This is a genomic window from Pseudomonas sp. RIT-To-2 (assembly GCF_029623465.1).
Taxonomy (GTDB): domain Bacteria; phylum Pseudomonadota; class Gammaproteobacteria; order Pseudomonadales; family Pseudomonadaceae; genus Aquipseudomonas; species Aquipseudomonas silvicola.
Genome location: NZ_JAPYKM010000021.1, coordinates 1 through 57,431, shown reverse-complemented (window position 1 = coordinate 57,431; position 57,431 = coordinate 1). Strand labels below are relative to the sequence as shown.

The following is a 57,431-nucleotide window of genomic DNA, read 5'->3' as shown; positions in this document are numbered from 1 at the left end:
ACCAGACAGATGGCATCTCCCGTCAGCCCCAGACGTTGCTCGACCGCCTCGAAAATGCCAGGCAACGGCTTGGTGACGCCCAGCTCACCGGACAGGAACACCGTCTGCAAGCCCAGGCGAGACTCCAGCAGCCCTCGCAGTGCGCCTGGATTGTTGCTCAGCACCCCCAGGCGAAATGTCTGTGCCAGGGCCGGCAATTGGTTCAACAGACCGACGTTGGGCGTGAACACCTTGAACCAGAAATGCCAGCATTCGGCGGCGGTCACCGTCTTGCCTGCCAGTGCGCCAATAAAGGCCACCAGGTCTTCTTGCGTGGCGGTGCCCTGGTCCAGGCGCGCCACCAGCCTGCTCTCATCCAGCGCGGCCTCGACCCGGACGGGGCCAAGCCCGGTGAAGTGTCCCAGCGCCTCAAGGCGCGCGGCAGGTTGGTAATGGAACAGCACGTTGCCTACATCCAGTAAAACAATGGGTCCGTTCACACGACATCCTCCGTTATTCCCCTTATCGTTGCGCCGGCGCGCGCATTGCGCAGGCACATCCAGGCCAGCGGCACTGCGCTCAGGCACGCCGTCGCGCACAGCCACAGGGCAGCTGCCAGGGTGTTGCCGGTCTGGCGGTAGACCAGGGTGATCAACGTGGGCGTGGAACTGCCGAACAGCGTCACCGCCAAGGCGTATGCCAGGGATACCCCCAGCGCCCGGACATGAACCGGAAACAGCTCCGCCAGCGCTGCCGCCGCAGGCCCGGTATACAGCACCATCAGCACTGCCAGGCCGCATTGCACGCTGACCAAGGCTTGAACGCCGGGCACGCGATTCAGCCAGGTGAACGCAGGGTAGGCGCACAAGGCAATGCCCAGGGCGCCGACCAGCATCACCACATGGCGGCCGACCCGGTCCGACAAGCCGGCTGCCAAAGGGCACAGCAAGGTAATCAACCCCACTAGCACCAGCCCCAGGTAAGCCTCGTCCCGGGGCAGGCCGAGCACCATCGAGGCATACGTGGGCATGAAGTTGATCAACTGCGTGGCCACGGTCCACAGGGCAACCATCAACACGCCGGCGACCAGTGCAGGTACATGCTGGCGCAGGCGGGTGCGGCCGCCCGCAGTTGCCTGGCACTCAAGGTAACGGCGCAGGGGCTTGCTTTCCTCCAGGCCGCGACGAATCTTCAGTCCCGCCACCACCACCAGCAGGCCGAACAGGTAGGGCAGCCGCCAACCCCAATCATCCAGTTGGGCGGGACTCAGAACGCGCGACAACAGGCTGGCACTCAGGCCGCACAACAGGAACGATGCGGCTTGCGCCACCTGCTGGCTGGAGGCGAACAGACCACGCCGGTGCGCGGGCGCCGTCTCCACCAGGTACGCCAGCGCTCCGCCGATTTCCCCCCCCGCGGCGACGCCTTGCAATACTCGCGCAACAATGACGCTCAAGGGTGCCAACCAGCCGATCACTGCGTAGGTGGGACACACGGCGATGATCAGTGTGCCGGCCCCCATCAGCATGATCGACAGCGTCAGCGCCGCCTTGCGCCCGCGACGGTCGGCATAGCGGCCCATCAGCAAGGCCCCCAGTGGCCGCGCGACGAAGCCCACGCCCAGCGTCAGGTAAGAGGCCACCAACGACATCAACGGGTCGCTGGCAGGAAAGAAGGCGGCCGCGATCTGCAGGGCAAAGATGGCGAACAGGGTGAAGTCGAACCATTCCAGGGCAGCACCGACGCTGACCGCTACCAGCAGCCTGGCCCGTTCGCGGCGGGCCAGTGCGCTCATTGGTCACCCCCGCGTGCCGTCGGCGGCGACGTCTCGTAGCAGCCCAGGCGACGCAGGAACTGGGCGCACGCTTGCAGTTGCGCCACTTCCACGTATTCATCGGCCTTGTGCGCCTGCTTGATGCTGCCCGGGCCGCACACCACCGTGGGTATCCCTGCCGCCTGAAACAACCCGGCCTCGGTGCTGTAGGCCACCCGCTGCGCACCCTCGGTCAGGGCACACGCCTGTCGCAGCCAATGGGCAAAAGACTGGTTGGCATGCTCGTCCAGCCCTGGCGTATGCAAAGTGTGGGAAAACTCGATGGCGGCGCCCGTCGCATGCTCAGGCGTTGCTCCCCACAACGCCTGGCCTGCATACGCCTTGACCTGTGCCAGCAAATGCTCGGCATCGCAGCCCGGCAAGTAGCGGATCTCGAAGTCAAAGCTGCACTGGCCGGGAATGACGTTGCCCGCCACCCCGCCCCTCACCTTGCACACCTGGACCGTTGTGTAGGGAACGTCGAAGCCTTGATCCAGGGGGCCCTGGGCCAGGCGCTGGGCCATATGCTGAAGTTGCACCTGGACCCGCGCGGCAACGTCAATGGCGTTGACACCTTCGCTGGGCACGGAAGAATGAGCGGCCTTGCCACGCACGCAGCAGCTGATTTCGTGGCGCCCCTTGTGGCCGACTACCAACCCCATCGATGTGGGCTCACCGACAATGCACCCGGCCGGCGCCAGCCCTGCCTGCGCGATGAAAGGGACCAATGCCTGTGCACCGTGGGCGCCCACCTCCTCATCATAGGACAGCGCCAGGTGGAAACTCTGCCGAGGCGAGGCCATCAACTCCGGAACCATGGCCAGTACCACCGCAATGAAGCCTTTCATGTCGCAGCTACCGCGACCATACAACCGCGCGCCGTCCAGCCGCGCCGTAAAAGGGTCCTGGGCCCAGGCCTGGCCCTCCACTGGGACGACGTCGGTGTGCCCGGACAGAATGATGCCGCCAGGGCGCACCGCCCCAAGGCTGGCAAACAGGTTGGCCTTGTGGCCACAGGCGGCAGGCAGCACCTGGGCGCTGACCCCAAACCCCTCCAGGTAATGGCGAACCCACTCGATCAGGTCCAGGTTGGTGCGGTCGCTCACGGACGGAAAACCGATCAGGACACGGGCGATATCCAGGGCGCGCACCAGCACGCTGCTCTCAGTCGGGCAGGCAGTTACCGCCCCTTGGGCCAAGGCCAAAGAAGATGTCATGGGATGCTCCGGCAATCAGTTGGCTATTTGGACAGGGCCACCGGCAAGGCGCCGGGCGAAACCAGGCGCACGCTGCGCGAAAACCACAGGTTGGAAAGCACCACCGCCAGGCACACCACCGTGACGAGCAACGGCACCCAGGGGCTGTGCCAGGTGGCCAGGAGGAATTCAGCCGCCAGGGCGATCACGGGCACACAAGGGGTAAGAATCGACACACGGCCGCCGCCCAATTGCTGGATCGCGAACTGCAGGCTGAAGACCGGGACCAGCACGCTGACGAAGGCAAGTTCCACCAGTTGGACCAGCATCGTCGTGTCGAGCGTGAACAGTTGCTGCAGGTTTTCCCTGCCCACCCAACCGGTGACCAGCAACAGCAAAAAGAACCGCACGCTCAGGATGTCCATGGCGCTGTAGCGCCCTGTACGGTTCAACTGGCCGGAACAGAACACGTAGATACCGCCCGTGATCCCGGCGACAGTGGCCAGCGCGATGCCTTCGTACAGATGCACCTGGCTGACCTGGGCCGTGGCCCCCAGGGCCAGGCGCATCACCACCAGCGCCAGCAACGACAGCAGAATCATCAGGGCACCCAGCCAACGATAGCGGCTCACCGAGGTGCGCACCGCCAGCCGTTCGCACAGCACCACTACTAGCGGCATCCAGCCCTGGTAAATGGCTGACTCCACCGACGCCTCGATGCGTTGCAAGGCCATGAACATCAGCCACCAGCTGAACAGCGTCAGGACGTTGAGCACCATCACTCCACGCCACTGTTCCCTGAGCAAGCGCAACGGGTCGTGACTGCGCACGGCATGCACCAGGAAAAAAACGCCCCACGCCATCAGAAAGGTAATGAACGTCAACGCCGCGCCACTGATGCGGGTGAACGATACCATTACCCAGACTGCCGAGAGCGCAGTCGAGATGCAATAAACTGCCATGCTGATGCCGCCGATGATGCCTGTCTTCATGACTGCTCCTTGGAACACATCGCCCCTGCCCGCCCCCATGGCGGCCACGCCTCAAGCGCTGAGCGGTTCGAGGGTCTCCACCTGGGTCGGCACGTAGCGCTGCAAGGCGTCGAAGTCAGCGCGCAGCACGGTCGGGTCATCGTTGTAGAAGGTCAGGATACCGGCCGTATCAGCCAGTGAACGAGAGTCCACCACCATGCCGGGGGCCACCTTCCAGTCGATGCTGTAGGCACTGGCGATGGGGGGCTCGTTGAGCTGGCTGATACGGCCTTTGCGCAAGGGCAGCAGTGCCGATACCACATTGTTCTTCTCATGGGGCCTGATCTGCTCCAGTGCCGCGGCCCCGGCCACCAGGTAGAGGTTGGCATCGATCAGGTTGATGTCGCTGTTTTTCTCATGGTACGGCACGCCAATGCCCCCCGGCACCCGCGCGGCTATTTCCAGAAATACCGGGTAGCCTCGACGGCGGTCGACGAACACTTCATGGTGGGTGGAGCCGTTGCGGAAGTTCAGTGCGGCGATCACGTCGCGGTTGAACGCTTCCAATGTGGCCCTGAGAGCGGGGTCGGCCACCGGAATGACGCTCAACGGTTTGCCTTGGACAAAATCGAAGTTGGTGCAGCCCAGTTCCAGTACTCCGCAGTAGCGGATCTCGCCGTCCACCACGAACGAGTCACACTGGAACATGGCGCCGTCGATGTACTCGTCCACTTCGTAATCGAAATGGAAAGGTGACGCCATCACCTGTTCACGTGCCTTGGTGAAGTCGGCCTCGTTGCCAATGATCGACACCTCGAAGCTGCCTGCGGCGTTGACCGGCTTGAGCACCAGGGGCAGGCCCAGGCGCTCCGTCAGCTCGCGGTAATACGCTTGTGGTTCCTTGGCCAGCCGTGCCTGGTCGAGGGAGACGAACCCCGGCACACGTATGCCGTGCCGGCTGACCGCGTGCTTCATCAGCACCTTGTCACGGAAGTTGGCGACGATGGCCTGGGTGTCGCCCTCCAGCCCGAACGCTTCGCGCAACTGAGCCGCCAGTTGAACGTGGCATTCTTCCTGACAGAAGATGCGCACCGCCGAAGTGTCCCCCCCTACCGCGCGCAATTCGTCGCTGACGATGGCGTGGCACTGTGCTTCGTCCAGCAACGGACGAATGTTGCGATGCGGATCGGCGTCCACTCGCGCGACCTTGGCGACATTGCGCTCCAGCGCGGCAGGCAGCACATCGGCGTGGTAGGCGATCAGCACGGTTCGATAGTCACGGCCCAGGGTCTGCAACGCCGTCTCGGACGCGAAATTCAGGTAGTGGGGGGTCAGGAACACAATTGTCTTGATCATGGTGGCACCTCAGGTGAAGTCAACGTTCATGCGGTACAGGAGGCGCGCGTCGGCACCCCCTTCACTCTTTGCAATCGAAGGCCCTTTATGCAGCGTGGACAGGTTGTCCCAGATCACGATGTCGCCCGGGCAGTAGGCATGCTGGTAGCGGGGGGCGTGCTGGACCATGAAGTCCACCAGGCAGTCGAGGATGCAGTGCGACAGCGTCGGTGACACCCCCTCGATCTGCATGGCCGTGGCGGCCGGGGCGTAAAGTGAGGCCGAGCGTGCCAGCGGATGCAGGAGCACCAGGGGGTGCAGCACGGCCTGTTCCAGGGTGCCCGCTTCCTTGCCATCCAGGGTTTGCACCGCGGCCTGGGCATTGCGCAGCACGTCACGGTTGCCGAAACGGTGCCGAACCTGCAGGCGGTCCAGCTCAAGCCCTTGAAGGCAGGCGGGGCAGCTGGGGCTCTGCTGCCACTGGCGCACCTGGTTCAGGGCCGCGACGCAATCGATGAACTCGGTCTCGCCATGCGCCTGGGGTACCTGCACGGCCAATAACGAGGTGAAGACAGTGTTAGCCGTTTTATAGGACATGTCCGTGTGCCAGTACCCTCCCCCCTCGTGCACCCCCAGCGCCTGGCCGTCCTGATGAAGGTTGGTCACCGTCAGTACTTCGCGGTAATCGGCCAGGCAGTACTTGGCCAGCACATGGTGGACCGGGGTGCCCAGCGTGCGCATCAATTGCACATAGGGCGCCACGTCAAGGTCCTGGTTGCTGATGACCAGCACCTTGGCCCGGGAAATGGCCTGTTTAAGCGCCACCACCGGCTCCGCGAGCGCTTCAGCAAGGGTCAGGCGCAACGGTTGCAAGCTATTCACGCCCATGACAGTCGTCCTTCCGGCTCTGGTGCCGCGGCGCTGACCCCCGCCGCCGCAGGCACCATGGTATTGATCGACGCGTAGCCCGAGGCCGCGCCCGCGAAGTACAGGCCGGCAACGGGGCTCCGGCCCTGGTGGTGGCGGGTAAAACCCGTCTGCTGGTTGACCAGCCCGGACCACTGGGTGGCCGGAAGCTGGGCTGTGACGCCAATGGCCGACACCAGGCACTGGTGCGGCGCGGCCGCATCCAGGTGCAGTTCGTAGCCCCCGCCCGTTGGGCTGGCGACGAGCCGACCCGCCTCCAGCGCGTTGCGGCACGACGCCCGTAGCAACGGGTGGCCATTGAGCGACGCGGGCAGTTGCAGCACGACTTGGTCGCCGCTCTGCCGGATCGCCGAGTAGGCATGCAGCCAAATGTTGGCCCGCCCCAGGCCAGCCGAGTTGAGCGGCCCTTGAACGGCCGTCGATGAGGTCTTGGCAATCATTTCCAGGGTGCGCTGGCTCAGTGAGCGCAGGGCAAAGCGATCATCGGTTTCCTGGGGGTACAACCCCAGGTAGGCTTTGGCCAGGATGCAGATGTTGCGGGCAAAAGGGGCTAGCAACAGGGCGAGCTGAAAGGCGCTGTTGCCGCTGCCGAAAATAACCACGTCCTGGTCGCGAAATTGCTTTGCCTGGCCCTGGGCTACCAGTTGGTAGAGCTCGAAGCAGTTCAACCAGCGGGCCGCAGGAGCCTCGAAAGGCGGCGCCTTGGGCCGAATGCCGGTGGCCAGGATGAGCTGTTTGGCGCGCAACGGCGTGCAGGCGCTGTCAGCCCCCACGCTGACCTCGAACACCCCCTGGGCCTGGGTGACCGTGATCACCCGTTGCTGAACGCGGGTCAACGGCAAGGCGGCGAAGTTGTCACGGATATACGCGGCATATTCGGCCCCCGTTGGGCTGATGCACGGTTTGTCCATGAATTGCTGCAAGGCAAGGGGCGCACCCTCTATTTCCAGTTCATTGCAATAAGACTGCAGTGGGTGACCGCCCATCATGCCCATGCAACCACCGAACACATCACTGACAACCGCCACTTCCAGACCGCTGTCCAACAGCCTGATGCACTCACTGAGCCCAGCCGGCCCGCCGCCCACCACGATAACGTCGAATATTGGCTGCTCCATTTTACAGTTCCTCCAGGCGAGCACAGGCTTGATCCACAATGGGTTTGGCGACCGAGAACGAAAACCTTACAGAGCGTGGGCAGTGATGCAGGTAAAAAGGCGTGGCGGGCAATGGCATGACTCCGCAGCGCCTGGCCAGATGCTGGCTGAAGGCAACCGGCGGCCGTGACGGGTCCAGTCGCGAATAGTCCGCCATGAGGTAATGGCCGCCCGCCGGCACCGTGAAGTCGAAACCGGCGCTGGCCAAGGCACTCGCCAAGCAGTCACGCTTGTTTTTATAGTGGGCCCTCACCCTGTCCAACTGCCCGCCCGCCAACTCATCGAGCAGTACGGCGACAGCCGCCTGCAAGGGCTTGGGCTGGCAATAACTGAGGTACAGGTGGTGCGCGTGGGCGCGCTCGATCAAGAATGCCGGGGCACACAACCACCCGATCCGCACCCCGGTCATGGACAACAGCTTCGAGGCACTGCCCGCCACCATGATGGGCAATTGCTCGCGCGGGTAGCGGGCCGGGCCATGGCTGGCGTATTCGAACTGCCCGTAAGCCTCGTCGACGATCACCACGAACTCATGGGTGGTGGCCAACGCTGACAGGCGCTGCCAATCCTCACCCGTCATGCACCAGCCGGTGGGGTTATGCGGTGTGTTGATCAACAGTATCCGTACACCGGCGCGCACCTGTTCCTCCAGTGCATCCCAGTCCGGGCCCTGGAGACCAAGTGAAAACGGTACGGGGACTGGCTCGATGCCCAGCAAGGCGGCCAGGCCGGGGTAATAAGGGTAGAAGGGTTCGAAAAAAGCGACCTTGTTGCCGAAATCAGTGGCCGCCGCGTACAGCGCCAGGTAAAGCGACTCGGTACAACCGCTGGTCACCAGCACTTCGCTGTCGGCGGCAAGGCCGGGGCCAGAATGGGCGGCGATGCTTTCGCGCAGAATCATCTCGCCGCGTGGGTCGGCGTACTGCCAGCCAGCGCTCACCTGCCCAGCCAACGCCGTGTTCATGGCCTCGTCAAACAGGGGCTCGGGAAGCCCTTGCGCCAGGTTCAACGCACCCACCGATGCCGCGAACGCGCTGGCATCCCTGAAGGGTGCCACCCGCGCACTCAATGTCAAATCATCCATGACTTCCCGATCTCCTGTGGTACTGGCATGTCAGGCGTGAGCAGCCACCCGGTTCAGGCCGTCCCAGAAACGGGTCAGCAGGTTCAGGACATCAGCGGCGCCCTCCAGGATGTCATTGCCGTTGCGCGCTTCGCGTGCTGCCTCCATCACGGCGTCGCTGATCCATTCCACATGATCGGTTTCCACCAGCATGTGCAAATAGAAGTAAGTGAAGTCTTCGTGTTGCCAGCCGTCATAAAGACGAAAGCCTTCATACAGGTTGGCAATCATGGGAAAACCAAACTCTTCAATAATGTAATGGGCACCAATGGCCTGTTCCGTCGAGCCTTCCAGAAAGATCCGCCGCAACCCTGCCACCAATGCGCTGGCCTCAGGGATATATTCAACTTTCTTCCAGTCGTCCAATTGAATACCGACACCGGCCAACACGCGTTCAAACATGATGAAGTGCGCCTCCCCCACGCCGTCGCCCAGCTCCGAGACCACGGTGCGCGCCAATTTCATGCGGATGACTTCGCTTTCGGTACGGTGGGAAGTGCCGGCCAGAATCTGCGGAAAGGTGCGGATATAATAAAAGTACTGCTGAAATACTTTTTTCAACGTTGCTGGTGGCAAGGGCGCCTGGCGAAATGTTTTGTAAAAGGCATTGGTGTTGATGCCCGATGCCGCGATCATTCCTTTCATCGAGCGGATGATGTCTTCACCCGTCAAACAATCACGCTCCATTCGTTGAGCCAGCATAGAGACCCCCAGATACGGTAAAGTAGTTTGAAGAGCAGGATGAACTTCCGTGCTCGTTTCAGATAGTAAACGGGAAAGACCAGCGCACCAATTGATTATTTCGATTAGAAAAACAACCAGCGATAGATTTATTTGGAAATAGATTTTTTGTAAAATAAATAAAATATTAAAAATTAGAGACTTGCATATTTTCTGGATTATCACAGCACTAAAAAAGAGCAGAAAATAAATGACTTGCCCCGGCTTGACGCATTTCTTGCTAGTAAGCTACATGTGAACCCCCTTTTGGAAATTCCCTATAGTGAACAAAGCACCCATCGACATCGCCTTGACCATCAAGACCGAGCGGGCCGCGCGCGACTGGTCCATCGGCGAGCTTGCGCAACTGTCCGGCGTCTCCAAGGCCATGATCAGCAAGATCGAGAATGCCCAGGTCAGCCCTACCTCCACCATTCTGGGGCGCTTGTCGGGCGCCTTCGGCCTGCCGCTGTCGACCTTGCTGCACCGCGCCGAAGGCCGCTCGGGGCTGGTGTCCAGAGCAGCTGAGCAACCTCGCTGGGTGGACCCGGAGACCGGCTATGCACGCCAGCAGATTTCCCCGCGCGAGGGCTGGCCACTGGAACTGGTGAACGTACAACTGCCGTCAGGGGTACGCATCCAGTACCCGGCGACCGCCTATGCCTTTCTTCACCAGCAGGTATGGGTAACGCGAGGCACATTGGTGTTCACCAAGGGCACCACTGTCTACACCCTGGCGCAAGGCGACTGCCTGCAACTGGGGCTGCCGGAGCAAGCGTGTACCTTCGAAAACACCACCCGCGACACCTGTGAATACGTGGTCGCGCTGATCCGCAAGTAAGGGTCACAGGCGCTGGTACAGGTGGCGGGCCCACTCCGAGTTAGCCCGCTCGCGCTACCTTCTGACCAGCGACGTGTCCGCGCAAATCGGCGCGCTCAACGTCCCCCTCGGAACTGGAAGACGACAACGGCTTCAAGCTCAATTCGCGGGACGGTGAACCAGTTGCCAGGCGAATACCACGTCGGCTACTACCACAGCAGCGCCAACGGCACAGATGTCTACCGGGACGACGAAGGCCAACCCGCTGCCCCTACCGGCAATCCGCACCGCAGCAACAGAAGCCACCAGGCGTCCGGGCGCGGTCAACGTCATAAGCCACGGCCAACGCTGCTTCGGACAGTGTCTTCGAGGTCGATAGGTAGCAGGGTCTTCATAGAAGCTGAGCGAGGTCTTCACCACCTAGCCATCGCCCAGTTCGGCAATGAGCACCACATCGTAGAGTCCTGCCTCAATCTCTGCCTGCGTAGGCCCATGCCCGGCCAGGCTAAGTGCATCGTCAGCGGGCGGCGCGCCTGCCAACATCAGCACTTCGTCATACTGAAAGTGCTCAACTCAGGCGTGCCCTTGCAGATCATTGGTACGGTGCATGGCCGTGGTGTTGATCGGCGACATGATGAAAGGCCCCAGCCAGCTTATCCACATAAGGGGCCTGCCCGTCCGGTTGCTCGGGGCCCGTGAAGCCGCGGTTATCGGCAAATGAATCGGTTTTGGAGTAAGCGCCAACAGGCACACCTCAGGTGGTGCCGCCCATATCGTTTTTATAGCTCTCCGATGCTGCGTGCCTTGAGTGGTCACATCCGATGCAAATGGCTGGTCAAGTCGAATGCAAACAGGTGGTCAAATGGGATGCAAACGCTTGGTCAAGTCAGATGCAATTTCCCACATTCCACCAATGGTTCTAGCAATTCCGGCTTGCCCTCGTAAAACACGCTGGTGCAGCCGGCCATCAGGGGGCCGTAGACGATCAGTGAATGGCCGACCACCCAGCCGACGTCGGAGATGCCCCACCACACGTCCCCGGCCGTCATGCCGTAGACCTTGTCCAGGGCAAAGCGCATGGCCACGGCGTGGCCGCCGTTGTCACGGACGGTGCGGCCGGTTCGGCGTGCTGCACCTCGCGCTGCCAGTCCAGGTCGCGGCCGGGCACCAGGCTTGCCGTCAACTGTGGGCGCTGCCACACCCCGATATGGCCGGGCCGGTGCCGGGCCAGTTCGAGGGCTTTGTCCAGCAGCGGCTTGTAGGCGACCACCCGGTCGAATTCCAGCCCGCAACTGGCGGTGAGGATGAGCGCGGGCTGGGCGTCGTCGATGCGCACGGCCAGCTCGTTGGCGGCAAAGCCACCGAACACCACCGAATGCACCGCCCCCAGGCGGGCGCAGGCCAGCATGGCCATGGCTGCCTGGGGAATCATCGGCAGATACAGCAGCACCGTGTCGCCCTTGCCCACCCCCAGCGCGCGCATCCAGCCGGCCAGCCGCGCTACCTCGTCACGCAGTTGGCGAAAGCTGAAACGCTGCTGGCTGCCAGTGACCGGCGAATCGTACGCCAGGGCGGTCTGTTCACCACGGCCCTGCTCCACCTGGTGGTCCAGGGCCAGGAAGCTGGTGTTCAGGCGCCCGTCGGCGAACCATTGGTGGGTGCCGTCGGGGCGTTCGCAAAGGATCTGGGTGGGGGCGCGGAACCAGGCCACCTGACGCGCCTGCTCGGCCCAGAAGCCAACGGGATCGGCGAGGGAGCGTTGATAGTCGTGCTGATAATTCATGAAACCTACCCTGGATTGTTTTTATGGACGGGCGAAACCAGAGTATGGCCGCTATGATGGGCATCGCGAATTTTCCAAGACGAGCCCTATGGATACCCTTGCACGCCTGAAGGCCGGCCAACTGGCCGGCAGCACCCGCCTGGACCTGGCCTGCGGCCTGACCGAGTTTCCGCGCGAGATCTTCGACCTGGCCGACACCCTGGAGGTGCTCAACCTCACGGGCAATGCCCTGAGCAGCCTGCCGGATGACCTGCATCGGCTGACCCGACTGAAGATTCTGTTCTGCTCCAGCAACCACTTCACCGAGCTGCCGGCGTGCATCGGCCAATGCCCGGACCTGAGCATGGTGGGTTTCAAATCCAACCGCATTCGCCATGTGCCAGCCGCTGCCCTCGGGCCGAAACTACGCTGGCTGATCCTCACCGACAACTGCATCGAGGCCTTGCCCGACGAAATCGGCGACTGCCACCTGATGCAGAAATTCATGCTGGCCGGTAACCGCCTGAGCCAGGTGCCCGCCAGCATGGCCAACCTGCACAAGCTGGAGCTGCTGCGCTTGTCGGCCAACCGCCTGAGCGCCCTGCCCGGCTGGCTGCTGACCTTGCCCAGCCTGGCCTGGCTGGCCTGGGCCGGCAACCCCATGAGCACCGACTACAGCACACCCCATGACGACGACGGCATCATCGCCGACGTGGCCTGGGCCGAGCTGCAAGTGGAACAGAAGCTGGGCGAAGGCGCTTCAGGCATCATCAGCCAGGCGCTGTGGCGCGGCGACACGCCGGTGGCCGTGAAACTGTACAAGGGCGACATCACCAGCGATGGTACGCCGCTCAATGAGATGAATGCCTGCATCGCCGCCGGCCTGCACCCCAACCTGATCCGCATCGAAGGCAAGCTCAAGGGCCACCCCCAGGGGGTGACGGGGCTGGTGATGGAGCTGGTGGGCCCTGAGTTCGGCAACCTGGCGGCCCTGCCCAGCTTCGATAGCTGCAGCCGCGACGTGTACCCGGCGGAGACCCGGTTCAGTGCCGAGGTGCTGATGGCGATGGCCCGGGGGATGGCCTCGGTGGCTGCACATTTGCACCACCATGGCATCAACCATGGCGACCTGTATGGGCACAACACCCTGTATACCGCCCAGGGGCAGTGCCTGCTGGGTGACTTCGGCGCGGCTTCGTTCTACCCGCAGGATGGTAGCCCGGCAGCCGCGGCGCTGCAGCGCATCGAGGTACGGGCGTTCGGTATCTGGCTGGGGGAACTGCTGGAACGCTGCGATGCCGTGCAACCGCAGTGGCAGGCGTTGCAACAGGCCTGCGTGCAGCCGGATGTGCTGGCGCGCCCGGATTTTCAGGGGGTCATCGCCGCCTTGGCCTGAACCCACAGCGGCCACGGCTACTGCTGCGGGACCGGCCGAAGCTCGGCAAGGAGCCCGCCCGATCGACCGCGGTGCCCGGCACGCGGTCAGTTCCGCTGCTGGTGGGCGAGGTGTGGGGTGTACACGAAACACAGTTTGTTGCCTTCGGGGTCCCGGCAGTAGGCGCCGTAGTAGTCGGCCGAATATTGCGGGCGCAGGCCAGGTTCGCCTTCGTCCAACGCGCCCATGGCCAGCGCGGTAGCCCAGGCGGCGTCGACCTGCGCGGCGCTGGCGGCGGCGAAGCTGACCTGCACGCCATTGCCCCAGGTCGCGGGCAACCCGTTGAAAGGTTGCTGCACGAAGAACTGCGGCCACTGCCGCCCCGGTTGCTGCCAGCCAGCACCCGGGGGGCCGTCGTCTTCATCGTCGACCATGCGCTCCAGGCCCAGCTCAGCCAACACGGCATCATAAAACGCCACCATGCGTGGCAAGTCCCGTGCGCCCACCTGAATATGGCTGTACATGACTATCGCTCCTTGAATGACAAAAAACTCAGACAGTCGGCCGTTACTGCCGCTGCCAAGCGAGGCCGGTTTACACTCGGGTCACTTTAGCGTCTTCCTCATACGAGAGCCTACATGACTGGCACCCTGTTCCTGCGCGGCCTGTTCGTCGGCATCCTGGCCGGTTTCCTGGCGTTCAGTTTCGCCAAATACTTCGGCGAACCCCAGGTTGACCAAGCATTCGCCTTCGAGGAACACCTGGACCAGGGCGCCGCACCCGAGTTGCTGGGCCGCGAGTTGCAAAGCGGCGTGGGGCTGATCAGCGGCGTGCTGATCTACAGCGCCACCATGGGCGGCCTGTTCGCCTTGGCCTTCGCCCACTGCCTGGGCCGCGTCAGCGGCCTGGGGCCCCGCGGGCTATCGGCGTTGTTGGCCCTGGCGGCGTTTGTCGCGGTGGTGGTGGTGCCGGGCCTGAAATACCCGGCCAACCCGCCGTCCATCGGTGACCCGGACATCATTCGCGAACGTACCCACTTGCTGCTGTTGATGGTAGCCCTGTCGGTGGTGGCGATGGTCATCGCGATCAATTTCGCCCGCTCCCTGTTGCCGCGCCATGGCGCCTGGGCCGCTGCCCTGATCGGCATTGCCCTGTACCTGCTGGTGGTCAACCTGGGGGGCTCGGTGTTTCCGCCCGTGGTCGAAGTGCCGGACAGCTTCCCCGCCGAGCATTTGTGGCATTTCCGCCTGGCCAGCCTGGGCATCCAGCTGGTGATGTGGACGGCATTGGGACTGATCTTCGGCTGGCTCACCGAGCGGGATACCCGCGTGTTGCGCGGGAGCTTCAAGCGCTGAGCTGCAAAGCCCTCACCACAAACGCCCCGGCAAATCCACCAATATATATTTCACAACGGCCCGCGCGCCCCCCTTCTCAACGCCCGGCAACCGCCTAGAATAGCGGCTCGGTAGTGGTCCTCGTCCTGAGTTCGCCGCCCGCATTGAACGCACCCCAATCATGTCCAATAACAACCCTTGCCTGAGTTGCGGCGCCTGCTGCGCGTTTTTCCGTGTGTCTTTCTATTGGGGTGAGTGCGCCTCCGCCGGCGGCCTGGTACCCGATGAGTTGACCGTGCAGGTCAACCACAGCATGGTCGCCATGATCGGCACCGACCGCAAACCGGCACGCTGCACCAGCCTGTCGGGCGAGATCGGCTGCCAGGTGGGTTGCACCATGTATGAGCAGCGCTCCAGCACCTGCCGCGATTTCGAGGCTTCCTGGGAATATGGCGCGCACAATGAAGCCTGCGACCGCGCCCGCGCTCAACATGGCTTGCCGCCCCTGGAACCGGGCTGGGCGATGAGCGCCTGATTGCGCGCGAACGGGTGAGTGGCCACACTGTCCTAGCGTCATGGCATACCGCCTTCCCAGGAACCCACCGTGGACCCCAAGACCGTAGCAGCCTACGACCAGCGCGCGCCCGATTACGCCCGCGAATGGCAACACCAGGCGCCACCCAGCGACATGTATGCGCTGTTGCTGCGCCACTTCAGCCCCGGCCCGACCGTGGACGTGGGGTGCGGCAGCGGCCGTGACCTGGCCTGGCTCAGCGCCCAGGGGTTCGACGCGCTGGGGGTGGAGGCCAGCGCCGGGCTGTTGACCCAGGCCCGCACCCGCCACCCCGAGCAGCGCTTTGCCTTGCTGAGCCTGCCCGACCTCCATGGCCTTGAAACCGGGCACTACCAGAACGTTCTGTGCGAAACCGTGATCATGCACCTGCCCCCCGAGCAGATCGCGCCCGCGACCCGGCGCCTGCGCGAGCTGTTGCGGCCCGGCGGCACGCTGTACCTGAGCTGGCGGGTGACCCCCGAAGTGTCCATCCGCGACGCGGCCGGGCGGCTGTACAGCACGTTCGACAAGCGGCTGGTGCGCGAAGCGCTGGGGAGTGTAGAGGTGTTGCTGGATGACGAGACCGTGAGCGTTTCGTCGGGAAAGCGCGTGCATCGCCTGATCGTGCGGGCATGACCCCATCTGCAGGCGCTGGCTGGCCAGCGCCCGCAAGGTCGGGTATCAGCCGAAACGACCGGTGATGTAGTCCTCGGTCTGGCTCTTGGCCGGGTTGGTGAACAGCGTGTCGGTGTCGCCGTGCTCGATCAGCTCGCCCATGAACATGAACGCCGTGTAGTCCGAGCAGCGCGCGGCCTGTTGCATGTTGTGGGTCACGATGATCACGGTGAACTGCTCTTTGAGCTCAGTGATCAACTGCTCGATGCGCCCGGTGGAGATCGGGTCCAGCGCCGAGGTCGGTTCGTCCAGCAACAGCACCTGGGGCTTGAGCGCGATGGTGCGCGCGATGCACAGACGCTGCTGCTGGCCACCGGACAGGCTCTGGGCGCTCTGCTTGAGCTTGTCTTTCACTTCACCCCACAGCGCGGCGCCATGCAGGGCCTGTTCGACGCGGTCATCCATTTCCCGGCGGCCGAGCTTTTCGTGGTGGCGCACCGCGTAGGCAATGTTGTCGTAGATCGACATCGGGAACGGCACCGGCTTCTGGAACACCATGCCCACATGGCTGCGCAGGCGGTTCATGGAGTAGCTGGGCGCCAGGATGTTCTCGCCGTTGAGCAGCACTTCGCCCTTGGCCTCCTGCTTCGGGTACATGGCATAAATGCGGTTGAACACCCGCAGCAGCGTGGACTTGCCGCAGCCGGACGGGCCGATGATGGCCGTCACGCGCTTTTCGGGGATGTCCATGTCGATGGATTTCAGCGAGCGCTGCTGGTCATAGAAAAATTCAAGGTTGCGCACACGGATTTTGGTGCGTTCCTGGGCAAGACTTGTCATCAGTGAGACCTATTGCGCAAAAGGATCAATCGGGAAAGCAGGCTCAGACACAGCACGAAGAGGGTCAGCACCAGGGCGCCGGCCCAGGCGATGGCGTGCCAGTCGTCGAACGGGCTCATGGCGTACTGGAAGATCACCACCGGCACGCTGGCGATCGGCTTGAGCAGGTTGCTGCTCCAGAACTGGTTGCCGAAGGCGGTGAACAGCAGCGGCGCGGTTTCGCCGGTGATGCGCGCCAAGGCCAGCAGCACACCGGTCACCACGCCGGCCTTGGCCGCGCGCAACACGATCTGCAGGGTCAGTTTCCACTGCGGCACACCCAGGGCCAGCGCGGCTTCGCGCATGGTGGACGGTTGCAGCTGGAGCATTTCATCGGTGGTGCGCACCACTACCGGAATCACCAGCAAGGCCAGGGCCAGGGCGCCGGCGAACGCCGAAAAGCCGACCTGGTGGTTGGTCAGGTGGTTGAGCGGCAGAATCACCGCGGTGTAAATGAACAGGCCCAATACGATGGAAGGTGCCGACAACAGAATGTCGTTGATGAAGCGCACGGTGTTGCCCAACTTGGAGTGGCGGGCGAACTCGGCCAGCCAGATACCGGCCGCCAGGCCAATGGGCGTGCCGATCAGCAGGGCCAGCACCGACATCAGGGCGCTGCCGTAGAAGGCGTTGGCCAGGCCACCTTCGGTGCCCGGTGGCGGCGTCATCTGGGTGAACAGGGCCAGGTTCAGGGCCTTGAAACCGTTGATGAGGGTGGTGATCAGAATCCACACCAGCCACAACAGGCCGAAGAGCGTGGCGCCGCAACTGAGCGCCATGGCAATGCGGTTTTTCAGGCGGCGAACGCGGTACAGACGCTCGTGGTCGTTCATAGTCCCTCTTTACGCGACAGGCGCATCAACATCAGGCGGGCGGCAGCCAGCACCACGAAAGTGACGACAAACAGCAGGAAACCCAGGGCGATCAGCGCCGAACGGTGCAGGTCGGTGTAGGCCTCGCTGAACTCGTTGGCGATCACCGAGGCGATCGAGCTGCTGGGCATCAGCAAGGAAGCGGAGAACTGATGGGCGTTGCCCAGCACGAAGGTCACCGCCATGGTTTCCCCCAGTGCGCGGCCCAGCCCCAGGAAAATGCCGCCCACTACGGCCGAACGGGTGTAGGGCAGCACGATGTCCCAGACCACCTCCCAGGTGGTATTGCCCAGGGCATACGCCGATTCTTTCAGGGTGGTGGGTACGCTGCGGAACACCTCATGCATCACCGAGGTGATGAAGGGCGTGATCATGATCGCCAGGACGATACCTGCGGTGAGCATGCCGATGCCCAGAGGTGGCCCCTGGAACAATGCGCCCACCAGCGGCAGCGCGCCCAGGTGGTCGTTGATCCACGGCGCCATGTGCGCGGCCATGAACGGGCCGAAGACGAACAGGCCCCACATGCCGTAGATGATCGACGGAATACCGGCCAGCAGCTCGATGGCCGAGGCAATGGGCATGCGCAGCCACATGGGGGCTACTTCGGTAAGAAAAATGGCGATGCCGAAACTCACCGGAACGGCGATCAGCAACGCCAGAAGCGAGGTCACCAGGGTACCGAAAATAGGCACCACGGCGCCGAACTGGCCATTGACCACGTCCCACTGGGTACTGGTCAGGAAGCCGAAACCAAAGGTACGAAACGCTTCGCTGCCGCCCCACAGGGTAGAGCCGGCAATGCTCAGCAGCAGCACCAGCACCAGCATGCCGGCGCCCATCATGGTGCGCCTGAACCACATGTCGTGGCGGTGGTCGCGGGCCGCGCGGGCTTCGCTGGCGTCCGTTGTCGTGCTGGTTGAAGTCATGTATTGGGTGTTATCTGTCATGGCAATCCACTCGCAAGGCAGACGCCCCCGTCGAACCGTTCAGGGTCCGACGAGGGCGCGCCGGTTCACTTCACATCAATGGGCGAAATCGGATTTCCAGTAGCCTTCGATCTTCTGCACCAGGGAGCCTGGCAGTGCTACGTAGTCCAGGGCGGCGGCCTGTTGCTGGCCGTTTTCCAGGGACCATTTGAAGAAGTCAAAGGCAGCCTTGCTCTGCTCGGCGTTCTTGGACTGCTTGTACATGATGATCCAGGTGGTGGCGGTGATCGGCCACGCGTTGTCGCCCGGGGCGTTGGTCATGATCAGGTTGAAGTCCTGGGCGCTGGCCCAGTCGGCGGTGTCCGCGGCAGCCTGGAAGGCCTTGGCGTTAGGCTCGACGAACTTGCCGGCGGCGTTCTTCAACTGAGCAGTGTTCATTTTGTTCTGCAGGGCGTAAGCGTATTCCACGTAACCGATCGAACCCTTGATCTGCTTCACGTAAGCCGCCACACCTTCGTTACCCTTGCCACCCACACCCACTGGCCAGGCCACGGTGGTGCCAAACTTGAGCTGGTCGGCCCAGGCCGGGCTGACCTTGGACAGGTAGTTGGTGAAGTTGAACGACGTACCCGAGCCGTCCGAACGGTGCACCACGGTGATCGCGGCGTCAGGCAGCTTGATGCCTGGGTTCAGGGCGACGATGGCCTTGTCGTTCCACTTGGTGATCTTGCCCTGGAAGATGTCAGCCAGCGCCTGGCCTTCCAGCTTCAACTTGCCGGCTTCAACGCCTTCGACGTTGAACACAGGAACGATACCGCCGATGACGCTGGGGAACTGGCCCAGGCCCGAAGCTTTCAGGTCTTCAGCGCTGAGCGGGGCGTCCGATGCACCGAAGTCAACGGTGGCTGCCTTGATCTGAGCGATGCCGCCGCCCGAGCCGATGGACTGGTAGTTGATGCGGTTGTCTTTCGCCTTGCTGTAGTCCTGGGACCACTTGGAAAGCACCGGGTATACAAAGCTGGAGCCCGCTCCGGTGACATCGGTCGCCTGGGCCAGGCCAGTCAGGCACAGAGAGGCCAGCAAGAGCGACAGACGAGTTTTATTCAGCAGCGTCACGGCAACACCTCGGCAAATTGGTTTGAGTGGGTCCTACCCACTGGGTTTGGCCATGACGATTTAATGCTTTGAATATTTCGGTTTAATGACAGTTGATCGTTGATTCAGTGAAATATTCCATTGGGCCAGCATTTGCCAGGATCCCATCAGCGTGAAAAATTTCAGTCAGATCAAAGTGTTCCCATTGATCACCGACAACGAAGCGCGTCTTTTCGCTGATTTTCTGGCGCCCTGGAGGGGGGAACAACGGCCATTGCAGATTGTCGGCGCGTGGCCAATCATGAACTCAGCCCGCGATCCAACACGCCGACATGAGCCCAATGAATATCATCGACGTTGACCTCAACCTGCTGAAAGTCTTCGAAGCCTTGCACGACGAAGGCAGCGCCAGCCGCGCCGCCGTGCGGCTGGGGGTGACCCAGTCGGCGGTAAGCGCCGCCCTGCGCCGGTTGCGCGAGGTGTATGGCGACCCGCTGTTCGCACGCACAGGCCGTGGCCTGGCGCCTACCCTGCGGGCCAACCAGCTGAAACCGCTCATCAGCGAAGCACTGACCAAGTGCCGGCAGAGCCTGTCGTTGCTCGACCCGCAGGCCAGCGATTACAGCGGCCGGGCTGTCAGCCTGGGGCTGTCGGACGATTTCGAGATAGCCTTCGGGCGCGCGTTGATCGACGCCGTTGAGCAACGCGCTCCCGGCCTGCGGCTGATCTTCCGGCAGACCCACACCCATGTGGTCGCCCAGGCGTTGGGCGACCGCGACATCGACCTGGCGCTGACCGCTGGCGGCTTCAACGAGCGCATGCTGACCCGCCAGGTGCTGGGCGAAGGCCATTACCTGAGCCTGCTGGACCCCGCCAGCCTGGCGCCAGGGCAGGCACGGTTGAGCCTCGAGGAGTTCATCGAACGGGACCAGGTACTGATTTCATCAGGAGGCTTCATCGGCATCATTGACGAGGCCCTGGCCAGCCAGGGCCATAGCCGTCAGGTACGGGCGTCCACGACCCACTTCGCCGCCCTGCCCTACCTGCTCACGGGCTCGCGAGCCATCGCCACCGCGCCGGCCCATGCGGCACGGCGCATTGCCGAGGTCACGGGTTTGATGGCCCTGCCGTGCCCTCTGGACTTGCCGCGCTACCCTATCGAGATGGGCTGGCGCACCCATGCCCACGCCGACCCGGCGCACCTGCGGGTGCGCGAGGCCATCAATGCCTGCGTGGGCGTGGGTTTACTTGTTGGCGGCCATTAGCCGGTTGACCTCGGCCCGCACCATGTTGGCGTATTCAGGCGGCGACATACCGTCCAATTCCCCGCGCACCCACTCCGCCCACTTGCCCTTGCGCTTGGACTTTTCGCTGATCAGGCGCGCGGCATCGGCCTTGGCCTTGCCCAGGTTCGATTGCCACAGGTCGAACAGGCGGGACTTTTCGTCCTCGATCAGCGCCCGCTCGGCGAGGGGCTTGTTGGCCAGATTGAAGCTCATCAGGGGTTCCTACCGGGTGAAAATGGCTGACATCTTACACTGTAGCGCCCACTCACCTGTAGGCCACCGACCAAAGCCCACTGCAACTTTCAGCGCAGGGCGCAATCCATTGTTCACTGTCATCAACTATCAGGAGCACCGCACATGGCCCGTAAAACAGCCGCGCAAGCCGCCGATCAGATCAAGGATCAGGCGTTCAGTGAGCTTCAGGCACTGATCGAAGAGTCCGAAGCCCTGCTCAAGAATGGCGCCGAACTGGTCGGCGACGAAGCAGAAACCTGGCGCGAGCAGGTCAGCCTGAAGCTCAAGCAGGCACGTGAATCCGTCACCGGCGCCCGTGAACGCGCGCAACCGGTGGTCGAAGCCACCCAGGACTACATTGGTGGTCACCCTTGGCAGACCGTGGCCATTTCGGCCGGGTTCGGCCTGGTGGTCGGGTTGCTGCTGGGACGTCGTTCCTGATTGAACCGCGCTTCGGGGGCTTTATGGCCCCCGCTTCTGCGCGCACCGGCTCAACACCTGCCGTGCGCGCCATGCAACATCAGGCACACCGCATTCACCGCCGACGCGGCCACGGCCGCTAGGCCTCCCCGGCCAAACCTTGCAGCCGCGTCAGCTCTTCACGCCCTACCAGCACCCCCTCTACCTGCGCTAGCGCCCGCTCGCGGTAACGCCGTTCGCCCGACAGCCGGGTCACGCCGACGTCCTGCATACGCTCTACCAGCTCGCGGCTGCGGGAAGCGAAGGCGCTACCCTGGCCTTTGTCGGGGTCTATCACGATAAGCAACTGGCCGGTCCATGGCGTCTTCGCCCCAGGGTGCCCGCTCCAGTCGAATCCGAAGGAAAAGTTGCCACCGGTGAGAGCCGCGGCCAGCAATTCGACCATCATCGACAAGGCCGAACCCTTGTGCCCGCCGAAAGGCAGCAAGGCCCCGCCTTCGAGAATGGCGGCAGGGTCGGTGGTAGGCTGCCCTTCACGGTCCACGCCACTGCCCGGCGGCACGCGATGGCCCTCGCGCGCGGCTATCTGCACGTCACCGTGGGCCAGGGCGCTGGTGGCCATGTCGAAGACAATGGGAGCACTGCCTTCGCACGGCGCCGCGAAGGCGATGGGGTTGGTGCCAAACAACGGTTTTTGTCCGCCATGGGGCACCACGCAGGTCATGCTGTTGACCACGCTCAGGGCCACCAGCCCTTCCTGGGCAAAGGGCTCGACGTCTGGCCACAGCGCCGCGAAGTGATGCGAGTTACGGATGGCCAGCACTGCGATACCCGCCGCCCGTGCCTTTTCCACCAGCAACGGGCGCGCCGCCGCCAACGCCGGCTGGGCAAAGCCGCCCCCTGCATCGACCCGCACGAAGCCACTGGCCACGTCTTCTACCCGCGGCACCGCGGTGCCATCCACCCAGCCACTGGCCAGTGACGACAAGTACCCCGGCACGCGGAACACGCCATGGCTGTGCGCGCCATCGCGCTGGGCGGTAGCACAGTTGTGCGCCAGCACCCGGGCCACCTCGGGCGCCACGCCATGGCGCGTGAAGATGCGTTGCAACAGGGCCACCAGCGCCTCGAAAGGCACCCGTTCGGTGGGGCTAGTACTACCCGCGGTATCAGACATGCATCGCTCCTGGCATCAAAAGGCAAGCCGCCCGATTTACCGCTTCCCGCCCCTGCCCTGTCAATACCCTGGGCACCGAGGCCCAAGGCACTAACTGGCTAACACCGGCGGGGCTGTGACGGTGGCTACCTTGCCCGGACCAATCACCGGGAGCTATTACCATGCACACCAGAGCACTGCCGTTTTTCCTGCCCAAGAACCTCGAACTGCGTTACCGCCAGGATGCGCTCACCGCCCTGCAGGCCAGGGCCATCACGCCCAACGATTACGTATGGCTGTGCGAGCTGCAATCGACCACCAGTGGCCTGCGCGTGGATATTCCCAGCCTGTCCAACGGCACAGCTTTGTGCCCGCGGCTGGCTACCGCCCTGGTGCTCAGCCACAGCGACCAGGACAGCCGCCAGGTGTTTCTGTGGACAGTACTCGACGGCCTGCAACGCTTCGCCGACCGTGTGGCCCTGCATGACAGCCTCAACCGTTTGAGCGGGCTGACGGGCAACGACGTCCCTGACTTTGAACTCACACTGGTCGAACCTGCGCAGGTATTCGAACAGACCACACAGCGTTACGTGCGGCAGCGGGCCCTGACCCTCACCCAGGCCAGTGACTGGCTGGACCGGGTACCCAACCTGCAACAGCGCTTGAGTGCCGAGGTCACCGAGCGCCTGGCGCCCCTGTTTCCCCACAAGCCCGCCATGGCGGACCACCACTGGATTCAGGTACGCGATCAGGACACCGAAACGGTCCACCACGCCCAGAACCTGACCCGCACCATTGTTCAGCAATTTGCCGCCGAACCCTTGCCCGGCGGCCACGAGTACCACTGGCTGGACCTGGACGGCAGGCCACTGGAGGGCGAGGTCCTGACTGCCATGACCACCCTCATGCAGGAGAGCCTGACCGCCCTGGCGCCTGGCTACCGGCAAGCGCTGGAACGCCACTGGCAAGGGCAGGCGCCAACCGTGGCACGGGTGCTGGAAGAAGGGTTCTACCAGAGCCTGCTGCAGGCACGGGCCAACGAAATCATCACCCAGGCGCATTTCGACTGGGTGCGTGAGGCGGTCGAACAGGTACCGGGCAAAGGCCAGTACGCCTGCTCCCTGACCCTGGTGGGCGGTGAGGGTCCCGACACCGTGAGCATTGCTGTCCACGGCTGCCTGCTGATTACTCACCCGACCTGGCCAGATCGTTTTGTGTACGACGGCAACGGCCACCTCCAGCGGTTCTTCAACGAAGAGGCCTTGTGGCAGCAGTTGCAGGCAGTTGGCAACGTATCACCGGCCATCGCCCTCGGCGACCAGGCGCGCTGGAGCGAGCTGTCGACCCCTACCCTGGTCACCCTGCCAGTGGGCAGCACGCCGTTCCTGAGTTGCGCAAAGGCCATTCAAACCCTGCAGGCGCTCAACCTCGCCCATGGGCTGGCGCACCCGCCTACTGCCAGTGCGGCAACAGCAATCGTGAAGGTCGACCAGGCGCTGGATATCCGCGCTAACCTCGATATCCGCCTGCGCAAATGTGGCCAGCAACAGCGCTGGAACAATCACCCAACGCAGATCCCGCCACCCTCGCCGAATTCCTCCGACAACTCCAGCACTGCGCAGGCACTACGGCAAGCCGAAGTACTGGGCCGGGAACTGGAAGCCGTGCATCAGCGTCAGCCCGGCCTGAACACCTGCGTGCACACCTTGCTCAACCCATCGCTGGTCGTCTTCGAGCCACACCTGGACGCCAATTCCGTGTACGTGTCCCTCGCCGCCACCCAACCGAACCTAGAGACATTCGAGCGCAAGGTCTCCCTGGGCCAGTTACTGCCCGAATGGCTGAGCCTGCCCATGGGCGCGCTAACGGATGACAGGTCGCGGGTGGTGGACAAGGACGGCGTCACGTTTCATGGCCTGCCCTGGAGCGTGCTGACGACCGTACTGAGCGACGCCGCCCCGAGGCTGTTGGCCCATCACCGACGCATGCTGGAAAGCCAGAGCGGTTGGCGCAGCGCCAGCCAGTGGCAGGCCCCGCAGCCCGCCATCGTCGACATCCAGGACCGTGCCCTGCGTCTGGAATGGACGCTGGAGCAGAAGAGTTCGGTGCTCGACGCCACACTGCTCGCCAAGCTAAAGCAAGTGCTGAACATGCCCGTGGCGCGTCAACGCTACAGTCAGGGCCCGGCCCACGCCGTGGTCCATGGCCTGACCGTGAAGATCGTCAAAAACCGCGCCGCCGCACGGCTCAGCAACGTGATCGTCGTGCACGCCGCCAACCAGCCAAATGGCAAGGTGCTGTTGTGGTCCACCCTGTACGGCCTGCAGGTATTTCCCAACCTCGCCAGCCTGACCCACTGGGTCGTGAGCAATCTGATTTCGCCGGCGCGCCGCGAACCCTGGCTGGCGCTGCTGCCGCCCAGCGACCGGGTGCTGCTGCAGCAATTGGCCCTCGAATACCCGCCTGTGTTGACCTGCAAACCGTGGCGCATCGAAGGGCACTGGCTGGAGGAAACCCAGCGCATCGAGCTGCAGCGGCAACAACTGTGCGCCGACGAAGCGCGTAAACTGGCGGTACGTTGCCATTTTTCCGGCACCCTGTTCCAGCGCCTGGTGGATTACGCCAGCCGCTACGATACGCTGCGCTGGGGCATGCGCGGGCTGAATATATCCTTGCAGGTCAGGCATCTGGAAGAGACCCTGCCGACGTGGTTGGCTAAGTCGGCCCCTGCTCAGTTGGCCGAGTACATGACGTTGCTGCGACGCTCCCTCGCCGCCGAGCAGCCGTCCAATGACTATTTGTTCGGGCTTCAGGACCTGCACCGGTTTGCCAAGGCCAAGCTGCAAGCGCGCCTGCAGACGCTGATCCCGGTCAACACGCCAGACCCTGACCACATTATGGTCACCCTCACCCAGCATACCCCCGCCGTGCCTCCCACAGGCGACAACCTCCCCATCCCCGCGCTGACCGTCAATGTCAACGAGACCCTGACCCGTTGCGCGGTGGACCAACTGACCACCGTGCAGACACCCGTGCTGAGCCTGACCATGTCGGATGGCAGCGCGGTACCGGCGGCCCTGCGTGCCGACGATATCCGGGGCATGATCAGGGAGCTGGACATCGCCACTCAGTACCAGGCGTATTTGACCGAACACTTCAGTCGCATGGATCCGCAATATACCGAGCGACGGGAACGCTTCGGCAGTGTCTGCGCGCCACAATTGGCGCAAGTGGCCTTCCAGCAGCAGCTCGAGGGCTCGCTGAGCCCGGAAGCCTGTGCGTTCGTGCGCACGGTTGTGGAGATGCCCGATGCGTTGGCCCGGCTGCAAACCCATGGGACGCAAGTGGTCATTCGCCCCTTGCAATTGCTGGGTAGTGAAGAGGCGCAACCGGACGTCGCCGCCGGCATGCACCTGATCGGCCCGGCCGACATGGATCAGGGCCCCTTGGTGCTGTACACGGTCAACGCACCGAATTTAACCTTTCAGGCGTTCAAGCACCGGGCCGACTTGCTGGAACAGGTACTGGCCAGTGACAGCCTGCAGGCACAGATCATTGCACGGCTGCCCGAGGAGGCACGCAGCCGGTACCGCAACGGGGGATTCGTCAACCCGCACTTCCCGATACTGGGCGGTTCGCCCTTCGACATTCCCCTGGTACGACCGTTGGCCGTCACGTTTCAGGCGCCCGCCGAGCAGGGAAACGTCCTGCACTATCTGTTCGACGATGTGATCGCGCTGATGCAGCTACTGGCCAAGGACCATATGGTGACGACATCGGAGGCCGACCGCCGTGCCTTTGTCCAGTTGTTGACCCTGGGCACCGAACTGGGCGCGCTGTTTTTACCCAAGGCGCTGACCACCCTGGTCAACCTGTGGCAATCCAAGGACTGGCTGGTATCGTCCCTGAGCGCTGCCGCTGGCCATCGGTGGGGCGAAGCGCTGGCACGGCTGTCGGCCAGCCTGTTCCTGCTGCTGGGCGCGCGATCGGCTGAGCATTTGCCCGCCGCGGGTCAGCCCGTGTCCGCGCGCTGGCGGGGCGAACCGCAACGCACTGGGGTACCCGGTGCCAGGGAGAGCGAAGTTTCCCTGCACCTGGTGAGCTACGAAGTGCCAGGCCTGGAGCTGCGCAGCATGACCAAGGACCCTGCGCGCCACCTGTTCCGCAAGGATGAGCGCCGCTTTGCGATCATGCACGGCCGCGTCTACGAGGTAGAGCCTTTCGAGGGCGCGTGGCGCATCATCGAGGGCGAACGCAAGGGGCCGCGCATTCATTGGAGCGACAGACTTGAATGGCAGCTCAGCGGCGGCGAAAACCTGCGCATTGGGGGCAGTACCACAAGGGAAGCAGAACTGGTTTTCATCGAATCCGACCTGGCGGGCATCCTCACCGTCGACGCTCGTGGCATGCCGAGTATTCGCGCCAAGGACACGCTGCATGCCAGCATGATCGAAGAGGCGCATCGGCAGGCCCATACGTACCTGAGCAATGCCCTGGAAAACCTCAATGCCAAACAGCAGTGGCAGCCCTTGCCCGCGCGGACGGAAAGCCTGATTCGGGAATTCTTCGGCGTGCCATCCAGCTCCACGACCTTGCTGCACAAACTGCGCACGCAGCTGGAGCAGATCATTACCGAGCTGCTGGACCCCTCGCTGGCACCCGAAACCTCGATGCGATTCGTGATAGGTCGCAATGCGCCTACCCATACCGAAACCTTGGCGCTGACGTTCCCTGATGATCCTCAGCACGACATCTACCTTACCGAAACCTTCTTCAACATCGACGCCAACCTGATCAAGCAGGTGGACCCAAGCAAAGGCTTCAACCTGTATAGCCACTATCAGGCCTGCACCCTCATTCACGAACTGGCGCACATCGCCAACAACGCCAGCGATATCGCCTACGTGGGCGCGTTCCGGCCGTTCGAAGATGTGTACTACAACCGCAATGCCGCTGACCGGGCCACCGTCAGCGCCCTGGTGGCGGCCCGCGACGGTCTGTCCCATATCACGCCGCGCAGTCAGCTGTTCACCGTTGCCGACCCGGCTACATCGATGGTTCGTGATCTTGGCAAAGATGAGCCCAGTGCTCTGAAAAAAGTGCTGAGCCTGAGCAAGACCAAGCGGCTGGACACCGCACGCGACATTTTCCTGACCGACCCCGAAGTTCGCACCAACATCATTCTGGCCAACGCCGACTCGATAGCCCTGCTGGTCACCCTGCTGGGCCGTGAACGGTTCGAAGCCCCCGCAGGCTGAGCAAACGCCCGTCCCGACCGACGACCGGGGCGGGCGCTTCTGGCCCCTTCACGGGAAAATCACGAATTTTCCACAGCCGGGGGTTCAAGATTGTGATGGTCCGTTCGTCCTATACCTATGAGCGACGAAAAAAAATCCAGGACCAGCTCTGCGACAGGAGTTTTTACATGCATGACTCGTCAATGCCTTCATCGCCCCAAGGTACCGCCAGCACGCGGCCCGAGGCGCCACCGCGCGGTGAACGTTGCGCCAACAGCCAGATCAAGGTGCTGCTCAAGAGTTTTGGCCTGCGCACCAGCCTCATCCGCCTCAAGGTCATCGACACCTTGCTGGAGGCCGAGCACGCTGGGCGCAGCGCCGGGGTGCGCACGGTGCACACCCATTTGCAGGAGCTGGACATTCCGCTGTCGTTTCTCAGCGTGCGCGAAGTGCTCAAGCGCCTGTGCAGCGAAGGCGTGATCGAGCTGCAGGCAGACAAGACCTATTCCCTTAGCCAGCAGGCGCTGGCAATGCTGCACCCCTACCGGCTGTCCTGAACCACTGGACGCCACGCGGCCTGGCGGCCACTGCTACACGGTTTTGCAGCAGCGGCCCCGTGGCCGCTGCCTGCCTACGGCTTGACCTTGCGGCGCATGATGCCATTGAGCACGACGACCACCACCGCCACGCCGATGGCGATGTACTGGAACGGCTTCTCGCCGAGCATGCCGCCCTTCTGCATCCATGACAGGCCCAGCATGATGGCCAGTACGACAAGGGAAATGATCACGGAATAGATAAGGCGTTGCTTCTGGGTCATGGGGCTGTCCTGGTTCATTTGTATCGGTTCGGTGTCCTGCGGCACACCAAGCACATACCCGATCGCGGGGATGCGCCGGGGTTTTCAGAGTCTCATAGTACAGTGCCCATCCTGCTTTGTGGACGGGTGCTTCACTTATGAGGATTTACCCATGCTTCGTCGAATCACTCTGCTGATTCCCCTTCTCATGACCGTCTCGCTGAGCGGTTGCTGGATGTTCATGCCACCAGGCGGGGGTGGTGGTGGCCACGGCGGTGGCGGTGGCGGTGGCGGCGGTTTCGGTGGCGGCCACGGCGGCGGCCCCGGCTTCATGCAAGGACGCTGATTTCGGAAGCGAGCCCTCGGGCTCGCTTTTTCATGAGCGCTGCAAGGGCGCACGCCATAAAAGTAATCCCTGCCAAAGGGGCGTAACTATCCATTGCCCCATCGGTTCGCCTACTCATCTCCCCCTACCCATGGCCTAGTAGCCATCAGCCACTCTTGCAGGTTTTGCGGCCTGCAGCGCCGCACAGGCGATTCCCACTACAAAACAACGCCCATTTTCCTACTCCCCCTATCACCGTTGCCGCCTGTGGCGCCGGGAAATACCACATAGAATCTGCCTCAGTACCGGGCAACGGTCAGGTACGACGCCAACCCTATCTCCATCACAAGGACGTCAACATGGATATCAATGACCTCAAGCAAGTCGACATCAGCCAACTGCCACATTCGCTGCAACGCCTGATCGAGTGTGTCGGCGTGGAGCATGCCTATCGCCTCACCTGCCTGTACGGTGGTCGCCCCAAGTACATCCCCAAGCACCCCCAACGCACGGCACTGGCGAAAAACCTGCCACCCGAGGCACTGGCACGGTTGATCGAGCGATTCGCGGGCCTGGCGCTGGAAATTCCCAAGGCAGATCATTTCTGCCGGCAATTGCGCAACCGGCAGATTCACCAGGAAAGCTCCAACGGCAGCTCGCGCAGTGAACTGGCCGACAAATACGGCCTGAGCCTGCGCCAGATCGGCAACATCCGGCGCCAGGAGAACCTGGCCCATGACGCCTGAGCAAGGTTGCCGGTATCGGGAAGGCGGGCGCTGCCCCGCCGGTCAGAAATCGCGCTTGTAGAATATGTCCAGGGAGCTGGCCACACCGCTGGCCACCTCCACATACACCTTCTTGCTCAGCTTGTAGCGCAAGGCGATGGTGTTGGCGGGTTCGAACACCCCCACGCCGTAGCGCAGGCTGAGCTTCTCCGACAAGTTACCGCTGGCCACCACGCTGGTGGTATTGCCACTGCCTTGGGTATCAAGCTGGAAGTCCTTGATGCCAAGGTCCTTGGCCAGGCTTTCCGTCACCCCTGAGCTACCCGCCAGCCCCAAGCCCAGTGCGGCCTGCGCCAGCATGTTGTTGTCCTCGCCGGTGGTGCTCAGCGGTCGGCCCAGCACCAGGTAGGACAGCGCCTGTTCCTGGCTCATGGTGGGTTCCGAGAAGACCTCCGTGGTGGGCTGTTCGGCACTGCCGCTCAGGCGAATCCCCGCGATCACATCATCGGTCTGGCGAATGGCTTCGATGTCCAGGTAGGGCTGGTCGATCGGCCCGGCGAACAGCAACCGCGCGCGGCGGATGGTCAGGCGCTGGCCATAGGCACGGTAACGGCCATCGTTGAGGTTCAGCTCGCCGCGGGTGTCCAGGTTGTCACCGATGTGCACGTGCCCGGCCAGGTTGGCGGTCAGGCCGAAGCCATTGAAGGTCAGCTTGTCCTGGCCCACCTCGACATTGATGTCCATGGCCATCGCCATCGGCGCCTGGGCGGGCGGCGCCTGGTGGCCCACGATGACCGTGTCATCGGAGAGTTTGACTGTCGATGGCGGCAACTCCCGCACGGTGATCGCCCCGCTGGGGATCAGCACCTTGCCGGTCACTGCCAGCCGGTCATTGGCCAACTGGACATGCAGGTCGGGGGCGGCCTCGAGTTCGGCATAAGGTTCGACCGTTACCGGCAGGCGATCGCCCTTCAGGGTGATATCGGCGGCCAGGGCCTGGCCCCACTGCACATGACCACCCAGGCTACCCTGCCCGGCCTTGCCACTCTTCCAGTTGCCCTGCAGGGCCAGGCTTTCACCTTCGATGCGTGCCTGTACCTGCAATGCCTCCAGGCTGACCGGCAGTTGCGCGCCTGCCACCTCACCGTTGCTCAACGTCAAGTTGCCGTTGACCTGCGGCGCCACCAGGGTGCCGGCCAACTGGCCGCTGCCGTCCAGGTGACCGGCGAGTTTTTCCACCATGGGCGCGAATGGTCGGCCAATGCCCAGGTCCAGGCCTTGCAAGCGAAAATCCCCCGACAATGGCTTGTTGCGGGCCAGCGGGTCGATTCGGGCGTTGACCTGCAACTGCCCCAGGCGCTCGCCCTGGAACTGCAGTTGGGTGTCGATGCGGCGTGGCGCCAGGCTACTGGTCAGGCGCAGGGTCTGATAGGGGAAGTCCAGCCACTGGCCCTTCTCTTTCAGGCGCAAGGTGCCGCCACTGGCGTCCACCACCACCTGGCCCTTGGGCCCGCTGGCAGGAAGGTCCAGCTGCAGGTCGGCGTTGAGCAGGCCCTGCCAGGCGAAATCCCTGGGCAGCCACTGGGCCAGGCTCTGCAGCGGGAACTGCTTGAGGTGGTAGCGAATCTTCGGTTCCGGCATCAGCCGCTGGTCATCACCACACAGGCTGGCATTGCCCGACTGAAAGCAATGGGCGCCCAGGTTCAGGGTACCGTTGGCCAGACGCTCCAGCTTGGCCGGGGTGTTCAGGCGCCAGTCCTGGCCGCCAGCCTGAACGTCGGCGCTGGCCAGGCGGCCGCGCCAGTTGCCTTTGTCGAGGCTGCCGTCGAGGCCGAGGGCCAGCACCAGTTGCGGCCCTTTCAGGTTCAGTTGCAGTTGCTGCTTGCGCAGGTCGCCGGCACCTTTGGCGGTGAGGGTACCCAGCGTCGTGTCCCCGGCGCGAATGTTCGCCGCTTCCAGGCTCAGGTCCGCGCGCTGGGCCTTGTCCAGGGTGGCGGTGAGCTTGAGACTCTGCAGCCGGTTATCGTCCAGGGCCAGGCCCTGGCCTTGAAGGTTGAGATCACCCTGGGGCGCCTGCAGGGTGCCGGCGGCGTCGAGCCGGCCCTTGACCTGGCCCTGCAATTGCGGCCACAGCTGGCCCAGGCGTGGCAAGTCAAGGTCGATACGCCCGGCCAGGCGCTGGTCCAGGCTGCCGCTGCCATTGATATGGTTGTCGCCCAGGCGAATATCGAGGTTGGCCAACGTCCATTGCTGGTCGGCACCCTGGGCCTTGACCTGCAGCACCGCAGGCTGACCGCGCAAGCGGCCCTTGAGGTCAAGGTCGGCGTCCAGGCGCAGCACGCCGTTGGCCAGTTCACCTTTGCTGCGCAAGGGCCCGGCCAGGTTGCCTGGCAGTTGCGCTACCCAGAACGCGGGGTCCAGGTTGCTCAGGTCAAGCGACGCGTCCCAGCGCACGGCATCGGCAAACTGCAATTTCAGGCTGCCGGTGGCCTTGCCCTTCCCCGCCGCCACTTCAAGCTGGGGCAGGAACACATGGCCCAGGTCGCCGGCAAACGGGCTGATCAGGCTGAAAGGCCCGGCCGGGCCGGTGAAGTCGCCATTGAAATAGCCGATGTAATTGCCGTTGTGGTACGACACCTCGGTGGTCAATCGGTGGACAGCCACCTGGGGCTCGGCGATTTCCGGGTAGAGGGTGTGCCAGGGGAAATCCAGCCAATCGAGCTTGGCCTCGGCACTCAAACCCTCTTGCCAGCCAACCTTGCCGGTAAGTCTGACCCGCTGCTGGTCGCTGGCACCCAGTTGCAGGCCCTGCACCTGGGCACCCTTGGCGTCGGCAACGCCGGTGAGCGCCAGATCCATGGGCTGCCCCTCGGCCGGTACTTGCGCCTTGCCGACGATCTGGTAGCCCGCCTTGAGGTCACCTTTGGCCCGCAGGTCCACCTGGTTGAGCTGCAGGGTATCCGGCAAGCTGGGCGCCGCCTTGAATGCCGGGGACACGATGTGCAACTGCGCGGGCAGGTTATCGGCCAACGGTTGCAGTTCGCCGTCCACGGTAGCCGGAAGGTAACCGCTGCTCTGGCCCTGAAGCCTGAGGGTATCAAGCAGGTCGCCGTCGATGTCCAGGGCCAACTGCCAGGGCTGCTCGCCGATCTTTGGCAATTGCACCTGAGCCTGGGCCTTCAACGGCCAACGCCCGCCAGGCACCACGGTTCCGCTGAGGTCCAGGCTGAGGTCGTCGCGCTGGGCGTGCAGCGTGTCGATGCGCAAGCCATCGGCGGTCCACTGGGCCGCGAGCTTGAGCTTCTGCACCTGCTCGTTGCCATCGATCTGCAGGCTGCCCAGGTACACCTCGCCCAGTTGCAAGGTGATGGGCAGCTTGAGGTCCGGCAGTTGCAGGGGCTCACTGCTGCTGGAAGGTGCGCTGGGGGGCAGGGTCAGGCTGATCTGCTCCACCTCCAGGCGTTCGATGCACAGGGTCAGGTGCAGCAGGCACGAGGGTGACCACTCCATCAGCGGGGTCTGCAATTGCAGGCGCGTGCCGCCCTGCTCCCAGGTGACCTGGTCGGCGCGCCAGTGCCCGCCCAGGTGGCCCTGGAAATTGTCCACGACCAAGCCTGGGACCCGCGCCAGCACCCAACGGCTGCCGGCGGTGGTTTCCAGCACCAGCGCGGTGCCCAGCACCGCCAGCCCCACGACGGCGACCACGCCGCCACCGGCCCACGACAGGCCGCGTTTCAACAGCCGATTCAAAGCTCAGGCCCTATGGAAAAGTGAATGCGGAAACCGCCCGGGTCTTCCAGGGCGTGTGCCAGGTCGACACGGATCGGGCCTACCGGCGATACCCAGCGAATACCCACGCCGACACCAGTCTTTAGGCTGGGCAGTTCAAGGTTGTTGAACGAATTGCCCTGGTCGACGAACGTGGCGATTCGCCATTTCTCGGCGATGGAGTATTGGTACTCGACGCTGCCCGCCATCAGGTAGCGGCCGCCGATCCGGTCGCCGTCGGAGTTTTCCGGAGACAGGGTCTGGTAGTCGTAGCCACGTACACTCTGATCGCCACCGGCGAAAAAGCGCAGCGACGGTGGAATCGACTGGTAGCCATTGGTGGCGCTGCCGCCGAACTGCACGCGGCCCAGCAGGCGATGGTTCTCGCCCAGGGTCGTGAGCCCCTTGAGCAGCACGTTGCCGTGGATCAAATTGGCGTCCGAACCCAGTCCCTCCTTGGCCACCTGGGCATCGAACTGCAGGCGGTAGCCATTGTGGGGGTCCACCTTGTTGTCGCTCTTGAGGTAGGAATAGCTGATACCGGGCATCAACAAGGTGCTCAGGCCGCTGTCGTTGCCCAGGCGGTACTCCTCGCGCTGCCACTTGAGGGAAATGACCCGTTGCCAACCGCTGGGCAGCTTGCTGTGCCACTCGGGGCCTACCGTGAGCAGTTTGCTGAGGCTGTCGGTATCGGCGATTTCCTCGTACTGGTAGCCGGCGGCCCAGCGCAGTTTGTCGGTCAGGGGCGGGTCCAGCGGGGTGTCGTACCACAGCCCGATATTTTGCCGCGGGGCCGATACTTCCGCCTCGGCCCCGTAGCTATCGCCGTGGGAATTGACCCAGTGGCGCGTCCAGTTGGCCTTAACACGCGGGCCGACGTCAGTGGAATAGCCGGGGCCGATGCCCACGGTGCGGGGCTTGCGGGTCTTGAGCTGGACCTCCACGGGAATGACCTGAGCCTGGGCATTGGTGGGTGTAGCGTCAACCCGCAGGCTTTCGAAATAACCGCTGGACTGCAACGCCTGGTTGAGTTCGGCCACCAGCTGCGAGTCATACGGGGTGCCGGCCTTGAACGGTACCATGCGCTGCAACAGGTCATCGTCGAATGGCGTGTCACCCTCGAAGTGCACGGCGCCCAGGCTGTAGCGCGGACCGCTGTCGTACACCAGTTCGATATCGGCGACGCCGGCCACCGGGTCCACGGCCAGCGTCTGGCGGGTGAAGTGGCCCTTGAAATAGCCGTAGCGTGACGCCTGGTTCTGGATCAGGTGCTTGGCGTCTTCGTAATGGCCGTGGTTGAGCACGGCTCCCGTGCGCAGGTCGGGGCTGTCGGGCAGCCGAAACAGTTTGAACTGGCTGGCTGGCCCTTCGACACGAATACTGACAGTGCGCAGGTGGATGGGCTCGCCCGGTTCGATGCTCAGCACCAGTTGCGGGTTCTTGCCATCCTTCACCTGGCTGGCGATGTGTGCCTGGTAGTAGCCCAGGGCCTGGGCGGCCTTGAGCGCCTGTTCTTCGGCACCGTGGCTGAACCGCTCAAGGGCCTCGGCGTCGCGATCGCCGAGGCTGCCGATGTAACCTTCGACGTTGGCCTTGAGCCCGGAATTGGCTGGCTTGACCTGCACCACCAGCTCGCTCTGCGCATGGGCAGCGAAACTCGTGAACAGCAATACCAGACCGCGGGTAAATCGTCCTGAAAACTTCATGGGGCGGATGCTATCACGGTAAAGCGCCATTTTAAGAGGGTAGCGGGCCTCGTAAGAAATTGATTCTAGGCGGGAATATGTACCAAATGTTGCGGGTTGGCATGAAAGAACACATGTTCGCGTACCGGGCCCACGGCGATCTCGCCAATTTCCTCGTAGCCCTGGCGCTCATAGAAAGCCAGGTAGCGCGGGTTACCCGTGTCCAGTACCACACCCTGGGAATGTTCATCCTCGGCACACCAGTTATGCACGGCGGTCAGCAATTGCTCACCGAAATGATGGCCCTGGAACTCCGGGTGAACGGCCAGCAACGGCAGTACATGCACGGCATCGCTGGGCAGGCACGCGAGCACCGACTGGTAGTACTCCAGGTAGCGGCGGGTGCAGCGCACGCCAGTACTGAGCAGCATGCGCAGGCGCCAGGCCCAGCTTTCGGTGATGCCCAGGCGCCGTTGCGGCGGCGCGATAAGCGCCACGCCCACCAGGCGGTCCTGGTGCAGCAGGCCAATGCCTGGCAGGTCCTGGAGGAAGTGCTGCTTGACCAGTTCGCGCACCGTGGCCCGTACCCGTTGCTCATAACCGGGGCGCTGGGCATCGAACACGTAGGCGAAGGTGGGCTCATGGCGGTAGGCATGGTAGAGCAGCGAACGGGCTTCGCTGGCGTAGCCACTGTCCAACAACACGATCTGGGCGGGTTCGCTGACGATTTCGGTCATGCATTACTCCTTGCAGCACGGCCCTGCTGGAGTGCGGGGCGTTGTTGTATTGGGGTGCCGGCGTGGCGCAAGGTTCCCCCGTGAATGGACGTTAGCACCCCACCAAACGCCTCGCTATGCTGGCCCCCACCTGCCCCATCCGTTAGCATCGACGTTTTGCCCAGGACCGCCGCCTCCATGAAGATCGTCTCATTCAACATCAACGGCCTGCGCGCCCGGCCTCATCAGCTGGCGGCGCTGATCGAGAAGCACCAGCCCGACGTCATCGGCCTGCAGGAAACCAAGGTCAGCGACGAACAGTTCCCGCTGGCGGAAGTCGAGGCACTGGGGTACCACGTGCATTTCCACGGCCAGAAAGGCCACTACGGCGTGGCCCTGCTCTCGCGCCAGGCGCCGCTGGCTCTGCACAAGGGCTTCGCCACCGACGAGGAAGACGCCCAGCGCCGATTCATCTGGGGCACCTTCGCTGACGCCAACGGTACGCCGATCACCGTCATGAACGGCTACTTCCCCCAGGGCGAAAGCCGCGACCACCCCACCAAGTTCCCGGCCAAGCAGCGCTTCTACGAAGACCTGCAAGCCCTGCTGGAAGGCCAGTTCACCAACGACCAACCGTTGGTGGTGATGGGTGACGTGAACATTTCCCCAGAAGACAGCGACATTGGCATCGGCCCGGATAACGCCAAGCGCTGGCTGAAAACCGGCAAATGCAGCTTCCTGCCCGAAGAACGGGAATGGATGGCGCGCCTGAAGAACTGGGGCCTGGTGGACAGCTTCCGCCACCTCAACCCTGAGGTGGCCGACCGTTTCAGCTGGTTCGACTACCGCAGCCGCGGCTTCGAGGACGAGCCCAAGCGCGGGCTGCGTATCGACCTGATCATGGCGTCCCGAGGCCTGCTGCCACGGGTGGCCGACGCCGGGGTGGACTATGAGCTTCGGGGGATGGAGAAGCCTTCGGACCACGCGCCGATCTGGTTGAAGCTCACTTGAGGTTGCAGTACTCGGCTTGCCGATGGACGCTTAAAGGTCTGTAGCCCACAGGCAAGAACCGCATTTCTAAACGTTTTGCTGCAGAAAAGTCGATTTCTAAACGTTTTACCGCAGCTTTAATGGTTTTGCTGCAGAAATGGGGGGTTATACTCCCCCCTTCCTCAGCACCCCTGATGACCTGCCCATGTCCGAAATCGGTTACACCTGGATCGCCCGCCATACCGGCGTTTCGCCGGTCCAACCTTTCGCAGTGGTTAGTCAGATCAACGGGCGCCGTGCGACGACCCAGGACGGCGATCTGCGCACAGAGGTGTACCCGGAACGCTACCGCCCCCAGAACCTGCTGATCGACCACCTGGTATTTGCGCTGCGCTACGAGGGCATTCACCTGGAATTCCTGGCGCGGCTGTTCGCGAAAGTGTCTGTACGTGAGCAGTTGGAACACTGGATCAATGCCGAGCCATCGGGTACCTATGCCCGCCGCCTGGGGTTCCTGTGCGAGTGGTTGACAGGGCAACCTTTAGCCATCACCCAAGCCATCCAGGGCAACTATATAGACCTGTTGGACCCGACGCTGTACGTCACCGGCGCTGCGGTGAAGGTCTCTCGCTGGAAGGTACGCGACAACCTGCCGGGTACCCCGGACTATTGCCCCTTGATCCGCCGGGTGGACAGGATCATCGCTACCGAGCAATACGATATCCGTGAGCGCCTGGACTGCCTGCAGGCCGATTTCGGCCTGGACCTGCTGCTGCGCAGTACCGTGTGGCTCACCGTGAAGGAAAGCCGCGCCAGCTTCCTGATCGAACACGAACAAGACCAGGAAGACCGAATTCGCCGGTTCGCCACCGTCATGGAAAGCGAGTGCGGCCAGCACCCCGATCCCTTTGCGCCCGAGGTGCTCGAATCGCTGCAAGCCAGCATTCTTGGCCAGTCGGCGCTGCGTTATGGCTTGAGGCGGTCGCCCGTGTATGTAGGGCATGTGGCGCGGTTCGCACCGGTGGTTGACTATATCGCCCCCCACTGGACGCACACCGCAGCACTGCTGCGAGGCCTCGGGGATTTTTTGAGGCGAACGACGTCGGTACATCCGATCATTCGGGCTGCGGTCGCCTCCTTCGGTTTTGTCTACCTGCACCCAATGGCGGACGGCAATGGGCGGCTGTCGCGCTTTCTGATCAATGACGTGCTGCGCAGGGACGGGGCGATCCCAGCGCCTATTATCCTGCCGATATCGGCCACTATCACTAACAGCACCTATAACAAAGCGGCTTACGACCAGGCGCTGGAACGTTTTTCTCGCCCCTTGATGCACCATTACGCGACCTGTTACCGCTTTGGCGAATCCCGGGTTGCTGAAGACGGCGTCGAATATAATCTGCATTTTGATGCCTATGACGACGCCCTGCCGGCCTGGAAATACCCTGACCTGACCGCGCACTCGGTGTACCTGGCCCAGGTCATCGATAGTACGCTGACCCACGAAATGCGCGCCGAAGCTCAGTTTCTGCAAAGCAACGAAAAGGCACGAACCAGCATCAAGGCATTTCTGGAAGCACCCGATAACGAGTTGGACCGCATCATCCATGCCGTGCGCGAAAACGGAAACGTGCTCTCGGGCAAACTGCGCAAGAAATACCCGCTGCTGGACCAGCGTCCTGAACTGGCAGAACGCTTGGTCGCGGCAGTGCGCACTGCCTTCGAGGCTATCGAGTGATACAGCCTGTCACACCCCCGTAACCCCCCTGTCTTATTCTCCCGGCACCGCCTTTCGGCCTCACCGGTAGCCCGCCATGCCCACCCTCGCCCGCCTGCTGCTGTGCCTCACCTGCCTGGCCATGCCCCTGGCCGCACGGGCCGAGGTGCCGGTGCTGCGCATTCAGGGTTCCAACACCATTGGTGCCGAACTGGGGCCTGCGCTGGTCAAGGCACTGCTGCTGGACCAGGGCTTGCGCCAGGTGCTGGTGCAGAGCGGCCCGCATGCCAACGAACAACAGGTCAGCGCCACCACGGTAGACGGCCAGCATTTGCGCATAGAGATTGACGCCCACGGCACCAGCACCGGTTTCACGGCGCTGGAGCAGGGTGATGCCGACCTGGCAGCCGCCTCGCGGCCCATCAAGGACAGCGAACTGGTGGCGCTGGACAAACTGGGTGACCTGAAAAGCGCTGAAGCCGAACAAGTGATCGCCATCGACGGGGTGGCGGTGATCGTGCACCCGGACAACCCCGTGCGGCAGTTGAGTACCGAGCAACTGGCCCGGGTATTTGCTGGCGAGATTCACGACTGGTCGACCCTGGGGCTGGGGCACGGCCCTATTCATCTCTACGCACGAGACGAGCAGTCGGGCACCTGGGATACCTTCAAGGAACTGGTGCTCACGCCCCGGGGCAAGAGCCTGGCGGCCAATGCCCGGCGCCTGGAGTCCAGCGAACAGTTGTCCGACCAGGTCAGCCACGATCCCCAGGCAATCGGCTTCATCGGCCTGCCCTATGTGCGCCAGGCTCGCGCCCTGGCCATCGGTGATGGTGCCGCGCAGGCCATGGCCCCCACCATCAGCCTTATCGCTACCGAGGACTATCCGCTGTCACGTCGGCTGTACTTTTACCTGCCACCGGCGCGCAGCAACCCCTGGGCTCAGGCGCTGGTGCGTTTTACCCAGAGCGACAAGGGCCAGGCCATCGTTGCCCGGTATGGGTTCGTGTCCCAGACCGTGCAGGCGATCCAGGTGCCGGGCACCGCCAACATGCCCGTTGATTACCGCCACCTGGCCGGCGAAGCACAGCGCCTGTCGGTGAATTTCCGTTTTGCCGAAGGTAGCGCCAGCCTGGACAACAAGGCCTTGGCCGATGTGCAGCGGGTATTGGAATACCTGCGCGCGCATGGCAAGACCTTCAAGGACGTGACCCTGGTGGGGTTTGGCGATACCAAGGATGACAGCGCCCGCGCCTTGCTGCTGTCGCGTTTGCGGGCCATGACCGTGCGCCGCGAACTGGTACGCAACGGCGTGGTGCTGCGGGATATTCGCGGGCTGGGGGCCGAGATGCCTGTGGCGACAAATGACCTGGATGAAGGCCGGATCAAGAACCGCCGGGTCGAAGTGTGGGTGTATTGAACCGGTGGGAGCACAGCGTGCCGGCGAACGGTGCGGCGCGGTCTGTCAGGCAGTGCGCGTGCTCCTTTCGCCAGCAAGCTCCCGCAAGGTGAACCGCCTGAAGGCCGCCCCGGCCTTGCGGCTGCTGCATCAGCGTTCGTGCCGGCTGCTGCGCAGCAATTCCGTGGGCACGTATTTGCCGATTTCGTACTTGCCGATCGCGGCGCGGTGCACTTCGTCCGGGCCATCGGCCAGGCGCAAGGTGCGCTGCATGGCGTACATGTAAGCCAACGGGAAGTCGCCGCTGACCCCGGCGCCGCCATGAATCTGGATGGCGCGGTCAATCACCCGCAAGGCCACGTTGGGCGCCACTACCTTGATCTGGGCAATCTCGCTCTTGGCCACCTTGTTGCCGGCGGTGTCCATCATGAAGGCCGCCTTGAGCGTCAACAGCCGGGCCATGTCGATTTCCATGCGCGAGTCGGCAATCTTGTCGATGTTACCGCCCAGCCGCGCCAACGGCCGGCCGAACGCGGTACGCGCCACCGAGCGCTTGCACATCAGTTCCAGGGCGCGCTCGGCCATGCCGATCGAGCGCATGCAATGGTGAATGCGCCCCGGGCCCAGGCGCCCCTGGGCGATCTCGAAGCCCCGCCCTTCGCCCAGCAACACGTTTTCGTATGGCACCCGCACGTTGTCGAACAGCACCTCCGCGTGGCCGTGAGGCGCGTCGTCGTAGCCGAACACCGGCAACGGCCGGACGATCTTCACCCCTGGGGTGTCCACGGGCACCAGGATCATCGAATGCTGCTGGTGACGCGGGCCGTCCGGGTTGCTCAGGCCCATGAAGATGAGGATCCTGCAACGCGGGTCGCAGGCGCCGGAGGTCCACCACTTGCGGCCGTTGATGACCCACTCGTCACCGTCGCGCTCGGCGCGGGCGGCCATGTTGGTGGCGTCCGATGAAGCCACGTCCGGTTCCGTCATGGCGAAGGCTGAGCGAATCTCGCCGCGCAGCAGCGGTTCCAGCCAGCGCTGCTTGTGCGCTTCACTGCCATAGCGCACCAGCACCTCCATGTTGCCGGTGTCTGGCGCCGAACAGTTGAACGGCTCCGGGCCCAATAGCGAGCGGCCCATGATCTCGGCCAACGGTGCGTATTCCAGGTTGGTCAGCCCGGCGCCCAGCTCGGACTCAGGCAGGAACAGGTTCCACAAACCCTCGGCCCGCGCCTTGGCCTTCAGTTCCTCCATGATCGCGGTGGGCTGCCAGCGGTCGCCCTCGGCAACCTGGCGTTCGAACACAGCCTCGGCGGGATAGACGTACGCGTCCATGAACGCGGTGACGCGCTCACGCAGTTCCTGAACCTTGGGCGAATAAGCAAAATCCATGGGGCGGATACCTTTGATCAAGGGTTGTCGTTGGCATGGATTCGATGCTAGAACAGGCACCAAGATTTATCTAACCTATTCTCGGCGTCTATTATCATTCATCACCGATATAGGCCACACGATGCATCGGCATAAAACCTACAAGAGCGCTGCCCAATGAATCTGAGCAAGGTCGACCTGAATCTGTTCATCGTTTTCGATGCCATTTACACCGAAGCTAACCTGACGCGCGCGGGGCAAATCGTGGGCATTACCCAGCCAGCGGTGTCCAACGCCCTGGCGCGCCTGCGCGAAACCTTCAACGACCCGCTCTTTGTGCGCACGGCCCAGGGCATGGTGCCAACGCCCATGGCCCAGAACATCATCGGCCCGGTGCGCAACGCCCTGTCGCTGTTGCGCGTCTCGGTACAGGAGAGCCGCATCTTCAACCCGCTGCAGGCCACCAAGACCTTCCGCATCAGCATGACCGACCTTACCGAAGCGGTGATCCTGCCCCCCATGTTCCAGCGCCTGCGCCGCCTGGCCCCGGCCGTGGTCATCGAAAGCTTCCTGTGCAAGCGCCGTGAGACGACCAAGGAGCTGGCCGCCGGGCGCCTGGACTTCGCCGTCGACGCGCCGCTGAACACCGACCCGCAGGTGCGCCACGTGAAACTGATGGAAGACCAGTATGTATGCGCCCTGCGCAAGGGGCACCCGCTGCAGAAGGAAAAAATCACCCTGGACGACTACCTGGGCCTGACCCACATCCACATCTCCAGCCGCCGCAATGGCCTGGGTTATGTGGACCTGGCCCTGGGCAAGATGGGCCTGCAACGCAAGATCGCGTTGCGTTCGCAGCACTACCTGATGGCCTCCCAGGTGCTGCAGCAAACCGATATGGTCATGACCGTGCCCGAACGCTTTGCCCGTCGCAACGACCTGAACTACGTACCGCTGCCGGTCAACGATGTACCCCCGGTGGAAACCCACCTGTACTGGCACGAAAGCACCGACCAGGACCCGGCCAACCGCTGGATGCGCGAGCAGATGATCGAACTCGGCCAACTGGTGACACGGGCCGACCAGAACGCCACGCGCACGCGGTGATCGGCGCGCTTGACGTTAGCGGCAGGCAAGCCTTACGTTAACGTCAACTGCCCTTGCGAGCCCGACCATGACCTACAGCATTTCCGACCTGTCCCGCGAGCTGGACATTACTACCCGCGCCATCCGTTTCTATGAAGAACAGGGCATGCTCAGCCCCGAGCGCCGTGGCCAGGAGCGTATCTACTCGCCTCGGGACAAGGTGACCCTGAAGCTGATTCTGCGGGGCAAGCGCATCGGTTTTTCCCTGGCGGAATGCCGAGAGCTGATCGAGCTTTACGACCCCAGCGGCAATCAGCGCCAACTGACCAGCATGCTGGCCAAGATCGCCGAGCGGCGCACCCAGTTGCAGCAGCAACTGCTCGATATCCAGCAGATGCAATTGGAACTCGACACCGCCGAAGAGCGCTGCACCCAGGCGCTGGCCGAACTGGCCCCGCTGCCGGCCACCGTCCAGGAGTAAGCCATGTCCCTGCCCCACGCTGTACGCCTGGTGGAAGTCGGCCCCCGCGATGGCTTGCAGAACGAAGCCAGCCCCATCAGCGTCGCTGACAGAGTACAGCTGGTGGATGAGCTGACCGCCTGTGGGTTCAGCTATATAGAAGCCGGCAGCTTTGTCTCCCCGAAATGGGTGCCACAGATGGCCGGCTCGGCGCAGGTGTTCGCCGGTATCAACCGTCACCCGGGTGTTACCTATGCCGCGCTCACACCCAACCTGCAGGGTGCAGAGGCGGCGCTGGCCGCAGGTGTCGGGGAAGTGGCCGTGTTCGCGGCGGCGTCCGAGGCTTTCTCGCAACGCAACATCAATTGCTCCATCCGCCAGAGCCTGGAGCGCTTCGCGCCGGTAATGGCGGTGGCCCGCGCCGCCGGTGTGCCGGTGCGAGGTTACATCTCCTGTGTGCTCGGCTGCCCTTACGAGGGTGCCATTGCCCCGGCCCAGGTGGCCGCGGTGGCCGCTGAACTGCACGCCATGGGCTGCCGCGAAATATCCCTGGGTGACACCATCGGTGTGGGTACCCCGGGTGCTACGCGCACGCTGTTCGATACCGTGGCCGCCGTGGTACCCCGCGGGCAATTGGCGGGGCACTTCCACGACACCTATGGGCAGGCACTGGCCAATATCTACGCGGCGCTGCTGGAGGGGGTCAGTGTATTCGACAGCTCCGTGGCCGGCCTGGGGGGCTGCCCCTACGCCAAAGGCGCCAGCGGCAACGTGGCCAGCGAGGACGTCGTGTACCTGTTGCAGGGCCTGGGCATCGACACCGGGGTAAACCTGGACGCCTTGATCAGCGTGGGCCAGCGTATCAGCCAGCAGCTTGGGCGGGCGAACGGCTCGCGGGTAGCACAGGCGCGCACCTGTGCGTGACGGATGTTACCCAGGCCTCGGCGTGCGGGTATCGGGGAAACACTTTGTGCGGTTTCTGCTTGACGGTACCGCGAGGTAAAATCATAACCTATTGATTTTAAAGAGATTGTAAAAGTTGGCACGGCACCTGCTTTGTCTCTCGTACAACAAAAACAATAAACGCAGTGGTACCCAATAAAAACAACACGAAACGACTCTGGCATAACAAGAACAACCGCGGCAGAGGCGAAGCTAACAGATTTTTTTGGAGAGGATGCGCCACCGGGGCTTGCCCCACACCGTACACAGAACAACAAAACTGCCCTGAGGCAGCGACGTACCGGTGACAGGCGAATCAGCGCTCAAAAAAATACGTTTGCTCTTGACCCAGGATGTGGGTCACACGAAACGCGACAAAGGGTCAGGCCACCAAAAACAACAACAGGCCGCCCTCAATAATAAAAAAAGAGCAAGCAACATGACCTTGAGGGGAGCTTCGGCTCCCCTCAGTGCTTTCCGGGATTTGACAAGGTGTGACGGGGTGCGACAAAGTGTCACCTCGCCCGCACTTTTTCCCACGAAACGGGTAACAGGGAAACACTCCAGGTTGTGAAAACCCGGTGAAAATTTCCTGAAAACGGCGAAAGCCCCGAATCCATTGGGTTTCTAAAAGTTGGCACGGGATCTGCTTTATCTCTCGTACAACAAAAACAATAAAATGGCAGTACCCAATAAAAACAACACGTAACGGCTCTGGCATAACAAGAACAAACGCGGCAGAGGCGAAGCTAACAGATTTTTTTGGAGAGGACGCGCCACCGGGGCTTGCCCCGCACCGTACACAGAACAACAAAACTGCCCTGAGGCAGCGACGTACCGGTGACAGGCGAATCAGCGCTCAAAAAAATACGTTTGCTCTTGACCCAGGATGTGGGTCACACGAAACGCGGTAAAGGGTCACGGCCACCAAAAACAACAACAGGCCGCCCCTCAATAATAAAAAAGAGCAAGCAACAAGACCTTGAGGGGAGCTTCGGCTCCCCTCATGCTTTGCGCCGTTCTGCGCTCCCCTTCCCCCCTTCGCATGTCGCACAGGCTGGCTCCCCCTTTGCCGTCCGCGCCCATTGACACCTTCAGAGCCAAGGTTTACGTTAACGTAAAGGTAAGCAAAAACCCTACAAAAAAGGCCTGAAGCCATGCGCTACCCCAGCCTCAATTTCGCCTTGGGCGAAACCATCGACATGCTCCGCGACAGCGTCCAAGCCTTCGCCGCCGCCCAGATTGCCCCCCGCGCCGCCCAGATAGACCGCGACAACCTGTTTCCCGCCGACCTCTGGCGCCAGTTCGGCGATATGGGCCTGCTGGGCATCACCGTGCCGGAGGAATACGGCGGTGCTGGCCTGGGCTACCTGGCCCATGTGGTGGCCATGGAAGAAATCAGCCGGGCTTCGGCCTCGGTAGCCCTGTCCTACGGTGCCCACTCCAACCTGTGCGTGAACCAGATCAACCGCAACGGCACCGACGCCCAGAAACGCCAGTACCTGCCGCGCCTGATCAGCGGCGAGCACATTGGCGCCCTGGCCATGAGCGAACCCAATGCCGGCTCCGATGTGGTGTCGATGAAACTGCGCGCAGACCGCCTCGGCGACCGCTTCGTACTCAACGGTTCCAAAACCTGGATCACCAACGGCCCCGACGCCAGCACCTACGTGATCTACGCCAAGACCGACCTGGACAAGGGCGCCCATGGCATCAGTGCCTTCATCGTGGAACGCGACTGGAAAGGCTTCAGCCGCAGCCAGAAGTTCGACAAGCTGGGGATGCGCGGCTCCAACACCTGCGAGCTGTTCTTCGACGATGTTGAAGTACCGGAGGAAAACCTGCTGGGCAGCCTCAATGGCGGCGTGAAGGTGCTGATGAGCGGCCTGGATTACGAGCGTGTGGTGCTGTCTGGCGGCCCCACCGGCATCATGCAGGCGTGCATGGACCTGGTGGTGCCCTACATCCACGACCGCAAGCAGTTCGGCCAGAGCATTGGCGAGTTCCAGCTGATCCAGGGCAAGGTGGCCGACATGTACACCCAGCTCAACGCCAGCCGCGCCTACCTGTATGCCGTGGCCCAGGCCTGCGAGCGCGGCGAGACCACCCGCAAGGACGCTGCCGGGGTCATCCTCTACAGCGCCGAGCGCGCCACGCAGATGGCCCTGGACGCCATCCAGATATTGGGCGGCAACGGCTACATCAACGAGTTCCCCGCCGGGCGCCTGCTGCGCGATGCCAAGCTGTACGAGATCGGCGCGGGCACCAGCGAGATCCGCCGCATGCTGATTGGCCGCGAACTGTTCAACGAGACCCGCTGAGCGCGAGTAGCTTGCGGCTCGCAGCTTCCCAGGAGGATTGATGGCTACTCTGCATACCGGAATTTCTACCCGTTCAGCTGAATTCGCCCGTAACGAGGTGGCCATGGTCGAGCAGGTCCAGGCCTTGCGTAGCCTGCTTGCCCAAGTGCGTGAAGGTGGGGGTGCCAACGCCCAGGCGCGGCATGTCGCCAAGGGCAAGCTGTTACCCCGCGAACGCATCAACCGCTTGCTGGACAGCGGTTCGCCGTTCCTGGAAATTGGCCAGCTGGCGGCTCACCAGGTGTACGACGAGGCCGTGGCCGCCGCGGGGGTGATCGCCGGCATTGGCCGCGTCGAAGGCGTGGAATGCATGATCATCGCCAACGATGCCACGGTCAAAGGCGGCTCCTATTACCCGCTGACGGTGAAAAAACATTTGCGTGCCCAGGCCATCGCCCAGGAAAACCGCCTGCCCTGCCTGTACCTGGTGGATTCGGGTGGCGCCAACCTGCCGCGCCAGGACGAGGTGTTCCCCGACCGCGAGCACTTCGGGCGCATCTTCTTCAACCAGGCGAACATGAGCGCCCAGGGCATCCCCCAGATCGCCGTGGTCATGGGCTCGTGCACCGCGGGCGGCGCCTATGTGCCTGCCATGTCGGATGAGACCATCATGGTCCGCGAGCAGGCCACCATCTTTCTGGCAGGGCCGCCGCTGGTGAAGGCGGCAACGGGCGAAGTGGTTACCGCAGAAGCATTGGGTGGCGCCGATGTGCACTGCAGGGTCTCCGGGGTGGCCGACCACTACGCCGAAAACGACGAGCACGCCTTGGCCATCGCGCGCCGCTGCGTGGCCAACCTCAACTGGCGCAAGCTGGGCCAGTTGCAGTGCCAGCCTCCCGTGGCACCGCTATACCCTGCCGAGGAGCTGTACGGCATCATTCCCGCCGACGCCAAGCAGCCCTTTGACGTGCGCGAAATCATCGCCCGTCTGGTGGATGGTTCGGTGTTCGATGAGTTCAAGGCGCTGTTCGGCACCACCTTGGTGTGTGGCTTCGCCCACCTGCACGGCATGCCCATCGCCATCCTTGGCAACAACGGCATTCTCTTCGCCGAGGCCGCGCAAAAAGGCGCGCACTTCATTGAGCTTGCCTGCCAGCGCGGCATCCCGCTGCTGTTTCTGCAGAACATCACCGGCTTCATGGTCGGGCAGAAATACGAAGCAGGCGGCATCGCCAAGCACGGTGCGAAGCTGGTCACCGCCGTGGCCTGTGCCAGGGTGCCCAAATTCACCGTGATCATCGGCGGCAGTTTTGGCGCCGGCAACTATGGCATGTGCGGTCGCGCCTACGACCCGCGCCTGCTGTGGATGTGGCCCAACGCACGCATCGGTGTGATGGGCGCCGAGCAGGCGGCTGGCGTGCTGGTGCAGGTCAAGCGCGAACAGGGCGAACGCGCGGGCACGCCGTTCAGTGCCGAGCAGGAAGCGGCGCTCAAGCAGCCCATTCTCGAGCAGTATGAGCAACAGGCCCACCCCTTCTATTCCAGCGCGCGGTTATGGGACGACGGGGTCATCGATCCGGCCCAGACCCGCGATGTGCTTGCCCTGGCCTTGTCGGCCGCGCTGAACGCGCCCATAGAAGCCAGCCGTTTCGGCATTTTCCGGATGTGACCATGAACGACTTCAGCACCCTCGAACTGGAACACGACCCGCGCGGCTTCGCTACCTTGTGGCTGAACCGCCCCGAGAAACACAACGCCTTCAATGCCCAGATGATCCGCGAGCTGATCCTGGCCCTGGACACCGTGGCCGGTGACAACCGTCTGCGCTTTCTGCTCATTCGCGGCCGCGGCAAACACTTCTGCGCCGGGGCAGACCTGGCCTGGATGCAACAGTCAGCGCAGTTGGATTTCAACACCAACCTGGACGATGCCCGCGAGCTGGGTGAGCTGATGTATGGCCTGCACAAACTCAAGCTGCCGACCTTGGCGGTGGTCCAGGGCGCGGCCTATGGCGGCGCGCTGGGCTTGATCAGTTGCTGCGACATGGCCATCGGCACCCGGGACGCGCAGTTTTGCCTCTCGGAAGTCCGTATTGGCCTGGTACCTGCGGTCATCAGCCCGTTCGTGGTCAAGGCCATCGGTGAACGCGCCACCCGCCGCTATGCCCTCAGCGCCGAGCGCTTCGATGGCCTGCGGGCCCATGAACTGGGGTTGCTGACCGATACCTGCGCCAGCGCGGAACTGGAGCAGCAGGTGCAGGCGTGGGTGGAAACGATGCTGCTCAACAGCCCCTTGGCCATGCGGGCCTGCAAGGAACTGCTGCGCGAAGTGGCCCACGGTGAAACCACTGCAGGTGCGCGCCGCTATTGCGAGAACGCCATCGCCCGCATTCGCGTCAGCGGCGAAGGCCAGGAAGGCTTGCGCGCGTTCCTGGAGAAACGCACGCCAGCCTGGCAAGCACGGGAGCTCAAGTCATGACCTCGATCACTTCACTGCTGGTGGCCAACCGTGGCGAAATCGCTTGCCGGGTGATGCGCACCGCCAAGGCCATGGGGCTGGCCACGGTGGCCGTGCACAGCGCCATCGACCGTGACGCACGCCATGCCCGCGAAGCCGATCTGCGGGTCGACCTGGGCGGCAGCAAAGCCAGCGACAGCTACCTGGCCATAGACAAGATCATCGCCGCCGCCCACGACAGCGGCGCCCAGGCCATTCACCCCGGCTACGGTTTCCTTTCCGAGAACGCCGCGTTCGCGCGGGCCATCGAGGCCGCGGGGCTGATCTTCCTCGGCCCGCCTGCCAGTGCCATCGACGCCATGGGCAGCAAGTCAGCGGCCAAGGCCCTGATGGAGAGCGCCGGGGTGCCGCTGGTGCCGGGCTACCACGGCCAGGCGCAAGACCTGGAGACATTCCGTACCGCCGCCGCGCGCATCGGTTACCCGGTGCTGCTCAAGGCCAGCGCGGGCGGTGGCGGCAAGGGCATGAAAGTGGTGGAGCGTGAAAGCGAGCTGGCCGATGCCCTGGCTTCGGCCCAGCGTGAAGCGCAATCGTCATTCGGCGATTCACGCATGCTGGTGGAAAAGTACGTGCTGCAGCCGCGTCATGTGGAAATCCAGGTATTCGCCGACCAGCATGGCCACTGCCTGTACCTGAACGAACGGGATTGCTCCATCCAGCGCCGCCACCAGAAGGTAGTCGAGGAGGCGCCGGCCCCGGGGCTGCCCGCCGAGTTGCGCCAGGCCATGGGCGAGGCGGCGGTGAAGGCAGCGCTGGCCATCGGTTACGTGGGCGCCGGCACCGTCGAATTTCTCCTCGACGCCCGGGGCGAATTCTTCTTCATGGAGATGAACACCCGCCTGCAGGTAGAACACCCGGTCACCGAAGCGATCACCGGGCTGGACCTGGTGGCCTGGCAGATCCGCGTGGCCCAGGGCGAACCCCTGCCCCTTGCCCAAGCCCAGGTACCGCTGCACGGGCATGCCATTGAAGTGCGCCTGTATGCCGAAGACCCGGACAACGCGTTTCTGCCCGCCACCGGCACCCTGGCCCTGTACCGCGAGTCGGCACCCGGCCCGGGGCGGCGGGTAGACAGTGGTGTCAGCGAGGGTGACCAGGTCTCGCCGTTTTACGACCCCATGCTCGGCAAGCTGATTGCCTGGGGCGAAACCCGCGAGCAGGCACGGTTGCGCTTGCTGAGCATGCTCGACGAATTTTCCGTGGGCGGCGTGCGCACCAACCTGGCGTTCCTGCGGCGCATCATCGGCCACCCCGCCTTCGCCGCGGCCGAACTGGACACCGGGTTCATTCCCCGGCATCAGGCGCAGTTGCTGCCGGCCGCCGGCGTGTTGCCGCCTGCGTTCTGGCAAGCGGCCGCCGCGGCGGTGCTGCCATCACCCGGCAACGACCCGTGGTCCGCCGCCAGCGGCCTGCGCCTCGGGCTGCCCAGTGAGACCGTCGTGGCGGTGCGGTGTCGCGACCAGCACCAGGTGGTAAACCTGGCCAGCGGTGCGGCCAGCCCCACGGCGTATCGGCGTGGGGACACGGTGTACCTGCCTTGGCAAGGCGAGGTTTACCCGGTGAACCTGATCGACCCCATCGCCGAGGCCGACGAAGGTCACAGCCACCAGGGTGGCCTCAACGCCCCCATGAACGGCAGCATCGTGCGGGTGCTGGTCAGTGCCGGGCAGTCAGTGGACGCCGGCACTGCGCTGGTGGTGCTTGAAGCCATGAAGATGGAACACAGCATCCGCGCGCCCCGGGCCGGGCAGGTCAAGGCACTGCATTGCACCGAGGGCGACATGGTGGCCGAGGGCAGTGTGCTGGTGGAGATGGAGGCGTAGCACGGTCGCCTGGATTCAGCTTCCCACCTCGCACGCCCGGACCGGTGCTGCTCAGGCCGCCAGCGCTGCCTCGATGGCCTTGAGTAGACGCGGGTCATCGGCGGCCACATCCGGTGCGAAGCGGCCCACCACCTGCCCTTCGCGGTTGATCAGGAACTTCTCGAAATTCCACTGCACCTCCGGCACCGGGTTCACCGGGATGCCCTTGCCGGTCAGGCGCTTGCGCCAGGGGCCTTCGCCCTCGGCGTCCGGGATGGCCCGGGTCAGTGCTGCGTACAGCGGATGCTGGTCGTTGCCCACCACCGAAATCTTCGAGAACAGCGGAAACTTCACGTCGTAGGTCAGGCTGCAGAAGGCTTTGATCTCGTCATCGCTGCCCGGCTCCTGGGCCTTGAAGTTGTTGGCCGGGAAACCCAGTACTTCCAGGCCCTGGGCACGGTGGCTTTGATACAGTTTTTCCAGGCCTTCGTATTGCGGGGTCAGCCCGCATTTGGAAGCAACGTTGACCACCAGCAGCACCTTGCCCTTGTAGGCCTCCAGGGTTTGCGGCTGGCCGTCGATGGTCTTGACCGGAATGGAATACAGGGTGCTCATGACAGGCTCCAGGACGGGAAAGTGGCTTTCACTTTAGCACCGCGCCTGCCTGTACGACATCCGTGCCAGCGGACCTGTCTGCGTCGAAGCCAGACACGGTGTGCCTGACACTGCACAGCGCCTGGGACGCGGCCGGGTCCGCTGCTACGGCGCGTACATAGCGGCGGGCGCACGGTCGGAAGTGAGCGGTGGGTCAGTTGCGCGCCATGCAGCGCGCGCGGCGTTCGTCGACGCGGCGGGCGAACCAGGCGGTGGTCAGGTGGCGGGTGATCTTCGGGCTTTCCAGGGTGATGCCCGGCAGGATCGCCCGGGGCACGGGCTGGCCTGCTACCTGGTCGGCCAGTTCGAACACCCGCTGGTAAACCCGGGTGTCTTCGAAGTCCGGTTGCTCGCCCTTGTCGAGCGCCCGTCGGATGTCGATGTCGCTCATGCCCAGCCGCGTGCCCAGGGAGCGCACCGCCAGCTCGGTCTGCCCCGCCGTGAGCGAGCCGTAGTCGATCAGGTCACCATCCAGCGTCAGCCGCGCCTTGACCAGGCGGTTGAGGGCAGCCTGGAACGCGGCGTTGCGGCTGGCGTAATGGCCGGCGTTGTAGTCGGCGAAGCGGTACAGCGGCTCGGGGTAATGAACCGGGTAGCCAAGCAAGTGCGCGGTGCCGAAGTACACCCCGCCACGGCGGCTGAAGACCTCATGGCGAATGGAGTCCTGCACCGGGTACGGATACCCGCGGGCATTGCGCTCGGCAAAGTCCACGGCCACCTGCATGGGCCCGCCGGTGTGCACGGGATTGAAGGTGCCGAACAACTGCCGGCCCAAGGGCGCCATGCTGATGAAGTCATCGAATACTTCGCTCAATTCGCGCTCCGAACGCACGCTGGCGATGCGCTGGGCATAGGTCCTGCCGGTGGGAGAGGCAAGGCCCAGCGCCGCGTCGACCACGAACCCCGGCACGTGCAGGCGCCCGGCGCGGCGATCGATCTCGGTACGGGCAATGCGGCCCAGCCCCGGCACCTGAGGGTCGGCCTGAAAGTTGGATTCCTGCTCGATGACCGCGATCATCGAACACAGGTTCTGGGTGCTGGGGTCCAGCGACTGGGCTTCGAAGGCGACCTGAATATCAGCCGCCCACCCTTGCCGATTGGTCGCCGAAGGTGGGAGCAGGCGGACAACCTTGGCGCGCACCTGCTCGGGTGACGGCGCCTGTTGCAGCGGCTGATGGCTGCAGGCGCTCAATGCCAGCAGGCCGATCAACAATCCATAGCGTTTCAGCTCGCTCAATCAGGCACCTCGTGGTTCATCGGTTCAGTGGTCAGCGTACCTCTGCGGCTCGGTGGCGCTGGCATCCACCCGCTCGCCCATGGCTTGCTCGAAACGCGCCAAGGGCATCAGCGGCTGGCCATCGACACCAGTGAACTGCACCCGGTACGGCGCGTCGTGGCTGAGCTGCCGCAACTGGTCCAGGCTCTGGGCCACGTAGGCCAGGCTGACAAAGCGCTGGCCACTGCGCGGGTCCAGCCAGCGCTCGAACAACAGGGTGCCACCGGGCGCCGCGTCGTCCTCGGGGTACTCGGCGATCTTCCAGTCAAAGCCTAGCAGCGTACGCAACTGGGCGATGTTGCTGTCATGGCCCACGTACGCCAGCCATGCCGCGGAGGGTGGGCCACCCGCGGCCGCCTTGCCGGTGTCCTCCAGCGCCAGCAACACCTGGCTCAGCAACTGCGAGGCGCCGCGGCGGGCCACGTAGGGCAGGTGCTGACTCAGAGCGTATTTGCCGCTGCGCAGTTCCATCAACCCCGCCACCTCATTGGCGGTGCGGCCTTGACCAAAGGCCACCTGGTCCAGCGGCATGCCTTCGGCGTACTGCATGCGGAACGTCTCGGCCATGGCCGCACCGACGCTCAATGGGCCGCTGAGTTTGACCGTGGTGCCTTTTTCTTTCAGCCCCCAGGGCTGCTCGCTCAACGCGCAATGTGGCGCCTTGGGGCAGGTGGCGGGCACGCCGACCACGTTCTGCATACGCAGCAAGGCCTGGCCATACTTCGCCTGGGCCGCCTGCGGGCTGCCGCCCATGGCCGCGAGAATAGCCTGCTCGGCCTGCCGGCGGTCCAGCCCAGCCAAGCCGTTCTCGCTACCATGGAACAGGCGGTCCTGGCCCGCGCTGGCATGGTTCACCGGCACTTGGCAACCCGGAAACAGACCTTCGAGCAATGCCTTGCCGGTGGCCCGGGTACGCGCTACCGGGCTGGACCAGAGGTAGGCTTGGCCAGCGCCAGGGCACCCATCGGCGGCCAGCAGCCCATGGCCCACCAGGTACTGGCGCTGCCACTGGCCCAGCAGCACGGTGGCGGCATAACCGTGAGGCGTGAGTTGGCCATCGGCGACGGCAAAGCGCGGCCAGGTCTTGGCAGACCAGGCTTGCAACTCGGCGGTGTCGGTGGCCGGGCGGATCCCGTGACGCATCACCAGCACCACCTTGTCCAGGCGCAGGCCCTCGGTGTTCAGGGTTTCGGCGTGCAACAGCGGGCTGGTCACCAGCGCCAGGGCCACGGCCAGGCCGCGCAACAACGGGTAATTAGAAGTCATAGCGGGCATTCACACTCAGGGTCCGTGGCGAGCCGGGTTGCAGGTAGTTTTCCTGGTACCAGGTCCAGTATCTGTGGTTGGCCAGGTTGGTGACGTTGGCGCCAAAGGTCAATGCATGGCCGCCCGCCAGCTTCATGCGGTAGCCGCCGCCCGCGTCGAACAGGCTGTAGGCATCCAGGGTATGCACGTTGCCCGAATCCACCGCCATGGGGCCGATGCGCTGGGCACCGGCCCGCACGAACAGCCCCGGCACCGCGCCGATGCGGTAGGTGGCCTGGGCACCGGCCTGGTAGTGGGCGGCACCGGCGGCGCGGTTGCCGTCGACGTCACCGGCATCCTGGTACTCGGAGTCCAGGGACATGATGCTGCCTTCCAGGGTCAGGCTGTCGATGGGGTCGACACTGCCGGCCAGCTCGATGCCCTGGTAGCGGATCGTGCCGCTCTGCACGTAGACGTTGTCGCTGTTGGTGTACTCGGCGCCGCGGTCGATACGAAAGGCGGCGGCCGTGGCGCTCCAATTGCGACGCTGGGCCTTCACGCCGATTTCATATTGCTTGCTGCGCAGCGGCGCCAGGGTCTGGTCGGCGTTGTCGGCCGTGGTGGGCGCTGTGCCGCCGGCTTCCAGCGACTCGACGTAGCTGGCGTAGACGGTCACGTCCTGGATGGGCTTGTACATCAGCGCCACGGTAGGTGTAGCCGGGCGTGCCTTGTAGCGCACGGCCTCGCTGGTCGCCGAGTCGTGGGTCTCCTCCCGGAAGGTTTCGTTGCGCAGGCCGACCAGCAACGACCAGTGCTCGCCCAGGCCGAGGGTGTCGCTGGCAAATACCGCGCTTTCCTTGATCGAGTCGTCGCCGTAGGTGCCACCGCTGTAGTCGATGTCATACACCGAGAAAATCGTCGGGTCGTAGAGGTTGCCCTTGCCCACGGTACTTTTGGGGGTGTTGACCGACTTGCGCGACTGCAGGTCCGAATAGGAACTGCCCAGCACCAGGTCATGGCTGAACCAGCCCGTGGTGAATTTTCCCTCCAGGGTGCCCATGGCCTGGTTGTAGTCGTAGCCGTGGTATTCGGAGGTGACCTTGTCGGAGTAGTTGCCGCTGTTGCTGGTGATCTGGTACTGGTCTTTCACATAACGGCGGTCCGAATCACTGTAGCGGTACGCCAGGCGGCCCTGCCAGTTCGGCGAGAACTGATAGGTGGCGCTCAAGGTCGAGAGGCTGTAGTCCACGTCTGTGTAAGAGCCGTTGCTGTACAGGCGCTTGCTGCCATCGATGGTCTTGGGCAGCGCGTAGGCGGTGTTGACCACGATATCGGTGCCGCCGGAGGTCTTGCGCTGCTGGTAAAGGGTGTCGAAGTTGATCGTCAGGTCATCGGTCAGCTTGGCGTCCAGGGCCAGGCCCACGGCCGTACGGTTGACCGCGGCGCCACCGCTGGCGGCGTCGCCCTCCTCGTGCACCAGGTTCAGCCGGTAGCCGAACCGCGGGTCGTCCAGCCGGCCACCCAGGTCGATGTGCTCCTTGTAGAGGTTGTCGGACTGGTAGCCCGCGTCGACGCTGAACAGGGTCTTGTCGGTCGGGCGCTTGCTCACGTAGTTGACGATACCGCCCGGGCTGCCGAAACCGTACATGAAGCCCGACAGCCCTTGGAGCACCTCGACGCTGTCGAACATTTCCAGGGGCATTTCCACGCCACGGTTGATGTTGGCCATGCCGTCGACCTTGTAGCCGTTCAGATCGTCAAGGGGCAGGCCGCGCACCGCCAGGGTGGCCGGGTGGGTGCCGTAGCTGGAGCTGATGGAGGTCACCGAGGCGTTGTATTTCACCGCCTCGGAAAGAATGCCGGCCTGGCGCTGCTGAATCTCTTCGCTGCTTACGCTCTTGATCGAGAACGGCGTGTCGATGGCCGCCTTGCTGCCCAGCGCGCCGCCGGACATTTTCTTGTGCAGCTCGGGCTTTTTGGCCTTTGCCGCCTTGACGGTCACTTGCGGCAGCGTGGCAAGCACGCTGTCATCGATGACCGGCGCGGCGTCGGCGGCCCAGATCGAAGGGGCCAGGGCAAAAGCCGCGAGGCCCGCGCCAGTGCGAACGGACAGCGCGTGAAACGGGTGTTTGCGAAGCATGACAACTCCAGAAAAAGAGCGCACGAACCCTGCCCGCCAGCACGCTGGCGGGGGGAACGAAGCAGGAATCAGGGCGTGACGGCCTGGGTAACGAAACCGATTTTTTCCAGGCCGCCGGACTGCGCCGCGGCCATTACTTGCACGACCTTTTCGTAGGGCGTGTCACGCTGAGCCCGCAGGTGCAATTCCGGCACCGGCTGGCGCGCAGCGGCCTCGGCGATCAGCGCCGGCAGCTCGGCATCGCTGATGTCACGGTCGTCCCAGTGCAGGTGGCCACTGTTGTCCAGGGCCAGGTCCACCGCCACGGGCGGCTTGTTGTCCTGCTGCGCCGCGGCGTGGGGCAGGTCGATCTTGACGCTGTGCTGGATGGCCGGCACGGTGATGATGAAGATCACCAGCAGCACCAGCATCACGTCCACCAGCGGCGTGGTATTGATTTCCGGGTTGAAGCTGTCGTCGTCCAGCTCATCCTGCAAGCCACCGGCCATCAGACGTACTCCGCGCGGGCACGGGGCATGGCCCGCTGCGGTGCCTGGCCCGGGGGGGTGGCACGGGCGCCGATCACCAGCAGGTCATGCAGCTCGAAGGCAAACTTGCCCAGCTCGGCCAGGGTCTGCTTGTTAGTGCGCACCAGCAGGTTGTACGCCAGGGTCGCGGGGATAGCCACGGCCAGGCCCAGAGCCGTCATGATCAGGGTTTCGCCCACGGGGCCAGCCACCTTGTCGATACTGGCATCACCGGTCAGGCCGATCTTCATCAAGGCGTGGTAGATCCCCCACACGGTGCCCAGCAGGCCCACGAACGGCGCGCTGGACCCCACGGTGGCCAACACCGCCATACCGCCTTGCAGGCGCGCGCCCACCACCAGGGTGGCCTGGCGCAGGGCACGGCTGAGCCATTCGCTGAACGGCGGCGGGTTCATGCCGCTGTCCAGGGCTTCGCGGTGCTGGCTGGCGGCGCTGACGCCGGCATGGCCCAATGCCCCGTAGGCCGGATCGGTGGCCAGTTGGCGCAAGCCATCACTCACGGTGGGTGCGGCCCAGAACGCGGCCAACAGGCGCGGCGAGCGCAGGCGGGAAAGCCCCAGGCGCACCAGTTTGTCAGCGATCACGTACCAGGACGCCAACGACATGGCCAGCAGCATCAACGCTACGCCACGGGTCACGGCGTCGGCCTGCCCCCACAGCATGTCCAGGCCCAGGGAAGTGTTTTGCATGGTGTAGTCCTCGTCAATCGTCAGAACGCGCCCGAGCGCCACCCTGGCGAGGCCGCCGAGGGGTGAGTCCGGGGTTGGGTAAAGGGGTGTGGAGGTCAGCTGTCCAGCTGAAAGCGCAGGGGTACGATCACGTACACCGAGAGCGCGTGGCCGCCTTCGCGGTAGGGCTTGAAGACGGCAGCGCGCGCCGCCGCCCTGCCCGCCTCGTCGAGGCTGCCGAAGCCCGAGGAGCGCACCACATCGATACGCCCCGGCCTGCCGGTTTCGTCTACCAGCACCCGCAGGATCACCGTGCCTTCGTTGCCGTCCTCGCGGTCACGGTCCGGGTACTGGGGTTCGGGCGCGCGCACGTATTCCACGCCGTGGGTGATGGTTTTTGGCGGCGCGGGGGGTGGCGCCGGTACAGGGGCGGCCGCGGGTGCCGGGGTTGGCGCGGCGCTGGCCACGGCTGGCACGGGCGCTGGCGCCGGTGTGGGTACCGCCACATGACGCGGCGCCGGGGCCTTGGCCACG

49 protein-coding genes and 1 pseudogene (1 of these 50 running past the window's edge) are annotated in these 57,431 nt (G+C 63.7%); 21 read left to right on the top strand and 29 right to left on the bottom strand.

Annotated elements, in window-relative coordinates; all coding sequences use genetic code 11:
• The 9 genes in view from QBK88_RS18865 to QBK88_RS18825 are tightly spaced (at most 51 nt apart) and all read right to left on the bottom strand, a layout consistent with a single transcriptional unit that may run on beyond the window.
• Positions 1–479, bottom strand: the 5' portion of a protein-coding gene (locus tag QBK88_RS18865; RefSeq protein WP_277963219.1) for an HAD-IA family hydrolase. Its footprint begins 127 nt before the window's first position; the window shows 479 of its 606 coding nt (coding positions 1–479); it begins with the start codon at positions 477–479; its stop codon lies off the left edge, out of view.
• The gene (locus QBK88_RS18860) at positions 476–1,774 is read right to left on the bottom strand and encodes an MFS transporter (RefSeq protein ID WP_277963218.1); all 1,299 of its coding nucleotides are present in this window, start codon (positions 1,772–1,774) and stop codon (positions 476–478) included. The genes QBK88_RS18865 and QBK88_RS18860 overlap by 4 nt, the downstream gene beginning before the upstream one ends.
• Positions 1,771–3,009: an acetylornithine deacetylase gene (argE, locus tag QBK88_RS18855; RefSeq protein WP_277963217.1), complete on the bottom strand. Its 1,239-nt coding sequence runs from the start codon at positions 3,007–3,009 to the stop codon at positions 1,771–1,773. The genes QBK88_RS18860 and argE overlap by 4 nt, the downstream gene beginning before the upstream one ends.
• Positions 3,010–3,032: 23 nt before the next feature.
• Positions 3,033–3,980: an EamA family transporter gene (locus QBK88_RS18850; RefSeq protein WP_277963216.1), complete on the bottom strand. Its 948-nt coding sequence runs from the start codon at positions 3,978–3,980 to the stop codon at positions 3,033–3,035.
• 51 nt (positions 3,981–4,031) lie between these two features.
• Entirely contained in the window at positions 4,032–5,315 is a 1,284-nt protein-coding gene (locus tag QBK88_RS18845; protein ID WP_277963215.1) for an ATP-grasp domain-containing protein, read from the bottom strand.
• Positions 5,316–5,324: 9 nt separating this feature from the next.
• The gene (locus tag QBK88_RS18840; protein WP_277963214.1) at positions 5,325–6,182 is read right to left on the bottom strand and encodes a TauD/TfdA family dioxygenase; all 858 of its coding nucleotides are present in this window, start codon (positions 6,180–6,182) and stop codon (positions 5,325–5,327) included.
• Positions 6,173–7,339 (bottom strand): FAD-dependent oxidoreductase, encoded by a 1,167-nt coding sequence (locus QBK88_RS18835; protein ID WP_277963213.1) that lies wholly within the window; start codon positions 7,337–7,339, stop codon positions 6,173–6,175. Before QBK88_RS18835 ends, QBK88_RS18840 begins: the two co-directional genes overlap by 10 nt.
• A gap of 1 nt (position 7,340) precedes the next feature.
• Positions 7,341–8,462 carry a pyridoxal phosphate-dependent aminotransferase gene (locus QBK88_RS18830; protein WP_277963212.1) on the bottom strand — a complete coding sequence of 374 codons (1,122 nt, stop codon included), beginning with the start codon at positions 8,460–8,462 and terminating at the stop codon, positions 7,341–7,343.
• A gap of 30 nt (positions 8,463–8,492) precedes the next feature.
• Positions 8,493–9,203 carry an iron-containing redox enzyme family protein gene (locus QBK88_RS18825; protein WP_277963211.1) on the bottom strand — a complete coding sequence of 237 codons (711 nt, stop codon included), beginning with the start codon at positions 9,201–9,203 and terminating at the stop codon, positions 8,493–8,495.
• 301 nt (positions 9,204–9,504) lie between these two features.
• On the opposite strand from QBK88_RS18825, the gene QBK88_RS18820 reads away from it, so the two are divergent.
• Positions 9,505–10,062: a helix-turn-helix domain-containing protein gene (locus QBK88_RS18820; RefSeq protein WP_277963210.1), complete on the top strand. Its 558-nt coding sequence runs from the start codon at positions 9,505–9,507 to the stop codon at positions 10,060–10,062.
• A gap of 908 nt (positions 10,063–10,970) precedes the next feature.
• Here the strand turns inward: QBK88_RS18820 and QBK88_RS18815 are convergent.
• Positions 10,971–11,824: pseudogene (locus QBK88_RS18815) on the bottom strand (AMP-binding protein); the annotation flags it as partial.
• Positions 11,825–11,912: 88 nt separating this feature from the next.
• Here QBK88_RS18815 and QBK88_RS18810 point away from each other — a divergent pair.
• Positions 11,913–13,199, top strand: coding sequence for a leucine-rich repeat-containing protein kinase family protein (locus QBK88_RS18810; protein ID WP_277963209.1), 1,287 nt, complete (start codon positions 11,913–11,915; stop codon positions 13,197–13,199).
• Positions 13,200–13,285: 86 nt separating this feature from the next.
• On the opposite strand, the gene QBK88_RS18805 is transcribed toward QBK88_RS18810, so the two are convergent.
• The gene (locus QBK88_RS18805; protein WP_277963208.1) at positions 13,286–13,702 is read right to left on the bottom strand and encodes a VOC family protein; all 417 of its coding nucleotides are present in this window, start codon (positions 13,700–13,702) and stop codon (positions 13,286–13,288) included.
• A 114-nt stretch (positions 13,703–13,816) separates the two neighbouring features.
• On the opposite strand from QBK88_RS18805, the gene QBK88_RS18800 reads away from it, so the two are divergent.
• The 3 genes from QBK88_RS18800 to QBK88_RS18790 all read left to right on the top strand — a co-directional run bounded on the left by QBK88_RS18800 (position 13,817) and on the right by QBK88_RS18790 (position 15,701).
• Positions 13,817–14,533 carry a CbtA family protein gene (locus QBK88_RS18800; RefSeq protein ID WP_277963207.1) on the top strand — a complete coding sequence of 239 codons (717 nt, stop codon included), beginning with the start codon at positions 13,817–13,819 and terminating at the stop codon, positions 14,531–14,533.
• A 160-nt stretch (positions 14,534–14,693) separates the two neighbouring features.
• Positions 14,694–15,047, top strand: a complete 354-nt coding sequence (locus QBK88_RS18795; RefSeq protein ID WP_268143802.1) for a YkgJ family cysteine cluster protein — start codon at positions 14,694–14,696, stop codon at positions 15,045–15,047.
• 69 nt (positions 15,048–15,116) lie between these two features.
• The gene (locus QBK88_RS18790) at positions 15,117–15,701 is read left to right on the top strand and encodes a class I SAM-dependent methyltransferase (protein WP_277963206.1); all 585 of its coding nucleotides are present in this window, start codon (positions 15,117–15,119) and stop codon (positions 15,699–15,701) included.
• A 45-nt stretch (positions 15,702–15,746) separates the two neighbouring features.
• On the opposite strand, the gene pstB is transcribed toward QBK88_RS18790, so the two are convergent.
• From pstB to pstS, 4 genes are all read right to left on the bottom strand, one after another.
• Positions 15,747–16,520 carry a phosphate ABC transporter ATP-binding protein PstB gene (pstB, locus tag QBK88_RS18785; protein WP_268143805.1) on the bottom strand — a complete coding sequence of 258 codons (774 nt, stop codon included), beginning with the start codon at positions 16,518–16,520 and terminating at the stop codon, positions 15,747–15,749.
• Positions 16,520–17,392 carry a phosphate ABC transporter permease PstA gene (pstA, locus tag QBK88_RS18780; RefSeq protein ID WP_268143807.1) on the bottom strand — a complete coding sequence of 291 codons (873 nt, stop codon included), beginning with the start codon at positions 17,390–17,392 and terminating at the stop codon, positions 16,520–16,522. Before pstA ends, pstB begins: the two co-directional genes overlap by 1 nt.
• Positions 17,389–18,381: a phosphate ABC transporter permease subunit PstC gene (gene pstC, locus QBK88_RS18775; protein ID WP_268143808.1), complete on the bottom strand. Its 993-nt coding sequence runs from the start codon at positions 18,379–18,381 to the stop codon at positions 17,389–17,391. Before pstC ends, pstA begins: the two co-directional genes overlap by 4 nt.
• A gap of 75 nt (positions 18,382–18,456) precedes the next feature.
• Positions 18,457–19,476, bottom strand: coding sequence for a phosphate ABC transporter substrate-binding protein PstS (gene pstS / locus QBK88_RS18770; protein ID WP_277963205.1), 1,020 nt, complete (start codon positions 19,474–19,476; stop codon positions 18,457–18,459).
• A 311-nt stretch (positions 19,477–19,787) separates the two neighbouring features.
• On the opposite strand from pstS, the gene QBK88_RS18765 reads away from it, so the two are divergent.
• The gene (locus tag QBK88_RS18765) at positions 19,788–20,720 is read left to right on the top strand and encodes a LysR substrate-binding domain-containing protein (RefSeq protein WP_277963204.1); all 933 of its coding nucleotides are present in this window, start codon (positions 19,788–19,790) and stop codon (positions 20,718–20,720) included.
• On the opposite strand, the gene QBK88_RS18760 is transcribed toward QBK88_RS18765, so the two are convergent.
• A complete protein-coding gene (locus QBK88_RS18760) occupies positions 20,700–20,954 on the bottom strand; it encodes a hypothetical protein (protein ID WP_277963203.1) in 255 nt (84 codons plus the stop codon). The two genes, QBK88_RS18765 and QBK88_RS18760, sit on opposite strands and share 21 nt — an antisense overlap.
• Positions 20,955–21,098: 144 nt before the next feature.
• On the opposite strand from QBK88_RS18760, the gene QBK88_RS18755 reads away from it, so the two are divergent.
• The gene (locus QBK88_RS18755; protein ID WP_277963202.1) at positions 21,099–21,416 is read left to right on the top strand and encodes a DUF883 family protein; all 318 of its coding nucleotides are present in this window, start codon (positions 21,099–21,101) and stop codon (positions 21,414–21,416) included.
• 118 nt (positions 21,417–21,534) lie between these two features.
• On the opposite strand, the gene QBK88_RS18750 is transcribed toward QBK88_RS18755, so the two are convergent.
• Complete coding sequence (locus tag QBK88_RS18750; RefSeq protein WP_277963201.1) at positions 21,535–22,572, bottom strand: Ldh family oxidoreductase; 1,038 nt, start codon at positions 22,570–22,572, stop codon at positions 21,535–21,537.
• A 161-nt stretch (positions 22,573–22,733) separates the two neighbouring features.
• On the opposite strand from QBK88_RS18750, the gene QBK88_RS18745 reads away from it, so the two are divergent.
• Both QBK88_RS18745 and QBK88_RS18740 read left to right on the top strand, forming a co-directional pair.
• Entirely contained in the window at positions 22,734–27,809 is a 5,076-nt protein-coding gene (locus tag QBK88_RS18745; protein WP_277963200.1) for a dermonecrotic toxin domain-containing protein, read from the top strand.
• Positions 27,810–27,976: 167 nt separating this feature from the next.
• On the top strand, positions 27,977–28,345 hold the full coding sequence (locus QBK88_RS18740; RefSeq protein WP_277963199.1) for a fe2+ zn2+ uptake regulation protein: 369 nt from the start codon (positions 27,977–27,979) through the stop codon (positions 28,343–28,345).
• Positions 28,346–28,419: 74 nt separating this feature from the next.
• On the opposite strand, the gene QBK88_RS18735 is transcribed toward QBK88_RS18740, so the two are convergent.
• On the bottom strand, positions 28,420–28,608 hold the full coding sequence (locus QBK88_RS18735; RefSeq protein ID WP_268143824.1) for a hypothetical protein: 189 nt from the start codon (positions 28,606–28,608) through the stop codon (positions 28,420–28,422).
• Positions 28,609–28,759: 151 nt separating this feature from the next.
• On the opposite strand from QBK88_RS18735, the gene QBK88_RS18730 reads away from it, so the two are divergent.
• Positions 28,760–28,933 (top strand): hypothetical protein, encoded by a 174-nt coding sequence (locus QBK88_RS18730; protein WP_277963198.1) that lies wholly within the window; start codon positions 28,760–28,762, stop codon positions 28,931–28,933.
• A gap of 338 nt (positions 28,934–29,271) precedes the next feature.
• The gene (locus QBK88_RS18725; protein ID WP_268143828.1) at positions 29,272–29,658 is read left to right on the top strand and encodes a Mor transcription activator family protein; all 387 of its coding nucleotides are present in this window, start codon (positions 29,272–29,274) and stop codon (positions 29,656–29,658) included.
• Between the two features lie 42 nt (positions 29,659–29,700).
• On the opposite strand, the gene QBK88_RS18720 is transcribed toward QBK88_RS18725, so the two are convergent.
• The 3 genes from QBK88_RS18720 to QBK88_RS18710 form a co-directional block, all read right to left on the bottom strand.
• Complete coding sequence (locus tag QBK88_RS18720; RefSeq protein ID WP_277963197.1) at positions 29,701–33,375, bottom strand: translocation/assembly module TamB domain-containing protein; 3,675 nt, start codon at positions 33,373–33,375, stop codon at positions 29,701–29,703.
• An 8-nt stretch (positions 33,376–33,383) separates the two neighbouring features.
• Positions 33,384–35,111, bottom strand: coding sequence for an autotransporter assembly complex protein TamA (locus QBK88_RS18715; RefSeq protein WP_277963196.1), 1,728 nt, complete (start codon positions 35,109–35,111; stop codon positions 33,384–33,386).
• A 65-nt stretch (positions 35,112–35,176) separates the two neighbouring features.
• Positions 35,177–35,827, bottom strand: coding sequence for a GNAT family N-acetyltransferase (locus tag QBK88_RS18710; protein WP_268143832.1), 651 nt, complete (start codon positions 35,825–35,827; stop codon positions 35,177–35,179).
• Between the two features lie 177 nt (positions 35,828–36,004).
• Between QBK88_RS18710 and xthA the strand changes: the two genes are divergently transcribed.
• The 3 genes from xthA (at position 36,005) to QBK88_RS18695 (ending at position 39,933) form a co-directional block, all read left to right on the top strand.
• On the top strand, positions 36,005–36,817 hold the full coding sequence (gene xthA / locus QBK88_RS18705) for an exodeoxyribonuclease III (RefSeq protein WP_268143840.1): 813 nt from the start codon (positions 36,005–36,007) through the stop codon (positions 36,815–36,817).
• A gap of 184 nt (positions 36,818–37,001) precedes the next feature.
• Positions 37,002–38,534: a Fic family protein gene (locus QBK88_RS18700; RefSeq protein ID WP_277963195.1), complete on the top strand. Its 1,533-nt coding sequence runs from the start codon at positions 37,002–37,004 to the stop codon at positions 38,532–38,534.
• A gap of 76 nt (positions 38,535–38,610) precedes the next feature.
• On the top strand, positions 38,611–39,933 hold the full coding sequence (locus tag QBK88_RS18695; RefSeq protein ID WP_445764960.1) for a substrate-binding domain-containing protein: 1,323 nt from the start codon (positions 38,611–38,613) through the stop codon (positions 39,931–39,933).
• A gap of 129 nt (positions 39,934–40,062) precedes the next feature.
• Here the strand turns inward: QBK88_RS18695 and QBK88_RS18690 are convergent, their stop codons facing one another.
• Positions 40,063–41,301, bottom strand: coding sequence for an acyl-CoA dehydrogenase (locus tag QBK88_RS18690; RefSeq protein WP_277963194.1), 1,239 nt, complete (start codon positions 41,299–41,301; stop codon positions 40,063–40,065).
• Between the two features lie 156 nt (positions 41,302–41,457).
• Between QBK88_RS18690 and QBK88_RS18685 the strand changes: the two genes are divergently transcribed.
• The 7 genes from QBK88_RS18685 (at position 41,458) to QBK88_RS18655 (ending at position 50,408) form a co-directional block, all read left to right on the top strand.
• Positions 41,458–42,387, top strand: coding sequence for a LysR family transcriptional regulator (locus QBK88_RS18685; RefSeq protein WP_268143844.1), 930 nt, complete (start codon positions 41,458–41,460; stop codon positions 42,385–42,387).
• A 67-nt stretch (positions 42,388–42,454) separates the two neighbouring features.
• The gene (locus QBK88_RS18680; RefSeq protein WP_268143846.1) at positions 42,455–42,847 is read left to right on the top strand and encodes a MerR family transcriptional regulator; all 393 of its coding nucleotides are present in this window, start codon (positions 42,455–42,457) and stop codon (positions 42,845–42,847) included.
• 3 nt (positions 42,848–42,850) lie between these two features.
• On the top strand, positions 42,851–43,750 hold the full coding sequence (locus QBK88_RS18675; protein ID WP_277963193.1) for a hydroxymethylglutaryl-CoA lyase: 900 nt from the start codon (positions 42,851–42,853) through the stop codon (positions 43,748–43,750).
• 1,175 nt (positions 43,751–44,925) lie between these two features.
• Positions 44,926–46,089 carry an isovaleryl-CoA dehydrogenase gene (locus QBK88_RS18670; protein WP_268143850.1) on the top strand — a complete coding sequence of 388 codons (1,164 nt, stop codon included), beginning with the start codon at positions 44,926–44,928 and terminating at the stop codon, positions 46,087–46,089.
• A 40-nt stretch (positions 46,090–46,129) separates the two neighbouring features.
• Positions 46,130–47,737 (top strand): carboxyl transferase domain-containing protein, encoded by a 1,608-nt coding sequence (locus QBK88_RS18665; RefSeq protein WP_277963192.1) that lies wholly within the window; start codon positions 46,130–46,132, stop codon positions 47,735–47,737.
• Positions 47,738–47,739: 2 nt separating this feature from the next.
• Complete coding sequence (locus QBK88_RS18660) at positions 47,740–48,546, top strand: gamma-carboxygeranoyl-CoA hydratase (protein WP_277963191.1); 807 nt, start codon at positions 47,740–47,742, stop codon at positions 48,544–48,546.
• On the top strand, positions 48,543–50,408 hold the full coding sequence (locus QBK88_RS18655) for an acetyl-CoA carboxylase biotin carboxylase subunit (RefSeq protein WP_277963190.1): 1,866 nt from the start codon (positions 48,543–48,545) through the stop codon (positions 50,406–50,408). Before QBK88_RS18660 ends, QBK88_RS18655 begins: the two co-directional genes overlap by 4 nt.
• A gap of 51 nt (positions 50,409–50,459) precedes the next feature.
• Here QBK88_RS18655 and QBK88_RS18650 read toward each other — a convergent pair whose 3' ends face one another.
• From QBK88_RS18650 to QBK88_RS18620, 7 genes are all read right to left on the bottom strand, one after another.
• Positions 50,460–51,002 (bottom strand): glutathione peroxidase, encoded by a 543-nt coding sequence (locus QBK88_RS18650; protein ID WP_277963189.1) that lies wholly within the window; start codon positions 51,000–51,002, stop codon positions 50,460–50,462.
• A gap of 193 nt (positions 51,003–51,195) precedes the next feature.
• Positions 51,196–52,278 (bottom strand): DUF1615 domain-containing protein, encoded by a 1,083-nt coding sequence (locus tag QBK88_RS18645; RefSeq protein WP_277963188.1) that lies wholly within the window; start codon positions 52,276–52,278, stop codon positions 51,196–51,198.
• Between the two features lie 24 nt (positions 52,279–52,302).
• A complete protein-coding gene (locus QBK88_RS18640) occupies positions 52,303–53,583 on the bottom strand; it encodes a histidine-type phosphatase (protein WP_277963187.1) in 1,281 nt (426 codons plus the stop codon).
• Positions 53,573–55,702: a TonB-dependent siderophore receptor gene (locus QBK88_RS18635; protein WP_277963186.1), complete on the bottom strand. Its 2,130-nt coding sequence runs from the start codon at positions 55,700–55,702 to the stop codon at positions 53,573–53,575. Before QBK88_RS18635 ends, QBK88_RS18640 begins: the two co-directional genes overlap by 11 nt.
• A 68-nt stretch (positions 55,703–55,770) precedes the next feature.
• Positions 55,771–56,190, bottom strand: coding sequence for an ExbD/TolR family protein (locus QBK88_RS18630; RefSeq protein ID WP_176570482.1), 420 nt, complete (start codon positions 56,188–56,190; stop codon positions 55,771–55,773).
• Positions 56,190–56,918 (bottom strand): MotA/TolQ/ExbB proton channel family protein, encoded by a 729-nt coding sequence (locus tag QBK88_RS18625; protein WP_277963185.1) that lies wholly within the window; start codon positions 56,916–56,918, stop codon positions 56,190–56,192. Before QBK88_RS18625 ends, QBK88_RS18630 begins: the two co-directional genes overlap by 1 nt.
• 95 nt (positions 56,919–57,013) lie before the next feature.
• Positions 57,014–57,431 (bottom strand): energy transducer TonB (locus QBK88_RS18620; RefSeq protein WP_277963184.1); only part of this gene is annotated, 418 nt, incomplete at its 5' end.

Excerpts from the sequence above, each read along its gene's own strand:
- QBK88_RS18860 (WP_277963218.1), bottom strand. The coding sequence starts at position 1,774 with ATGAGCGCACTGGCCCGCCGCGAACGGGCCAGGCTGCTGGTAGCGGTC.
- argE (WP_277963217.1), bottom strand. The coding sequence starts at position 3,009 with ATGACATCTTCTTTGGCCTTGGCCCAAGGGGCGGTAACTGCCTGCCCG.
- QBK88_RS18850 (WP_277963216.1), bottom strand. The coding sequence starts at position 3,980 with ATGAAGACAGGCATCATCGGCGGCATCAGCATGGCAGTTTATTGCATC.
- QBK88_RS18845 (WP_277963215.1), bottom strand. The coding sequence starts at position 5,315 with ATGATCAAGACAATTGTGTTCCTGACCCCCCACTACCTGAATTTCGCG.
- QBK88_RS18840 (WP_277963214.1), bottom strand. The coding sequence starts at position 6,182 with ATGGGCGTGAATAGCTTGCAACCGTTGCGCCTGACCCTTGCTGAAGCG.
- QBK88_RS18835 (WP_277963213.1), bottom strand. The coding sequence starts at position 7,339 with ATGGAGCAGCCAATATTCGACGTTATCGTGGTGGGCGGCGGGCCGGCT.
- QBK88_RS18830 (WP_277963212.1), bottom strand. The coding sequence starts at position 8,462 with ATGGATGATTTGACATTGAGTGCGCGGGTGGCACCCTTCAGGGATGCC.
- QBK88_RS18825 (WP_277963211.1), bottom strand. The coding sequence starts at position 9,203 with ATGCTGGCTCAACGAATGGAGCGTGATTGTTTGACGGGTGAAGACATC.
- QBK88_RS18810 (WP_277963209.1), top strand. The coding sequence starts at position 11,913 with ATGGATACCCTTGCACGCCTGAAGGCCGGCCAACTGGCCGGCAGCACC.
- QBK88_RS18805 (WP_277963208.1), bottom strand. The coding sequence starts at position 13,702 with ATGTACAGCCATATTCAGGTGGGCGCACGGGACTTGCCACGCATGGTG.
- QBK88_RS18800 (WP_277963207.1), top strand. The coding sequence starts at position 13,817 with ATGACTGGCACCCTGTTCCTGCGCGGCCTGTTCGTCGGCATCCTGGCC.
- QBK88_RS18795 (WP_268143802.1), top strand. The coding sequence starts at position 14,694 with ATGTCCAATAACAACCCTTGCCTGAGTTGCGGCGCCTGCTGCGCGTTT.
- pstB (WP_268143805.1), bottom strand. The coding sequence starts at position 16,520 with ATGACAAGTCTTGCCCAGGAACGCACCAAAATCCGTGTGCGCAACCTT.
- pstA (WP_268143807.1), bottom strand. The coding sequence starts at position 17,392 with ATGAACGACCACGAGCGTCTGTACCGCGTTCGCCGCCTGAAAAACCGC.
- pstC (WP_268143808.1), bottom strand. The coding sequence starts at position 18,381 with ATGACAGATAACACCCAATACATGACTTCAACCAGCACGACAACGGAC.
- QBK88_RS18765 (WP_277963204.1), top strand. The coding sequence starts at position 19,788 with ATGAGCCCAATGAATATCATCGACGTTGACCTCAACCTGCTGAAAGTC.
- QBK88_RS18760 (WP_277963203.1), bottom strand. The coding sequence starts at position 20,954 with ATGAGCTTCAATCTGGCCAACAAGCCCCTCGCCGAGCGGGCGCTGATC.
- QBK88_RS18755 (WP_277963202.1), top strand. The coding sequence starts at position 21,099 with ATGGCCCGTAAAACAGCCGCGCAAGCCGCCGATCAGATCAAGGATCAG.
- QBK88_RS18750 (WP_277963201.1), bottom strand. The coding sequence starts at position 22,572 with ATGTCTGATACCGCGGGTAGTACTAGCCCCACCGAACGGGTGCCTTTC.
- QBK88_RS18745 (WP_277963200.1), top strand. The coding sequence starts at position 22,734 with ATGCACACCAGAGCACTGCCGTTTTTCCTGCCCAAGAACCTCGAACTG.
- QBK88_RS18740 (WP_277963199.1), top strand. The coding sequence starts at position 27,977 with ATGCATGACTCGTCAATGCCTTCATCGCCCCAAGGTACCGCCAGCACG.
- QBK88_RS18735 (WP_268143824.1), bottom strand. The coding sequence starts at position 28,608 with ATGACCCAGAAGCAACGCCTTATCTATTCCGTGATCATTTCCCTTGTC.
- QBK88_RS18730 (WP_277963198.1), top strand. The coding sequence starts at position 28,760 with ATGCTTCGTCGAATCACTCTGCTGATTCCCCTTCTCATGACCGTCTCG.
- QBK88_RS18725 (WP_268143828.1), top strand. The coding sequence starts at position 29,272 with ATGGATATCAATGACCTCAAGCAAGTCGACATCAGCCAACTGCCACAT.
- QBK88_RS18715 (WP_277963196.1), bottom strand. The coding sequence starts at position 35,111 with ATGAAGTTTTCAGGACGATTTACCCGCGGTCTGGTATTGCTGTTCACG.
- QBK88_RS18710 (WP_268143832.1), bottom strand. The coding sequence starts at position 35,827 with ATGACCGAAATCGTCAGCGAACCCGCCCAGATCGTGTTGTTGGACAGT.
- xthA (WP_268143840.1), top strand. The coding sequence starts at position 36,005 with ATGAAGATCGTCTCATTCAACATCAACGGCCTGCGCGCCCGGCCTCAT.
- QBK88_RS18700 (WP_277963195.1), top strand. The coding sequence starts at position 37,002 with ATGTCCGAAATCGGTTACACCTGGATCGCCCGCCATACCGGCGTTTCG.
- QBK88_RS18695 (WP_445764960.1), top strand. The coding sequence starts at position 38,611 with ATGCCCACCCTCGCCCGCCTGCTGCTGTGCCTCACCTGCCTGGCCATG.
- QBK88_RS18690 (WP_277963194.1), bottom strand. The coding sequence starts at position 41,301 with ATGGATTTTGCTTATTCGCCCAAGGTTCAGGAACTGCGTGAGCGCGTC.
- QBK88_RS18685 (WP_268143844.1), top strand. The coding sequence starts at position 41,458 with ATGAATCTGAGCAAGGTCGACCTGAATCTGTTCATCGTTTTCGATGCC.
- QBK88_RS18680 (WP_268143846.1), top strand. The coding sequence starts at position 42,455 with ATGACCTACAGCATTTCCGACCTGTCCCGCGAGCTGGACATTACTACC.
- QBK88_RS18675 (WP_277963193.1), top strand. The coding sequence starts at position 42,851 with ATGTCCCTGCCCCACGCTGTACGCCTGGTGGAAGTCGGCCCCCGCGAT.
- QBK88_RS18670 (WP_268143850.1), top strand. The coding sequence starts at position 44,926 with ATGCGCTACCCCAGCCTCAATTTCGCCTTGGGCGAAACCATCGACATG.
- QBK88_RS18665 (WP_277963192.1), top strand. The coding sequence starts at position 46,130 with ATGGCTACTCTGCATACCGGAATTTCTACCCGTTCAGCTGAATTCGCC.
- QBK88_RS18660 (WP_277963191.1), top strand. The coding sequence starts at position 47,740 with ATGAACGACTTCAGCACCCTCGAACTGGAACACGACCCGCGCGGCTTC.
- QBK88_RS18655 (WP_277963190.1), top strand. The coding sequence starts at position 48,543 with ATGACCTCGATCACTTCACTGCTGGTGGCCAACCGTGGCGAAATCGCT.
- QBK88_RS18650 (WP_277963189.1), bottom strand. The coding sequence starts at position 51,002 with ATGAGCACCCTGTATTCCATTCCGGTCAAGACCATCGACGGCCAGCCG.
- QBK88_RS18640 (WP_277963187.1), bottom strand. The coding sequence starts at position 53,583 with ATGACTTCTAATTACCCGTTGTTGCGCGGCCTGGCCGTGGCCCTGGCG.
- QBK88_RS18635 (WP_277963186.1), bottom strand. The coding sequence starts at position 55,702 with ATGCTTCGCAAACACCCGTTTCACGCGCTGTCCGTTCGCACTGGCGCG.
- QBK88_RS18630 (WP_176570482.1), bottom strand. The coding sequence starts at position 56,190 with ATGGCCGGTGGCTTGCAGGATGAGCTGGACGACGACAGCTTCAACCCG.
- QBK88_RS18625 (WP_277963185.1), bottom strand. The coding sequence starts at position 56,918 with ATGCAAAACACTTCCCTGGGCCTGGACATGCTGTGGGGGCAGGCCGAC.